Annotated in this window: 55 protein-coding genes (1 of these 55 only partly in view); 25 read left to right on the top strand and 30 right to left on the bottom strand. The window is 66.2% G+C overall.

What is annotated here, in order from left to right; translation table 11 throughout:
* The 5 genes from SJY41_RS13775 to SJY41_RS13795 all read right to left on the bottom strand — a co-directional run.
* Nucleotides 1-295, bottom strand: partial view of a multiubiquitin domain-containing protein gene (locus tag SJY41_RS13775; protein WP_380782581.1) — the 5' end (the start) only. The gene continues 404 nt to the left of window position 1, outside the view; 295 of the gene's 699 nt are visible here — the first part of the coding sequence; the start codon lies at nt 293-295; its stop codon lies beyond the left edge, outside the window.
* Nucleotides 296-363: 68 nt separating this feature from the next.
* Nucleotides 364-1,296, bottom strand: coding sequence for a hypothetical protein (locus tag SJY41_RS13780; protein WP_380782583.1), 933 nt, complete (start codon nt 1,294-1,296; stop codon nt 364-366).
* Nucleotides 1,290-1,664 carry a hypothetical protein gene (locus tag SJY41_RS13785; RefSeq protein WP_380782585.1) on the bottom strand — a complete coding sequence of 125 codons (375 nt, stop codon included), beginning with the start codon at nt 1,662-1,664 and terminating at the stop codon, nt 1,290-1,292. Before SJY41_RS13785 ends, SJY41_RS13780 begins: the two co-directional genes overlap by 7 nt.
* Nucleotides 1,661-2,101: a hypothetical protein gene (locus SJY41_RS13790; protein ID WP_380782587.1), complete on the bottom strand. Its 441-nt coding sequence runs from the start codon at nt 2,099-2,101 to the stop codon at nt 1,661-1,663. Before SJY41_RS13790 ends, SJY41_RS13785 begins: the two co-directional genes overlap by 4 nt.
* Before the next feature lie 43 nt (nt 2,102-2,144).
* Entirely contained in the window at nt 2,145-2,897 is a 753-nt protein-coding gene (locus SJY41_RS13795) for a hypothetical protein (protein ID WP_380782589.1), read from the bottom strand.
* 513 nt (nt 2,898-3,410) lie between these two features.
* Between SJY41_RS13795 and SJY41_RS13800 the strand changes: the two genes are divergently transcribed.
* Both SJY41_RS13800 and SJY41_RS13805 read left to right on the top strand, forming a co-directional pair.
* Nucleotides 3,411-4,538, top strand: coding sequence for a hypothetical protein (locus SJY41_RS13800; RefSeq protein ID WP_380782590.1), 1,128 nt, complete (start codon nt 3,411-3,413; stop codon nt 4,536-4,538).
* A 642-nt stretch (nt 4,539-5,180) separates the two neighbouring features.
* Nucleotides 5,181-5,759: a hypothetical protein gene (locus SJY41_RS13805; RefSeq protein ID WP_380782592.1), complete on the top strand. Its 579-nt coding sequence runs from the start codon at nt 5,181-5,183 to the stop codon at nt 5,757-5,759.
* Between the two features lie 10 nt (nt 5,760-5,769).
* Here the strand turns inward: SJY41_RS13805 and SJY41_RS13810 are convergent, their stop codons facing one another.
* Nucleotides 5,770-6,312 (bottom strand): hypothetical protein, encoded by a 543-nt coding sequence (locus SJY41_RS13810; RefSeq protein ID WP_380782594.1) that lies wholly within the window; start codon nt 6,310-6,312, stop codon nt 5,770-5,772.
* Nucleotides 6,313-6,426: 114 nt separating this feature from the next.
* Here SJY41_RS13810 and SJY41_RS13815 point away from each other — a divergent pair, with 114 nt between their 5' ends.
* Nucleotides 6,427-7,140 carry a hypothetical protein gene (locus SJY41_RS13815; RefSeq protein ID WP_380782596.1) on the top strand — a complete coding sequence of 238 codons (714 nt, stop codon included), beginning with the start codon at nt 6,427-6,429 and terminating at the stop codon, nt 7,138-7,140.
* 352 nt (nt 7,141-7,492) lie between these two features.
* Nucleotides 7,493-8,548, top strand: coding sequence for a hypothetical protein (locus SJY41_RS13820; protein WP_380782603.1), 1,056 nt, complete (start codon nt 7,493-7,495; stop codon nt 8,546-8,548).
* 235 nt (nt 8,549-8,783) lie between these two features.
* On the opposite strand, the gene SJY41_RS13825 is transcribed toward SJY41_RS13820, so the two are convergent.
* The 3 genes from SJY41_RS13825 to SJY41_RS13835 are packed head-to-tail and all read right to left on the bottom strand — an operon-like array spanning nt 8,784 to nt 13,355.
* Nucleotides 8,784-9,554 carry a hypothetical protein gene (locus tag SJY41_RS13825; RefSeq protein ID WP_380782605.1) on the bottom strand — a complete coding sequence of 257 codons (771 nt, stop codon included), beginning with the start codon at nt 9,552-9,554 and terminating at the stop codon, nt 8,784-8,786.
* Nucleotides 9,544-11,844: a hypothetical protein gene (locus SJY41_RS13830; RefSeq protein WP_380782607.1), complete on the bottom strand. Its 2,301-nt coding sequence runs from the start codon at nt 11,842-11,844 to the stop codon at nt 9,544-9,546. The genes SJY41_RS13825 and SJY41_RS13830 overlap by 11 nt, the downstream gene beginning before the upstream one ends.
* A complete protein-coding gene (locus SJY41_RS13835) occupies nt 11,841-13,355 on the bottom strand; it encodes a hypothetical protein (RefSeq protein ID WP_380782610.1) in 1,515 nt (504 codons plus the stop codon). The genes SJY41_RS13830 and SJY41_RS13835 overlap by 4 nt, the downstream gene beginning before the upstream one ends.
* 328 nt (nt 13,356-13,683) lie before the next feature.
* Here SJY41_RS13835 and SJY41_RS13840 point away from each other — a divergent pair, with 328 nt between their 5' ends.
* Nucleotides 13,684-14,220 (top strand): hypothetical protein, encoded by a 537-nt coding sequence (locus SJY41_RS13840; protein ID WP_380782612.1) that lies wholly within the window; start codon nt 13,684-13,686, stop codon nt 14,218-14,220.
* A gap of 373 nt (nt 14,221-14,593) precedes the next feature.
* On the opposite strand, the gene SJY41_RS13845 is transcribed toward SJY41_RS13840, so the two are convergent.
* The 3 genes from SJY41_RS13845 to SJY41_RS13855 all read right to left on the bottom strand — a co-directional run bounded on the left by SJY41_RS13845 (nt 14,594) and on the right by SJY41_RS13855 (nt 15,789).
* Nucleotides 14,594-14,944, bottom strand: coding sequence for a helix-turn-helix domain-containing protein (locus SJY41_RS13845; RefSeq protein ID WP_380782614.1), 351 nt, complete (start codon nt 14,942-14,944; stop codon nt 14,594-14,596).
* Nucleotides 14,941-15,081: a hypothetical protein gene (locus SJY41_RS13850; protein ID WP_380782616.1), complete on the bottom strand. Its 141-nt coding sequence runs from the start codon at nt 15,079-15,081 to the stop codon at nt 14,941-14,943. The genes SJY41_RS13845 and SJY41_RS13850 overlap by 4 nt, the downstream gene beginning before the upstream one ends.
* 252 nt (nt 15,082-15,333) lie before the next feature.
* Nucleotides 15,334-15,789, bottom strand: coding sequence for a hypothetical protein (locus SJY41_RS13855; protein WP_380782618.1), 456 nt, complete (start codon nt 15,787-15,789; stop codon nt 15,334-15,336).
* A gap of 227 nt (nt 15,790-16,016) precedes the next feature.
* Between SJY41_RS13855 and SJY41_RS13860 the strand changes: the two genes are divergently transcribed.
* Nucleotides 16,017-16,319, top strand: a complete 303-nt coding sequence (locus SJY41_RS13860) for a helix-turn-helix domain-containing protein (protein WP_380782620.1) — start codon at nt 16,017-16,019, stop codon at nt 16,317-16,319.
* A 157-nt stretch (nt 16,320-16,476) separates the two neighbouring features.
* On the top strand, nt 16,477-16,638 hold the full coding sequence (locus SJY41_RS13865; RefSeq protein WP_380782622.1) for a hypothetical protein: 162 nt from the start codon (nt 16,477-16,479) through the stop codon (nt 16,636-16,638).
* Between the two features lie 191 nt (nt 16,639-16,829).
* On the opposite strand, the gene SJY41_RS13870 is transcribed toward SJY41_RS13865, so the two are convergent.
* From SJY41_RS13870 to SJY41_RS13880, 3 genes are all read right to left on the bottom strand, one after another.
* On the bottom strand, nt 16,830-18,245 hold the full coding sequence (locus tag SJY41_RS13870) for an NAD-dependent succinate-semialdehyde dehydrogenase (protein WP_380782624.1): 1,416 nt from the start codon (nt 18,243-18,245) through the stop codon (nt 16,830-16,832).
* 72 nt (nt 18,246-18,317) lie between these two features.
* Nucleotides 18,318-18,692, bottom strand: a complete 375-nt coding sequence (locus tag SJY41_RS13875; protein WP_380782626.1) for a tautomerase family protein — start codon at nt 18,690-18,692, stop codon at nt 18,318-18,320.
* A gap of 37 nt (nt 18,693-18,729) precedes the next feature.
* Nucleotides 18,730-19,476, bottom strand: a complete 747-nt coding sequence (locus tag SJY41_RS13880) for a glutathione S-transferase family protein (protein WP_380782628.1) — start codon at nt 19,474-19,476, stop codon at nt 18,730-18,732.
* 110 nt (nt 19,477-19,586) lie between these two features.
* Here SJY41_RS13880 and SJY41_RS13885 point away from each other — a divergent pair, with 110 nt between their 5' ends.
* From SJY41_RS13885 to SJY41_RS13905, 5 genes are all read left to right on the top strand, one after another.
* Nucleotides 19,587-20,150: a TetR/AcrR family transcriptional regulator gene (locus tag SJY41_RS13885; protein WP_380782630.1), complete on the top strand. Its 564-nt coding sequence runs from the start codon at nt 19,587-19,589 to the stop codon at nt 20,148-20,150.
* Between the two features lie 75 nt (nt 20,151-20,225).
* Nucleotides 20,226-21,365 (top strand): cysteine desulfurase family protein, encoded by a 1,140-nt coding sequence (locus SJY41_RS13890; RefSeq protein WP_380782631.1) that lies wholly within the window; start codon nt 20,226-20,228, stop codon nt 21,363-21,365.
* A 48-nt stretch (nt 21,366-21,413) separates the two neighbouring features.
* Entirely contained in the window at nt 21,414-22,331 is a 918-nt protein-coding gene (locus tag SJY41_RS13895; RefSeq protein WP_380782633.1) for a DUF4007 family protein, read from the top strand.
* Nucleotides 22,328-25,654 (top strand): hypothetical protein, encoded by a 3,327-nt coding sequence (locus SJY41_RS13900; RefSeq protein WP_380782635.1) that lies wholly within the window; start codon nt 22,328-22,330, stop codon nt 25,652-25,654. The genes SJY41_RS13895 and SJY41_RS13900 overlap by 4 nt, the downstream gene beginning before the upstream one ends.
* A complete protein-coding gene (locus SJY41_RS13905; RefSeq protein ID WP_133032427.1) occupies nt 25,651-26,493 on the top strand; it encodes a phosphoadenosine phosphosulfate reductase family protein in 843 nt (280 codons plus the stop codon). The genes SJY41_RS13900 and SJY41_RS13905 overlap by 4 nt, the downstream gene beginning before the upstream one ends.
* Before the next feature lie 66 nt (nt 26,494-26,559).
* On the opposite strand, the gene SJY41_RS13910 is transcribed toward SJY41_RS13905, so the two are convergent.
* The 3 genes from SJY41_RS13910 to SJY41_RS13920 form a co-directional block, all read right to left on the bottom strand.
* Nucleotides 26,560-27,165, bottom strand: a complete 606-nt coding sequence (locus SJY41_RS13910; protein WP_380782637.1) for a hypothetical protein — start codon at nt 27,163-27,165, stop codon at nt 26,560-26,562.
* A gap of 63 nt (nt 27,166-27,228) precedes the next feature.
* Nucleotides 27,229-28,572, bottom strand: coding sequence for a DNA sulfur modification protein DndB (locus SJY41_RS13915; protein ID WP_380782639.1), 1,344 nt, complete (start codon nt 28,570-28,572; stop codon nt 27,229-27,231).
* Between the two features lie 5 nt (nt 28,573-28,577).
* Entirely contained in the window at nt 28,578-29,003 is a 426-nt protein-coding gene (locus SJY41_RS13920) for a hypothetical protein (protein WP_380782641.1), read from the bottom strand.
* 515 nt (nt 29,004-29,518) lie between these two features.
* Between SJY41_RS13920 and SJY41_RS13925 the strand changes: the two genes are divergently transcribed.
* Together SJY41_RS13925 and SJY41_RS13930 are read left to right on the top strand one after the other, a co-directional pair.
* Nucleotides 29,519-29,809, top strand: coding sequence for a hypothetical protein (locus SJY41_RS13925; protein ID WP_380782643.1), 291 nt, complete (start codon nt 29,519-29,521; stop codon nt 29,807-29,809).
* A gap of 4 nt (nt 29,810-29,813) precedes the next feature.
* Nucleotides 29,814-30,104: a hypothetical protein gene (locus tag SJY41_RS13930; protein ID WP_380782644.1), complete on the top strand. Its 291-nt coding sequence runs from the start codon at nt 29,814-29,816 to the stop codon at nt 30,102-30,104.
* A gap of 93 nt (nt 30,105-30,197) precedes the next feature.
* Here SJY41_RS13930 and SJY41_RS13935 read toward each other — a convergent pair whose 3' ends face one another.
* The 4 genes from SJY41_RS13935 to tehA form a co-directional block, all read right to left on the bottom strand.
* Entirely contained in the window at nt 30,198-31,382 is a 1,185-nt protein-coding gene (locus SJY41_RS13935; protein ID WP_380782646.1) for a YncE family protein, read from the bottom strand.
* 514 nt (nt 31,383-31,896) lie between these two features.
* The gene (locus SJY41_RS13940; RefSeq protein WP_380782648.1) at nt 31,897-32,091 is read right to left on the bottom strand and encodes a hypothetical protein; all 195 of its coding nucleotides are present in this window, start codon (nt 32,089-32,091) and stop codon (nt 31,897-31,899) included.
* A gap of 194 nt (nt 32,092-32,285) precedes the next feature.
* Nucleotides 32,286-32,603 (bottom strand): hypothetical protein, encoded by a 318-nt coding sequence (locus SJY41_RS13945; protein ID WP_380782650.1) that lies wholly within the window; start codon nt 32,601-32,603, stop codon nt 32,286-32,288.
* 99 nt (nt 32,604-32,702) lie between these two features.
* Nucleotides 32,703-33,731 (bottom strand): dicarboxylate transporter/tellurite-resistance protein TehA, encoded by a 1,029-nt coding sequence (gene tehA / locus SJY41_RS13950; protein ID WP_380782652.1) that lies wholly within the window; start codon nt 33,729-33,731, stop codon nt 32,703-32,705.
* Nucleotides 33,732-34,786: 1,055 nt separating this feature from the next.
* Between tehA and SJY41_RS13955 the strand changes: the two genes are divergently transcribed.
* Together SJY41_RS13955 and SJY41_RS13960 are read left to right on the top strand one after the other, a co-directional pair.
* Nucleotides 34,787-35,506, top strand: coding sequence for a hypothetical protein (locus SJY41_RS13955; RefSeq protein ID WP_380782653.1), 720 nt, complete (start codon nt 34,787-34,789; stop codon nt 35,504-35,506).
* 101 nt (nt 35,507-35,607) lie between these two features.
* On the top strand, nt 35,608-36,255 hold the full coding sequence (locus SJY41_RS13960; RefSeq protein WP_380782655.1) for a 2OG-Fe dioxygenase family protein: 648 nt from the start codon (nt 35,608-35,610) through the stop codon (nt 36,253-36,255).
* 34 nt (nt 36,256-36,289) lie between these two features.
* On the opposite strand, the gene SJY41_RS13965 is transcribed toward SJY41_RS13960, so the two are convergent.
* A complete protein-coding gene (locus SJY41_RS13965; protein ID WP_380782657.1) occupies nt 36,290-36,808 on the bottom strand; it encodes a DUF6438 domain-containing protein in 519 nt (172 codons plus the stop codon).
* A 313-nt stretch (nt 36,809-37,121) separates the two neighbouring features.
* Here SJY41_RS13965 and SJY41_RS13970 point away from each other — a divergent pair, with 313 nt between their 5' ends.
* Complete coding sequence (locus SJY41_RS13970; protein ID WP_380784153.1) at nt 37,122-39,344, top strand: TonB-dependent receptor; 2,223 nt, start codon at nt 37,122-37,124, stop codon at nt 39,342-39,344.
* 323 nt (nt 39,345-39,667) lie between these two features.
* On the opposite strand, the gene SJY41_RS13975 is transcribed toward SJY41_RS13970, so the two are convergent.
* Nucleotides 39,668-40,447 carry an MBL fold metallo-hydrolase gene (locus tag SJY41_RS13975; protein WP_380782659.1) on the bottom strand — a complete coding sequence of 260 codons (780 nt, stop codon included), beginning with the start codon at nt 40,445-40,447 and terminating at the stop codon, nt 39,668-39,670.
* Nucleotides 40,448-40,645: 198 nt separating this feature from the next.
* Between SJY41_RS13975 and SJY41_RS13980 the strand changes: the two genes are divergently transcribed.
* The gene (locus SJY41_RS13980; RefSeq protein ID WP_380782660.1) at nt 40,646-41,020 is read left to right on the top strand and encodes a winged helix-turn-helix transcriptional regulator; all 375 of its coding nucleotides are present in this window, start codon (nt 40,646-40,648) and stop codon (nt 41,018-41,020) included.
* A 196-nt stretch (nt 41,021-41,216) separates the two neighbouring features.
* The gene (locus SJY41_RS13985; protein ID WP_380782662.1) at nt 41,217-41,861 is read left to right on the top strand and encodes a sensor histidine kinase; all 645 of its coding nucleotides are present in this window, start codon (nt 41,217-41,219) and stop codon (nt 41,859-41,861) included.
* Between the two features lie 20 nt (nt 41,862-41,881).
* Here the strand turns inward: SJY41_RS13985 and SJY41_RS13990 are convergent, their stop codons facing one another.
* Nucleotides 41,882-43,498 (bottom strand): FAD-dependent oxidoreductase, encoded by a 1,617-nt coding sequence (locus SJY41_RS13990; protein ID WP_380782664.1) that lies wholly within the window; start codon nt 43,496-43,498, stop codon nt 41,882-41,884.
* 243 nt (nt 43,499-43,741) lie between these two features.
* Here SJY41_RS13990 and SJY41_RS13995 point away from each other — a divergent pair, with 243 nt between their 5' ends.
* Both SJY41_RS13995 and SJY41_RS14000 read left to right on the top strand, forming a co-directional pair.
* Nucleotides 43,742-44,128, top strand: a complete 387-nt coding sequence (locus SJY41_RS13995) for a response regulator transcription factor (protein WP_380782666.1) — start codon at nt 43,742-43,744, stop codon at nt 44,126-44,128.
* Between the two features lie 132 nt (nt 44,129-44,260).
* On the top strand, nt 44,261-45,556 hold the full coding sequence (locus SJY41_RS14000; RefSeq protein ID WP_380782668.1) for an MFS transporter: 1,296 nt from the start codon (nt 44,261-44,263) through the stop codon (nt 45,554-45,556).
* Here SJY41_RS14000 and SJY41_RS14005 read toward each other — a convergent pair.
* On the bottom strand, nt 45,497-46,702 hold the full coding sequence (locus SJY41_RS14005) for a sensor histidine kinase (RefSeq protein ID WP_380782670.1): 1,206 nt from the start codon (nt 46,700-46,702) through the stop codon (nt 45,497-45,499). The two genes, SJY41_RS14000 and SJY41_RS14005, sit on opposite strands and share 60 nt — an antisense overlap.
* 492 nt (nt 46,703-47,194) lie before the next feature.
* Between SJY41_RS14005 and SJY41_RS14010 the strand changes: the two genes are divergently transcribed.
* Genes SJY41_RS14010 through SJY41_RS14025 form a run of 4 tightly spaced genes read left to right on the top strand, consistent with a single transcriptional unit; the run spans nt 47,195 to nt 50,156 of the window.
* Nucleotides 47,195-48,334 (top strand): enolase C-terminal domain-like protein, encoded by a 1,140-nt coding sequence (locus SJY41_RS14010; protein WP_380782672.1) that lies wholly within the window; start codon nt 47,195-47,197, stop codon nt 48,332-48,334.
* Nucleotides 48,335-48,364: 30 nt separating this feature from the next.
* The gene (locus SJY41_RS14015) at nt 48,365-48,583 is read left to right on the top strand and encodes a hypothetical protein (RefSeq protein ID WP_380782674.1); all 219 of its coding nucleotides are present in this window, start codon (nt 48,365-48,367) and stop codon (nt 48,581-48,583) included.
* A complete protein-coding gene (locus SJY41_RS14020; RefSeq protein ID WP_380782676.1) occupies nt 48,580-49,053 on the top strand; it encodes a hypothetical protein in 474 nt (157 codons plus the stop codon). Before SJY41_RS14015 ends, SJY41_RS14020 begins: the two co-directional genes overlap by 4 nt.
* Before the next feature lie 32 nt (nt 49,054-49,085).
* Nucleotides 49,086-50,156 (top strand): SMP-30/gluconolactonase/LRE family protein, encoded by a 1,071-nt coding sequence (locus SJY41_RS14025; RefSeq protein ID WP_380782677.1) that lies wholly within the window; start codon nt 49,086-49,088, stop codon nt 50,154-50,156.
* Nucleotides 50,157-50,276: 120 nt separating this feature from the next.
* Here SJY41_RS14025 and SJY41_RS14030 read toward each other — a convergent pair whose 3' ends face one another.
* The 4 genes from SJY41_RS14030 to SJY41_RS14045 are packed head-to-tail and all read right to left on the bottom strand — an operon-like array spanning nt 50,277 to nt 55,862.
* The gene (locus SJY41_RS14030; RefSeq protein WP_380782679.1) at nt 50,277-51,665 is read right to left on the bottom strand and encodes an HlyD family type I secretion periplasmic adaptor subunit; all 1,389 of its coding nucleotides are present in this window, start codon (nt 51,663-51,665) and stop codon (nt 50,277-50,279) included.
* The gene (locus SJY41_RS14035; protein WP_380782681.1) at nt 51,662-53,803 is read right to left on the bottom strand and encodes a type I secretion system permease/ATPase; all 2,142 of its coding nucleotides are present in this window, start codon (nt 53,801-53,803) and stop codon (nt 51,662-51,664) included. Before SJY41_RS14035 ends, SJY41_RS14030 begins: the two co-directional genes overlap by 4 nt.
* Complete coding sequence (locus SJY41_RS14040) at nt 53,800-55,365, bottom strand: TolC family protein (protein WP_380782683.1); 1,566 nt, start codon at nt 55,363-55,365, stop codon at nt 53,800-53,802. The genes SJY41_RS14035 and SJY41_RS14040 overlap by 4 nt, the downstream gene beginning before the upstream one ends.
* The gene (locus tag SJY41_RS14045; protein WP_380782685.1) at nt 55,362-55,862 is read right to left on the bottom strand and encodes a hypothetical protein; all 501 of its coding nucleotides are present in this window, start codon (nt 55,860-55,862) and stop codon (nt 55,362-55,364) included. The genes SJY41_RS14040 and SJY41_RS14045 overlap by 4 nt, the downstream gene beginning before the upstream one ends.
* Between the last annotated feature and the right edge of the window lie 69 nt (nt 55,863-55,931).

Genomic DNA, 55,931 nt, shown 5'->3' on the forward strand with positions numbered 1-55,931 from the left:
TCAACCAGTCCCACTCCACGTCGTCGACCTTCAACGCCCAGTGCGCCCCGCCCCTCCCCGATCGGAATACCGGTACATCTTCACCGAGCGGTATCTCGGTGTCCGATTCGATCAGCGAAGCCCGTCCTCCATCGACCCGTACCAGGCGGTGCGCGTCGGCCGGGACGAGGCCGGCGATCTCGATCGCCTCACCCCCGGTAATCGACTCACGCGCGACGGGGATCTTCCTGCCGTCCACGTTGATCAGGCCTTTCGGGGCACCGGCTTCACCCAGGTCGTCATTCGGCTCGTCCATCTCTCTCACTCCTCGTCATTGGATGTAATGCAGGCGATCAGTGTCGGCCCGGAACCACGGCGCTGCGGTCAGCCGGAGCCGTAGACCTGGTCGAATGCCGTCATCGCCAATCGGTATCGGGCCGCAGCCCCGAGATTGGGGTTGCGCCATCGCTCCGCACCCCCGTCGGTCCAATCGGCCAGACGACCGAGGTCGCCAACCGTGGCGCGATCGGCAGCCACCTCGATCAGGGCTTCGATCCACGCCAGTTCCACCCAGTCCGGCTGGTCGGGCAGCGTGAGCGCCACGGTCGTCGTGAAGTCCTGAAGTTCTGGTGGAAGCGCGGCATCCGGCGGAAGCTGGACCAGCCATGTCGCCTCGGAGAGGTCCAGGGTGATACCCAGCCCTTCGTCGTCGATCCGGGACCGCATCGGATCCATGGCGGCGGACAACCTGGCAAGCGTGTCGGCGTCGGCCGTCTCCACGCCAGTCACGCCGATGATGGGATTGGCGCAATCCGTCATGCTCATCGCCCCTGCGAGGGCGGACGGCAGCGCCGGCGTCGGCCCCCGCGCCGGCGAACCGAACCCGCTGACCATGGCGGCGCCCGATACGTCGATCGCGATGTACGCGACCCCCGCCTCCCAAGCGAGCCGACGGGCGACGTGGGTCCTGCCTGCGCCACATGGACCCGTCACCGCCAGCGGAGGCATGTGAAACCAAGATCGGTCAGCGTCCCGCTGATGCCGGCACGCCAGATCGATCGCCCCGAGCCATTCGGCATTCCACTCGCAGCCGAGCCGCGGCGTGATGCCCGCAGTCACGCGGTCGCCTCCGCGCAGCTGCCGGGGACCGTCCAGTCCCCACGGAACGACGTCGGCCGCGTAGCTTTCGGCGACGTACATCGTCGGCGAAGTATCCCAGCCTTCGATGGTCGCGTCTTCGCGAGCGTCGCAGGGAGCCGGGGCAATGCCGGCTTCGCGAGCTTCGTCGAGGGCGGGGTTCTCGAAGAGGATCACCACGCAGGCCTCCACTTCGAGGCCAACATCGTCAGGGCGCCATCGAGGACATCGGTCTCGATGCCGGGCAGAAGCTCGAGCATGCGGGATCGGCAGCGCTCCATGGACCAGACCCGATCAACACCGACGCCAAGCTGCGCGGTCAGCTTGTTCCAGCGGTGGAACCCGAATCCCGCTGCGATGGCCTCCAGGCCGACGTGCTGCTGCACGTCGTCGCCGAGAGCGCGGCATGCCTTGACGAGGATCATGGCTCCGCGCTTCGCGTACTTGGCGGATATCCCGCCAGGGTTCACCCCCGGGGCGGAAAGCGCCGACGCGCTCACGTCCTGATGGGAATGGTGGTCCATAACGACGCCGACGATGTCGTTCATTCTCTATCCTCCCTTACCGATGCGACCGCGTCGTCGATCATCCGGCAAACGAGGCCGCCCAGATCGACGAAGGTGATGATGGATTCCTCGAGAAGCGGGTCGGGCTCCTCCTCGAACAGCGCCGCGCACTCGTCGCGTTCGCGGAACTCCAGCAGATGGTCCTCGCTGCATCCGAGATAGGCGGCGGCTCGGTAGATCTGGATCATGATGGGAGCTCCTGACAAAGCCGCCTGACCGACGGCATCGTCGATGCAGCGGCTGAGCGCCGCCGATCCCCGGGTCGCGGCGACGGCGCCCCAGATGGCCCAACGGGGCACGTTTCGTTCGAGCCAAGCGAAGAGGAACTCGCGATCGAGGGGTTCATCGAACGTGACCGCCCAGACCAACCCGTGCGAACCTCCACCGCGCTCGCGGCGGAGCAGCGCGATCGCCGGCATTCCTTCGCTCAGGACCCGCGTGAAGCAGTAGGGGAGATCGGTCCTACGCATCGGCGCTCTCCGGCCCCGGCCAGAAGCGCAATGGCCGAAGTCCGCCGCTGCCAAGCCCCGCCTTCTTCACGGCGCGCTCGGTCTCGAGCATGCTCGCGAAGATGACTTTCTGGAGAGCCGCCTGCCCCTGGGCATTCACGAGATCGACGAACTCGCGATAGCGACCCGTCTGATGCCTCATGAAATCCCAGATCCGATCGCGGTCCCCCTTCCGGTCGAAGACGATGGAGAAGACCGGATCGGAGCGCCTTCCGTCATGGTAGAGAAGGATGGAGTAGGTCTTCTCCCGTACCCACGTCTTGTCGTCGCACGCGCACCAGATGCGGTCGCGGTCGGGATCATCCTCCTGGTCCTCCTCGATGTTCGACGGCAGCGTGACGAGAACGTCCACCGTCGCCGGCTCCGTCAGCCCGACGTCCGCCGTCTCGCGCGCGACCATTCCAGACAGGTAGGCCGGACCGAGCCCGGTCGCAGCGCGTCCCCAGACGGACCACCGGTCCGGTCTGGACCACATCCAGGCGAACATACGGCCGGCGTGATCCGGATCCGCGGCGTCATCGAAACGCCAGACGCTCTCGTACCGCCTGGACCCGTCGTCCATTCCGCGTACCAGATGGAGCGATGGCGTCGTACTCAGTAGGCATGCGGCGTCCAGATAGGGAACGAACGACTGGACGGGCCCGTCCTCGACGCCGAGGAACACGGCGTCAGCGGGTACCGAGCGGTTGATGGTTTCCTGCACCACGACTTGACCTCCGTTGTTATCTCTACTCATAGGTTGATATTAACGACGTAGGCAAGCGAAATGTTCGCCTTCGTGCGCTGGCTGCCCGCAGGCGACCGCAGGCCGCGACGCGGTCCTAGGGACGTCGACCGGGCCCTGGTCGCCAGCGACGGGCGAGGGCAGCGCGCCTGTGCCGCCGACGATGTCGGGAAGCCGGCGTAGCGGGCGTCGTCGCACCGTCGATCCACCGCGCGAACATCACTCAGGAAATCAGACGTCACTCGGGCCTCCATTGCGCCTCTCTCCGATCCTCGCTCGAGCCAAGCAGCGACGAGCAACCGGACGAACGTACTTCTAATTGTTTAGTGAACATCATTCGGGCAAAGAAAAATCCGCCGGAGCGGTCCTCACTTTTCAATTACGATGCCACACGGACTAGGCGTCTCGGTCAGGTTGGTCAAGCCCACTAATCAATTAGAGGTACATAGTCGTTGAAGCGTCGGAAATCTGGGTCTAGCTAGAGGAGTGGAAAAAATGAGTAGAGAGTTGGAAGAGCGTCTGCGGGCGATCCCCGAGCGGTGGCGAGACGTCACGCGCACCCGGGCCTACGCCGTCATGGACTATGTCAACGCCGGCGACGACGGTGCCATTCTCGTCGACGTCCTCTGCCGCCGCACGGGTCTCACCAGATCCGCCTTCTATGCGCTGGTGCGTCGCTGGCATAAGTCGAACGAGGATCCGGCCGCGCTCGCGCCCTGGGCCAGGCGCGTCGATGGCACGACCCGGATAAGCAAGGAGGTGGCGCAATACATCGACGGTCAGGTCGAACCGCTCATCGAGGCGGATCCGGATCGGCCGACGGAGCCGGTGGCGCTCGGGGTGTTGGCGGGGTGGCCGGATGATCTGCGCAAACCCGGCATCAGCTACGTCCGCCGCCGCGTCGGCCTCGCGAGAGAGGCGCACCAAAAAAAAACACTGGGAGTGAGCAAAGCCCGCGGTGACGAGGAAGACGACTCCCGGCATCCAAGACCTCAGCCCCGATGGCCGCTCGACGTGATCCTCATCGATCACGTCGCCCTCGAGGCCATAGTCTGGCTCGACGGGGAACCGACGTTGCCGATCGCCACCATGGCGTTCGACCTCTTCAGCGGCCAGTCGGTAGCCACGTCGGTCGGGATCGAGATTCCAGGCCCTTCCACCGTGGCGGGAATACTGGCGGAGTTGGCGTCGGGGGCCGCGCGCGGCGCACCTGCTCCGCCTACGATCGTCATGTCGACGGTCTTCTCGCGAGGATGGCCCAAGCTCATCGCGACGCTTGCCGATACTGGCGCCGTGGTGATGCCGGAGCGAGGTCGAAAGCTACGGTTCGGGCCCGACGCCGCTCGCCTGCTCGACGGTACGCTCGATGGGTACAAGCTGGCCCCGCGACTGGGGCACCGACCTGTCGGGGAACGCGCTTCGCCTCGGGCGCTCACGAGGATGCCGCACCGCGAACTCGGCGATCTCAACGGACAGCTTTCGTTCGAATCACTCGTTCGGCTGACGACCCTGATCAACAGTGCCGACTGGCCACCCGCCGCCACGGCCCACTCTTCGCGTGCCTGGGAACTCATGGCCGCACTCGCTGCGAACCCTGCCAAATCACGGTCTGGATCCGCCTGAGAACCTGCACTGGACCGCAACGTGCCGGACCTACGGTGTGCGTCCTTCAGAGTATGCTCGCGAGCCAATCCACCCCTGGCCCAACGCCGGCTGGTTTCTTGAAGCGTCCGTACTCCGGAACCGCGAAACGCCGAGTGCCGCTCGAGCGCCTTGGGAACCCGCAGGTGGATGAACGAAAGTGTTCTCGCCTCGGGGAACACCGCGTCCGCGGTGACCGGCCCGCTGATGGTTCCGTGTACCGAGGGTTGACCTGCCAGGTTCCATACTCTACCTATGGGTTGATATAAATCTGGTAGGCAGGCGAAATGAAGACAATCGAATGGCGACCAGTCGGCGCGCCCCGCCAAGTCGTCCTCGGCCGGGCGGCTGGTGGCACCCCGCCGATCGGCGACGCCGAAGGGGCGTTGCATCCCGTCGCTCGCGGCGACGGTGAGCCCGCGACCGAGCTGCTGGATGCGTGTCCGGCCCGGATGCGTTCGCGCCGACGGATCGACGAGGCGAGATCGCAACGCGTCATGCGATCAGTGCGAATGGAAACCTTCCGACGGGACCCGGTTCGGGGCGGTCGGATGGCCGCTCCACGTGGGCGGAATGGCACGCGGCGGGCGATTCCCCACGCCAGCCACTGCGGGATCAAGCGCCATGCCCATCTCTGAAACCGAGCATGCGATCGCCGGGGGCGTCGAGCCGAACCCTACGCCGGGTGGTCGGCCGGCGATCGATGCGTCGAACCATCACCCGGAACCCGCATCCGCCGCCTTGCCTTCCCTGGGTGAGAGCAGCCCAAGCTACCGCATCGAGTGGTGGAACCCGGTCCCGGGCGGCGAGTGGGTCGGACGCTGGGACGTGTTTGACGAGGCACCGATGGCACGGGCCCTGGCGCTTGCCCTACTGGGGAGCGAAGAGGACCCGGGCATCGTCCTCCTCGTCGCACTCGGAGAGGGTGGGCGCGAGACAGCCCGGGCCGTGGTCGGTCGGGACGAGCTGGAGACCTGGCTTCCGGCGATCGATGCCATGCCCCGCACCGCACGGGATCCATACTCTCTCCCGCCGCTGGGACGCGACGATGTGGAGACGCAGACCCTCGGGACCTGCCGAGACGCTCTGCTGGTCGCGGTGAACGAGGGGCTCATGGAAGAGGAACACGTGGCGCCGCTCATCGAGACGATCCAGCGTGCGTTCAGTGGCGTCGACCCGGCTTCGGTTGATGACGCGAGATGAGTCCGACAGCCTATCCGACCTTATGCCGGTCCGCGGCGGCGAAGAACGCCGCGCCGAACGGCTCGTCGGTCGTGGCCGCGGCGGCCACCGCCCGCGCGACGAGGTCGGTCACGTCGACGATCATCGCGGTGGATGCCCCCTCACCTCGTCCGACGCTCCCGGCCACCGAGATGGCGACGTCGGCGAGATCGGCGCGCTTGGCATCCTCGACGAGGGCGTTCGATGTGACCGAGAGCAGCACGGGTGGACCGGCATCCTCGTTCGGCAATCGCCCTGCCGCTCGTGCGACGGCCTCCAGCACGACGTCGATGCTTCCGGTCACCGCCTTCGCCGCGGCGGTCTGCGGCATGCGGAATCGGAGCAACTCGAACGCGACGAGCAGCTGGCTCACGTGCTCGGGCCAATATTCGGCGCGGCTGCCCGTGCCCACGGCCTTGACGTCCGGGAAGCCGTTTTTCAGGAAGTTGCTGAACCGCCCCTTCAGCGCGGGGATGCGATCGGGCGGCACCGAGTGCAGGATGGCACAGATCCGCACCAACGTACCCAGGCTCACCGCGCTGACTGATCTTCCATCCCGCATCCGGACGGACTGCAGCAGCGCGGGTCTCCGATCAAGGACCGATCGGCGGCCCGACCTTCAGCCCCGGCGACGTCGCGGGGCCGGTGCATGACCCCCGGCATCGTCCTGGACATCGAGACGCGCATGGATCCGCTCGCGCTGGCCGCATCCGGACGCCGTGCCGCCCCACGCGACCTTCCGGCACCTCTGCAGTTCGTGACCGCACTCGCCATCCTGGCATACGAACGGGATGACGCCGGCCGGTTTCACAACTTCAAGCTGGCAGGACATCAGACTCCGAAGGGTGGCGAAGCATCCGTCGTTTCCTCAGCCGAGCGGGATCTCGCACGCGTCCACGCGTCGGGCGGTGAACTGGTCACCTTCAATGGCAATCACGACCTGGGCATCCTGCGCTTCGCGTGTCTCCGTCACCGTGCGTTCGTCGGCGGCGGGGCACGCCGGTGGCTGGAGGAGCCGGATGGACGGCACCACGACGTCATGCTGGAACTGGGCCGCGACGGCCGCTGGCCCAGCCTGAACGATGTCGCAGCCGGCCTGGGCTTCGCAGCGGGCAACCTGGCCAGGGCCGTCCATTCGCCCGCGATCGAACGCGACAAGGCGGAGATCGACGTGGTCCGCACGATGCTGCTGCACATTCATCTCGAGGCCGAACGACGCAACGAGCCGCAGCTACTCATTGCGGGTGCCCTCGCATTGGGACGGTTCGTCGCAGGTCGCGTCCGCTCCGCGCCCCACCTGTCGAGCTTCCTCGACACGCCATTCTACGCGTCGGCGTCCAGAACCCTGGTACCAGGCCAATAGCGATCTGCCGGCCCCACTCCGATGGGAGCCGCCGACCCCCGCCAGACGCCATCAGGTCACATGGGTCGACCGGGTGCGCCGGCCCAGGTCAAATAGCCGTTGCGACCGTCCGCGCCCGCCGGGCCGCGCACGTCCATCAGCGGAATGAAAGGTGGCCCGCGCTCGGGTCGCTCCGCCCCGTAGGGGGGCAACCTGACCCAAGGCATGCGTCGTCGGGGTTAGAACCCGTTCATCCTTTGACACTAGTTTCGACCGAGCCGGTCGGGTGCAGCCGGCAGCTCCTGGCGACGTTCGCGAGAATCGTTGGAGAGTGGTGGCCGGATCGACCACTGGAAGGGAAAATGGAATGTACATGACGAACGACATCGTGGCGGCATCGACTGGGCCACTGTTCAAGGAGCCACGCGTCGACCCGGTCGCGCGCAGGGCCGAACTCGCGACCATCGTCACGCTGGTCAATGAACGCCGGCGCGGAATGAAGCGGCTCGGCGAGTTCTCGATCGCGCCGGCACGGCATGACAATGATCAGATGTATTTCACCCAGATCCGCGCGACCCCATCCTCGGGCTTCGGCGGATGCGACTTCCGCTTCAACCTGCCAGCGCGAGATCTCGGGCAGGAGGAACCCTCGGAGATCGCGGACCGCATCCTCACCGCGGCAAGGGTGTTCAACACGCTGACCGGTATCGGCAAATACATCCGGCTCAACCGGCAGATCGTCGACGAGGTGATCGAGCCGGGCCGGACCGGTCTCCATCCGATGAAGGTCGTGGCGATGGGCCTGGTCCTGGATGGATACAGCGATACGTCGAAAGTCTGCGTCGACTTCGAGACGATGGGGCGTGACCTGTCCGTCGGGATCGACCGCGTCGTCGCGCACGACATCGACGATCTTGAGGATAGCCTGCGCCGGTACGTCACCCGGCACGTTCGCCGGGCCGAACTCAAGACGCTCGCGATGGCGTCGCGCGCCGTCGGCTGGATCGACGAGGCGGCGCTGAGGATCCTCGACGGGTCGGGACTGCCGCGCGCGGAGGCAATCGAGCGCCTGCGCCGCGAGGAGTGCATCGAGTTCAATTTCGGCGGCGAGGACGGCTACGACCTTGCCGCGGCCCTCTACTGGGAGGATGGCGTCATCAGGGGCGACATCGAGAACTTCCGGGAGCGCTGGTCGTTCGAAGGAGACCGCCTCAAGCTGCTCGAATGCCCATTGCCGGAGACGGTCCTCATGGCATGGTCCGGCCGGAGCTTCGGCGCCGTTGCAGAGCATCCTTTCGTACCCCGCGACGCGATCGTCACCGCGGTCGATCACGGCAACGGGGACTGGACGTACGTCGATGTGGTGACGGGCACGATCCCCGTCGATGCCGACAGCGGACTGCCGCGAGGCGACGCCCGCATCCAGTGACGGAAGTGAAGGGACGCCTGAGCAGGGCGTCCCGCACCCCAGGCCAGCATCGGCTCCTTTAACGGTCGCCGCCGCGCGACCGGCCTCAACCGCTCGCTGGACAGGCGCTGGACTAGCCGGGGCACGAAACCACGAACTCCACCCCGAGTGATCCCGCACTGCCAGCTCGGTCAGCCCACCTTCAACGAGCCGGCGATCGCCGACAGGCGCGCGACGAACTCCCCGCGCCGCCGGGTCATTCCAGCGTTGCCTCGAACCTGGCCTCCTTTTCCCGCAGTTCGGCGAGAAGCGCACGGACCATCGCCCCGAGCTCCTCCGCCGAAAGGCGCGACAGGCGGTCGCGCTCCGGGTCGAACGGCTTCATCGGCGGCTCGACGCCGTGGAACCTGAGTATCGGCCGGCTGTATTCGTCACGCGATCGGATCCTGCGCGCGCTAAGCGGATGTCCAGCTTCGCCTAACGCCTCCGACACGCTGTCGAAGGTCGGCACCGTGCCCGCAGCGGCCATCCTCGGGATCAACGCCTCGATCCTCGCCGCGGTGTCGCGCTTATGATCGTCATGTTTCCGGCAGGCGGCCAGCGAACGGACGTCGCGCTCCACGTCGTCGTTCCGGTCGTAGGGCCGGCCCTCGAGGTCCGCCTCCACCCGGCCGATACGGCACTTCAGATCGATCACATGGTCGACCAGCTCGTCGACCGGCCGCATGTCGTGGCCATCGGTCGGCCCGAACGATCGCACTGACCGCAGCCTCCGGTCCCAAACCCGTTCGAGGTGTGGTCGGCAGTCGCCGGCCCGCAGTGTCGACACCGCAACCTTCACGCCCCGTTCGGCCAGTCGCCGGGCGAGTAGCGAGGCCGGCCCGCGCGCTCCGCCGTCGACCATCCGCTGGACCTCGGCTACCACGGCCTCCAGGATCGCCGGGTCGGTACGTCGCGGTCTCCCGGTCGCGCCCTTCGCAGCCGCCGCGACGGTGGCCGTTGACTCTGCCTTCGCCTTATCCAGCATCGATCATCGCCTCGAGCATCTCGCGGGCCAGCTGATCCTGCAGCTCCGCCACGACGCCGTCGTCGCCGTCGAGTGCCTCGCAATCCCATTCGCCATAGCGCTCCACCATGGGCGAGCCCTCCTCGTGGGACAGGGCGCGGGCGCGGGCGCGCCTCGATGCGCGCCGTATGCTGAGCAGCTTCGCGAACGCGTAGCGGTAGTCGTGCGCCTTCGCGTGGGGCTGCCCGAGCATAGTGATGCGCAGACACATGTTCAGCTCATGGCTGTTGGCGGCACGGTGAAACAGTTGGAACAGGTAGCGCGCAGGGGGGCAGTGCTCCTGCTCGGCGTTCCTGCGCTTCCCACCGTATTCGACGAAGGGCAGCGTCCCCAGGTCCGCATACCAGTTCTCGACGACCCAGCCCTTGATGCGTTTCAGCAACGCCATCGTGACCTTGTCGATCACCCAAAGCCGGTCGCGGGGCCAACCCTTCGGACGACCGCGCATCGTTGCCACAACCCGGTCCTTGAGCGACCGGTTGGCGAAGCAACTGCCATGGCGCGCCTGCATCGTCTCGCCGATGCGCAAACCGGACATCAGTTCCAGCCTGGCCACCGCGCAACCGTAACCGAGCATCAGCCTGAGCTGCTTGTATGGAAGCATGATCCTGCCCGTGTGCCGAAGTATGATGTGCGGCATCGCCTGGCTCACCTCGCCGAACGGCCACCAGGTCAGCCCGGTCAACGTCTTCGGCGTCGCCGGAAGGCCCGTTTCCGCGATCAACGCCCGCCGACGCCGACTCGTTTCGGGAGAGATGTTCATCGACTCGACCAGGGCGGACACGGCGTACAGACCGACCAAGTGGGGTGGATGGTGCTCGTCGTCCCGGTGGCCGGCTGGATCAGTTCCCGCGTAGACCACGTAGAGCCGCCGGTCGCCGCCCGGCTTGTGGAAAGGCCCATCCGGAGGTGGAGGCAGGCTCTTGCGCCGTGCGCGCGCAACGGCCCGGGCCGGCGAGCGCGACGCCATCTCCGAGCTTATGTAGCTGTCGACCTGCTTCGACCAGCCGCTCCCCTCGGCCGCCTCGAGCCAAAGCATGTCCTCCGTCACGATCTCCATCCGGACGATCTGGCGCAACTTCGGAACCAGCGAGCCGTCCGGCCGGACCACGCGGAACGTGTCGGACACGCGAACCGGGAACCTGACCTCCCGACCTCGGGCGAAGTCCGTCTCGATCCTTGCCATCTCGACGTCGATGACCCTCGTCAGGCGTTCCCACTGTCGCAGCCGGGCGTCCCCGCACACCAGCCGTTCTCCAGCACGGCGCGCGACTTCCGCCGCCGACAACGCCCTTCCGCGCAGCACGTCCGCCGAGATCCGTAGCTTTTCTTCCCAATACCTCGCCCTCAGGTCGGGCGGCAGGTCTGCCGGAAGCAGGGACAGTAGGAACTGGCCGTCCTCCGTCTCCGGGTCGGCCGGCTGCCAATCAAACCAGGCGACCACGAGTTCGCGCAGCTCCAGATAGCGGGCGACGGTCGTCACATCAGGTCGGTCGCCGTCCTCGACCTCCAGCGCTTTGCGCATGATCCCCTCGATCAACGCCGCATCCTGAACCGACCCCCCGCCCAGCGCGATCGCGAGGCGCTCGACCATTCCTAGGATCGCGGGCAGTCGTTGGGCCAATCCCCCGTGCTGCGGGTGGATCAGAATGGCCAGCGTCGACAGCCACCGCAACTGGCCCGGCCGCATCGCCCCCACGCGACCCATCAGTCTCGGATCGGGCGCCTCGAACACGATCCCGTAATCCACGTCGACGCAGGTGCCCTTGAGCGTCGTGAGTGGCTCAGGCGCCTCGTCGAGCAGATCCTCCAACTCCATCGGGTCGTGGTACACGAGAGACTGGACTTTGCTGCCCGCCAACTCGGCGTAGCGCTCGCATGCGGCCCTGGCCACCTGGAACGGACCACCAAGAAGACGCATCCCTTCGACCTTGGTGAGCTCGGCTCCGTCGCGCATCTCGACAAGGGCAATCAGGAAGTTGTCAGGCCATGGAAGGGCCGTGCAGCGCATCCGCTGCTTGATCGTCACGACCTTGTCCACGTCCTCCGGCTGCTCGAACGAAAACCCCAGCGAGCACACGTGGTCCCAAATCCCGCGCGCGTCCCACTCGTCGTCATATTCGACCCATCCGGACGTAGGCGTGTCGAGCTCGCCGTGCAGCGTGCCGTCGGTCACACACTTGCCGATCGTCGCCCGGGCGATGCCCAGGTCCGCGCTCGCACGCGGCAGGTGGGAGCGGACCCAGGTCAATCGAGAAGATCCCCACCCGAAACGCGCGTGTTCGCGAAGATCCCGTTGTCGTTGGCTGGCTCGGACCAAGCCTCGATGCCCAGTTCCTCCCAGACCTCGCCGTTCAGACCGTCCTGATGTTCCGCCACGAGCAGGTCCACCTCGCGTTCGAAATGGAAGCGGCCATAGTATTTCAGCATCGCCTCGGGATGCTTCCAGCCCATGTAGGATGCGACCTTCGCACGCGCGCGCTCGCGCTCTGACTCATCGATCTCCTTCGCGGCGATCATGTCCAGGATGCGGTTCACGAACAGATGCCTGAACCAATGGCTGGTGAACCAGCGCATTCTCGCGGGTTCGGCCCCGTTCCCGATCATGAAGCAGAGGCCTAGATCCTCCACCACAACCCGAAGCAGATGCGTCAGCTTCCAAGACGGCACCGGTGCACTGCCGTCGGACGAGAAGATGTAGATCGAGCGAAGCGTGGCCCGATCGATCGGGTTCCTCGATTTTGCCAGCTTCCTGAGATGCGCGAGACCACCCTCCGTACGCCGGTCGAGCATGTCGAGCACCTTTTCGCGCCAGTGCTTCGGCATGCGCGCCGTCCACGCCAGCGCGCCCTGCGAACCCTTCTGGATCAGCTTCAGCTTGGTCTCATCGGGATCGGCGACGAGAAGCCCGTAGACTGTCGCGGCGCTCAGCTGGCCAATCCGCGCACCCATCAGGTGCATGCCCTCGTAGAGAAGCTGCACCTCTTCGGGCCACCCCATCTCCCGTCCCCGTTCGAGCACACCGCGCCCCGCATCCTGTTTGTCGGGCCGAGGTGCCTGCCTCTCGACCGCCCTCGTCCGGAACAGGCCGTCAACATCGAGCCACCAGCGCGTCTCGCCCTTCTTGACCTTCTTCGTTTCGCCATCCCCAAGCCGTGACTTCGTGGCGTCCATCTTCATGGGGTTGCGTGCCGACCTGGTCTCGACGTCCTCCCAATGGTCGAAGAGTTGCGTGAACCGGCTGAGCGTCACGCCGATCTCCCACTGGACGTCACCGGAGGGAGGGGTCACGATCTTGCCGCCCTTGGAGCCACGGCCGTTGCCGACGTGGCAGCCGCGCAGGTCGAGCCAGTGACCGATCACGTAGCGCGCCGGTGCCGGCTTGCTGTCGAGCAGTTCGTCGAGCACCTTGGGGCGGGTCGGATAGACCCAATTGATCGCGTCGAGAAGCATCCGGATCGCGTCCATTGCCGCGCCGATCCGACGGGTCTCGGCGAAGGGATCGTGCCTGACCGCCCTCGGCCGCGCCCCCGGCACGACCAGCGGCGGGGGTGGTGGCGCGAGCAGATGTCTCGCGTAGGAGGTGAGCTCCTCGCAGCGCTTGCCCGCCGGACCGATCACATGGGCGATGCTGCGGACGACCACCAGCCGATAGGCGCCGTATCCCGCGAACGGCTTGGGCAGCGGCGCGGGGCGGCGGCGAGATCGATACCGGCCGTATGTCGTGCGGGTCCGGCGCTGGTGGCGGTTCGGGCCACGCATCGGCGGCGCCGAGGGCGTGATCGAAGGGGTCGCGGGCGCGATGCAAGGGAGCGGCAGTGACGGCGGCGGTGTTGGACGAGCGAGGGCCGAGCGGCCCTTCACCGGGGACGCGGGGACCGGGCGGCCCTGGACCAAGGGCGCGGGGAGGTCGAACACGAACGCAAACTGACTGCTCATAGCAACGGTAATATTACCATTGACGTGGATATGCAAGCCCGTCTACAAAGCGCGGAGTGACACATAGAAACGGGCCCGCTGAGACCGGCACTTGGGCAGCGGGCAGGCCAAACTAACTATCCGAAAAAATGAAGGTTTAAGCGGTCGAAAAATGCGTTCAAAGTCCCCCGTTTCTATGTGTCACGACGATCGCCAGGGTGCAGCGGGCACCCCCGATACCGTGCGAATCAGCCGCCCGCTGCGCGACCTTCTGGCCGCGGGCGACGACGGTCTGCGCAACACCGCGCGCCACGCCTGGGAGATCGCGGCGGCCGGCGGCGGCCGCTGGGTTCCCGCCGCATCAAATCGCCTGCTGGGCAGCGGCTCGGATCGCCACGTGCGCGGTATCGAACTGCGCATCCGCGACGGATGCCATCTCGATCTGACGATGCATTTCGAGGGCGACAACAGCGCTATCGCGATCGGCAGGCGCGTCATCGTGATCACCCCGATGCTACCCGAGACCGTGTTGACCGCCGCCGCCGGCGGGCCTCTGTCCAGGATCGTCGACGCGCCGTTCCTCACCGATCCCGCCATCGTGCTCCAGCGATCGATCCGGCGCGACGGCGAGGACAGCGTCGACCTGAGGTGCCGCTGCCCGTCGCACGTCGTGGACATCCGTACCGAGGAGTCGATCGAGAAGGCCTGATGACGAACGGCCACCCAGCCGACCGTGATGGTATGGCAATCGAGGGGGCCGGGCCCTTACTGCACTGGTAGGCGGCCGAAGCGCAGCCAAGGCACCTTTCCGTATCCGGTGCGCCGGCCTCGCGTGCAGGCGCGAAGCGGTTGTCCCGGAAATCCGACGGGATGCGCCGGCATCGCAGGTTTGGCGTTCCCGAAGTCTCCGTCCGACCGAAGCGGAAGCGCAGCGTCGTCCGACGTTGGACCGACCGCGCCCGATGAAGTCGCGGACGGGTGAGCGGAAGGAGCCGCGCGAAGAAATCTGAGGGGCATCGCCCGCGGCTGACGCCGAAGCCCGGGACAGGGGGTTCTACGGCAGCAGGGTTGAAACCACCGTGTCAGCGACGCAGCGACACGACGTTCGATCCGCCGTGCCAGCGCCGCCGGAAATCATCACGATCCCGGAAGCTCGGGGTGCGGAAGGCGTCGGCGAGGCCGTCATCCCGGCAGAGCACTTCGATCAGCCAGAGCAACGTTTCGGCCGACACCGCGCCGTACTCCTCGAACTCCTCGATCTGGTGATGCCGTAGTCCCGCCGCGTCCGCGACGTCGGCAACGGAAAGCCCGTAGCGGAAACGCAGGGCGGCGAGCCGCTGGCCAAGCACGCGGGCGTCGGGGACCCGGAACGGCCCACCATGATCGTCGCGCGGACGGTGACCGAACGCCGTCCATTCCAGGTCGTCCATCATGCCACCAGCGAAACGGTCGGCGCGACGCTGCGGACGGCCGAGCCGCCCAGCGTCGGGACGGCGGGACACCCCGCGGCGGCAGCGCGCGGCAACGGCATCGGAATGATGCGGGATCGTCCGTCGAACGCGATCAACATGTCCTCAACAGCCAGGCCAGGGAGGGCCCTATCGATACCGAAAATCATCTCCAGCTCATGGCCATCGAGCCAGAGCGCTCGATGCGAAGGTTCGACCTAGCACCACCGCCCGAGACATCGAGAGACGACCCGACGATCGCCCTCAGCCGGTGAAGGGCGGAAAGATCCATCGCCGTCCTGGCCTGGGGTGCCGCGTTCAGCATGCCATCCACCGACGAGCCGGTTCCGATATCGATCACGACGTATCGCATGTCAGGCGTCCGCCTTCATGTCGGCGAATGCCGCGCGGTGACGGAACACCGTGCGCTCCGCCATCATCAGGACGAGTTCCATCGGGTCCGGGCGGAGCACGAAGCGGATCTGCGCATCGCCTTCCGCGAACTCGGCCTCCGCCATCGGCGTCGCGCCACCACGCCTCGCGTGGGGCGAACGGAGCCAACCGGCGACGAGCTCGTCATCGCCCACCAGCAAGAGCGCCTCCCCCAGAGCGGAAGCCACCGAACCGATCCTGATCGCCCCCTGCCCGCGATCGGGAACCACGCTGACAGGTTCCTCCGACATGCGCAGCAGCCCGCGGATCTCGCCCTGCGTGAGGCGGAGCCGACCGATCAGGTCTGCGAGCATGTCACCCGATGGCGCCGCAAGCGTTGCACCTGCATCGAAGGAGGGACGAAGCGCGGGATCAGTATCAATGTCGGTGTGCGGCATAACGACCTCCACTCGAATTAAACTCAACCTATAGGTAGATTAGTTGCGTCAGTTTGTCAAGTTGCGTCCGCTTCAGCCCTTTCCACCCACGAGACAGGAGTTCATTCGCAGCCGTTGCGCGGCACGTTCCACGCCGCCCGATCCGCACCACGAAGACCGACGCGAAAGCCCCCCGGCGGGGGGCGAGGCGCGTCGACACGGAGGGCTCGAGCGTCTACGATCCCGACATGGTTGAGGCAGCGAACCCGGACGAGATGGCGTTGAAGCAGGCGATGGGCAGAGCCATCGCCCACGCGCGCGTGGCTGCGGGGTTCACCTCGCAGGCAGCGTTCTCGCGCGCGATCGACGTCCGTTTCCAGTACATGAGCCGAGTCGAAAGGGGCGAGGAGAACCTGACGCTCGAAACGCTCGCCAAGATGACGGGCGTGCTGCGCGTCTCGATGCCCGACTTCCTCAACTCGGTCGCGAAGGAGCTGAGCAATCCCAGCGACCCGCCGAAGACACGCCGCGGGCGACCGCCAGCCGCGTGAATGCCGTCGCACGGGCCGGGAGCGATCCCGACCCGTGCCGACTTGAGAATTCCGAGACGTGTGCAGCTTCCGCTCTCGCCGCACCTTGCTATCGTGCGCTCGTGATCATCGAGCAGCGAATCACGCGAACGGATACGAGGATCTGCCGGCCTGCCTCGTGGCGCTGCACTCCAGCGACATCATGAGGGCGGGCGTCGAGGATATCGGACAGACCTTTGCCGACAATGCGAGCTGCCCGTCCTCGACGGCCATGTTCTTCAACGCGTTCTGCGTCATCGCGGCGATCGATTTCACGGACGAGGGATCGTCGGATTTCTAGAAGGCAAATGCCGACAAGCTCCTACGGAGCCATTGACCGGCCCGGCGCAAAGCCGCGGCGACGTTGATCGAGAATCCTGGAAGCGGTCGTTCCCTGGGTGGGACAAGCGCTCAGCAGCTTTCGGTCGTAGCAAGAGAGAAAGCGGACGTTCGCTCAACACCTCGTCCGCCATCCCTCCCGACAGGAACGCTTCACGCGACGAACTTTGTCCAGACGGCCTGGGCGTTGGTGAATTCCCGCAATCCGAAATGAGAGAGCTCTCGGCCGTAACCGCTCTTCTTGACGCCTCCGACCGGGATGCGGGCGTTCGACGCGCTAAATCCGTTGATGAACACGCCGCCCGTTTCAATCCGCCGGGCGATACGTCGTGCGCGCGCCGTGTCGGCGGTCCAAAGATTACCGCCGAGACCATAGTCGCTGGCGTTCGCCAACTCGATCGCATGCTCGACGTCGTCGGCGATGGTGATCGCGGCAACAGGACCGAAAGTCTCCTGCTCGAACGCCGTCATCCCCCGATCGACGTCCGCCAGGACGGTCGCCTCGTAGAAATTACCGGGGCCATCAACCTTGCGGCCACCCAGCAGCAGGGTCGCACCCTGTTCGATCGTCTGCTCGACTTGGACGTGGAGTTCGTCGCGAAGGTCGTTGCGAGCCATCGGGCCCAGCGCAACCGAGGGATCGAGGGGATCGCCAACCGTCAGCTTCCTCGCGGCCTCCACGAACTTGCGGGTGAACTCCTCCGCTATCGGCCGCTCGAGAATGAAGCGCTTGGCGGCAAGGCAGACCTGGCCGCTATTGCCGAAGCGGGCGGTGATCCCGGCTTCGACCGCGAGATCGATGTTGGCATCCGCCAGTACGATGAACGCATCGCTACCACCCAGTTCGAGCAGGCTCTTCTTGAGCGCCTTGGCGGCGGTGGAAGCGACGGCGGCCCCGGCCCGCATGCTGCCGGTCAACGTGACTGCGGCCACCCGGCGGTCGGCGATGACACTGGCGACAGTATCGTTGTCGGCGTTGATGTTGGCGAACAGGCCCTTGGGAAACCCGGCCGCCTCGTAGACGTCCTGAAGGGCGAAGGCGGCGCCCATCACGTTGGGCGCATGCTTCAACAGGAAGCCGTTGCCGGAGAACATGATCGGACCAGACGCCCGAATGACCTGCCAGATCGGCAGGTTCCAGGGCATGACACCGAGAATGCTGCCGATCGGCAGATAGGAGACGTGCACTTCGTCGTCGCCATCGACCGACACCGGTTCGTCGGCGAGGATCTCCGGGCCATGCTCGGCGATCCACTCGATCGTCGCGGCGGACTTCTCGATCTCGGCACGCGCGGCACTGATGGTCTTGCCCATCTCGGCGGTGATCAGCGACGCCAGCGCCTCCGAACGATCGCGCAACGTAGCGGCGAGACGTCGATAGGCCGCGACCCGCTCCGCCATCGGCGTATCGCGCCATAGCAGGAAGGCGTCGGCGTTGGCGCTCAGCACTGCCTCGACCTCCTCGGGCGTCTGATAGGGATAGGTGGCGATGAGTGCATCGGTCGCGGGATTCCGCGAGACCGCCCCGGCGGCATAGATCGTGTTCGGGTCGTTGGTGGTGTTCGACATCGTGTCCTCCATTAATTCGCGCGCAGCGGCGAGAGGATGGGCGGCTCTCCAGGCGCCGCCCATCCCGTTCGATCACCAGGGCTGGCCGTTGCCGAACGACCAATCGGACCTGTCGACAAACACCATGTTGATCATGATATCGTCGGGTCGCACGCCCAGCTTGCCGCGCAGTTCGTCGGCGATGTAGCGGTAGAAGGCGAACTTCGACTCCTTGTCGTTGCCGACGGTGCTGGTGACCTGGATCAGGACGAAGTCGGGCGTGCGCGCGAAGCCCAGGAAGCTCGGGTCGTAGATCAGGTTCTCGGGCTCGTGCTCGTTGACGACGATGAAGCGGTCGCCGTCGGGCGCCTTCAGCACTCCGACGATCCCTTGATAGACTATGTCGGCCAGCGTGGCGCGATACTCAGAGCTCTTGCCCTTGTTGAGGTCGATACGAGCGAACGGCATGATGAATCCCTTTCGTTGAGACGCGTGGGTCGAAGGTTCAGGCGGCATTCCCGGAGACGGGGCTCTCGGGCCTATCATCCAGTTCGGGCACGCCGCTGTTGCGATCGGCATAGGCGGCGAGGAAGGTCGGGCGGCGCATCCAGCGCTGCCAGAAGGCGTCGATGTGTTCGAAGCGCTCGTCGAGCGGCGTGGCATTCACCGGGAACTTGGAGAAGGCGATCGCAGTCGCCATCGTGATGTCCGAGAATGTCGGCTCGTCACCGCCGAGCAGCCAGTCGCGCCCGTCCGACAGATGCCGGTCCACCAACGCGGCGTGCGCCAGCGCCTCCTTGCGGCAATGCTCGCCCCAGGCGGCATTGGCGGTCAGCTCGAGCTTCGGGCCGAGGCCCTGGTGCAGCACGTGGAAGGCGGTGACGATCCGGTAGAGGATGTGAACCCACACGCGGTTGTCCCACATGGTATCGAGCCCCTGCTGTTCGGGCGTCTCGCCCATGATGCGGCGGCCGGGGAAGCTCTGGTCGAGATAGCGCACGACGGCGGCGGTTTCGGAGATGAAGCCGCCGTCCGCGAGCTGCAGCGTCGGCGTCTCGCCCCACGGGTTCATCTTCAGATGCTTCCACTGACGCTGCTCGCCGACAGGCGTCATGTCGTAGATGCGCTCGTCGAACTGATCGGCGATACCTTTCTCATGCAGGAAGATGCGCAGCCGCTGGGGGTTCGGAAACGCCGACGGCGAAGTGAACAGGCGAAGCGCGGCGGCGGAAGCGGGTGTCTGGATGCTCATGGTCATTTCCCTACCAAGTGATCGGTAGGCCGGAGATGCGCGCTTGCTTCGGGTCGGTCAACCCCCTATCTATCACTTGGTTGGTTTTTTCTGACGACGTGAGGCGATCTGTGAGCACGACTTCCAAAGAAGCGGTCCTGGCCGCGGCACGGCGCACTGCGATGGCGCATGGCTACAACGGCCTGAATTTCCGGGATATCGCGGCAGAGGTCGGCATCAAGGCGCCGAGCATCTACCATCATTTCGCGACGAAGGCGGATCTCGGCGCCGCGGTCGCCAGGCGCTATTGGGAGGATACGGTCGGGCAGCTCGAGGCGATCTCGGACAGCTCGCCCGATCCGATCAGCGCGTTGCACCGTTACCCCGAGATCTTTCGCCTTTCCTTGGCGAACGACAACCGGGTCTGCCTGTCGAGCTTCATGGCCGCGGAATATGACGATCTTCCGGACCCGGTGAAGACCGAGGTCCAGGGCTTTGCCGACGTCAATGTCGCGTGGCTGAGCAAGCTTCTCGTCGCCGCCAAGATCGTCTCCGCCAAGGAAAGCGAGACGCGCGCGCGGGCGATCTACGCGGCCATGGCCGGTGCTCAGCTCTTCGCGAGAGGCCGTTCGGATATCGTGCTCTTCGACACGATGATCGACAGCTACCGCGCGACCGGTCTGTTGCCGGCGTAAGCGAGACCTGTCGCACCCTGTCACGGTCGCACTCTCGACAAGCGCCCCGCCAACGTCGCAATAGGAGCCGTGCAGATGCCCATCTATCTCGACGGTCTGTCCACCACGCCGCTCGCACCCGAGGCGCGCGACGCGATGCTCGATGCCTGGTCGCGACCGGGAAACCCGGGTTCGCCCCACGCGGCGGGCGAGCGGGCCGCGGTGACCGTCGAGGAGGGACGCGCCCGCGTCGCCGAACTCATCGGCGCGTCCCCCGCCGAGGTGTTCTTCACGTCAGGGGCGACGGAAGCGGACAACATCGCCATCACCGGCGTCGCGTTGGCCGCCCTCTCCGGCTCCAGCGCCCGCCGCCGCGTCATCGTGTCCGCGGTCGAGCACAAGGCGGTGCTCGCGCCCGCCCTCCGGCTGCGCGACCTGGGCTTCGTCGTGGACGTCGCGCCGGTCGATGCTGACGGCGTCGTCGATCTGGACGCGCTGGCGTCCCTCATCCGAGACGACACGCTTCTCGTGTCGGTCATGGCGGCGAACAACGAGACGGGGGTGCGCCAGCCTGTCGCCGCCGTCGCGGCCCTCGCCCATGAGCGCGGCGCGCTCTTCCACTGCGATGCCGCTCAGGCGGTCGGCAAGGTGGCGATCGACGTGTTCGACATGGACGTCGACTATCTCAGCGCGTCGTCGCACAAGATGTACGGCCCCGCCGGCGTGGGCGCGCTCTACGTGTCGGCGACGGCGCCCCGCCCCGCCCCGCTTGTGCTGGGCGGTGATCAGGAGCGGGGTCTGCGCGCAGGGACCGAGCCGACCGCGCTGGTCGCGGGTTTCGGCGCCGCGGCGGCCGTGGCCGGCATGCGGCTCGATCGGGACGGCAAGCACGCGGACGCCCTTCTCGACATGTTCCTTCTTGAGCTTTCAAGATGCGACGTGCGGTTCACGGTGAATGGTGACGGCACGGAAAGGATCCCCGGAGCAGCAAGTCTGGTGATCATCGGCTCAGACGCACAGTCCATAGCTCAATCCCTGTCGACCGAAGTGATGCTCTCCACTGGGTCGGCCTGCACGTCCGGGCAGATCGATACTTCGCATGTTCTTGCCGCCATGGGCCTCGACGACCGACGGCGTCGATCGACCATGCGCGTCCACTTCAACCGATACTCGACCGAGAACGAGGCCGTCGATGCCGCCCGGCTGTTGGCCAAACGCGTCGAGCTTCACGCGTAAGCCACTGGACGACTTGTCCAGCGGGGCGCGTTCCGCTATCGTTCCGGCATGAGAAACGTTCTTCAAGACCAAGCCACCAAGGTGCAGTTCGCCGGGCACGAGACCTTCCCGCTGCGTCTGCTGTGGCCGAAGAAGGCGTTCGAGGCCGTCCGTGGCGGCGCATCGTTGAGAACATTCCAAGAACACGAAGCGATCGCACGATTCGGCGTCGGCCGCAACATGGCAGTCTCCATGCGCCATTGGAACATGGCGAGTGGTCTGATCGAGGAGCGAGCCGGTCAGCTCTGGCCCACCGCGCTAGCCTCCGCCATCCTCGACGACGACGGTCTCGACCCGTTCGTCGAGCATCCCGCCACGATATGGCTCACCCATTGGCACATCGCATCCACGCCCGAGATGACGACCACGGCGTACTTCGCGTTCAACGCCCTGCCCGGCGTCGACTTCGACAGCGAGGGTCTGGGCAGCGAACTGCTGCGGCTGGTGGAGGAGCGTGGATGGCGCGCGACCCGCGTCACGATCAAGCGTGACGTCGAGGTTTTCCTGCGCAGCTACGTCCGCCGCACGGGCGCGCTGACGGAGGACGCGGCCGAGCCGCTGCTCGCCGAACTCGGCCTCGTTCGCGAAGCCCGCATCGGTGGATGGTTCGAGTTCGTGCGCGGGCCCAAGCCCACCCTGCCGGACGGCGTGTTCGCCTTCGCCCTCGATCGGTTCTGGCAGAGGACCGGCGGGGACTCCACGACGCTCACCGCCGAGCAGGTCACGTACGAACCCGGCTCGCCCGGACGGGTGTTCAAGCTCGACGAGGACAGCGTCGTCACGCGACTGATGGCGCTCGACGCGATCACCGACGGATCCTGGACGTGGACGGACACGGCGGGCCTTCGACAGGTCCATCGCCGCCACGAACCCGACTGGCTCGATCTGCTGACCCGGTCCTACGGCCGCATGGCGGAAGCGGCATGAAGACCCTTTCGGACATCGTCACCATCGAGCGGCGTTTCGCCCGGTCGGCCCGCATAGACCGCGATCTCGCCGGCACGCCGCCGCTCGTCGGCTACGTCCTGCAGGCGAGCGTGGCCAAGTCGCTGACGGCCATGGCGTGCAGTCAGATCGAAAGCGGGCAAGGCGCCTTCACCTGGACTGGCCCCTATGGCGGCGGCAAGTCGTGCGCCGCGCTGCTGCTCGCCAACCTGATCGCCGGGAAGGGCGACAATCGGGACGTGGCGCGCGACATCGCGGGCGACGAGGTCGCCGGCCTCTTCGACGAGGCGTTCCCGACGCGCCTCGGGCGTTGGGACGTGCTCGCGGTCACCGGCAGCCGCATCGGTCTCCGCGAGGCGATCACCGCCGCCGCGCAGGCGTCGCTCGACTGGAGCGATGACCGCACGAGCGAGGCGATGGTGTCGGATCAGGCACTCATCGACGCGATCATGGCACCGAGGGGCCGCGGCAGGAGGGCCGGCGGCACGTTGATCATCCTGGACGAGCTCGGCAAGATGCTCGAGTTCGCGGCGCTCCACGGCGGCGACGTCCACCTTCTCCAGGATCTGGCCGAGGCCGCCGCCCGCAGCGATGGCCGACTCGTCGTCCTCGGCATCCTCCATCAATCCTTCGAGCAGTACGCGGCCCGTGCGGACCGCGACGCCCGGCGGGAATGGGCCAAGGTCCAGGGCAGGTTCCAGGATCTTCCGTTCCTCGCCGGACCCGACGAGACGGTCACGCTCCTCGGCCGCGCGATCGGATGCGCCAAGCGTCCGGCGGCGGCAGGCGCGGCGGCGAAGGCGGTCGCCGCCGAGGTCGGGGGACGTCGCCCCGTCGATGCCAAGGCGCTCGCCTCCGCCCTCGCCGCGACCTGGCCGCTCAATCCCATCACCGCTCTGCTCCTCGGGCCGGTTTCCCGCCAGCGCTTCGCCCAGAACGAACGCAGCGTATTCGGCTTCCTCAGTTCGTCGGAACCGGCAGGTTTCCAGGAGCATCTGACCGGCACGCCCGCCGCGGGCGGTCGCACCTACGATCCGGACCGGCTCTGGGACTATCTGGCGACCAACTTCGGGATGGCGCTCGCCGGCGGTCAGGACGGCGGCCGCTTCAGCCTCGCGTTCGAGGCGATCGAACGCGCGGGCGCCAAGGGCGGTCCGCTCCACGTCTCGCTCACCAAGGCGGCGGCCATCATCGAGTTCTTCCGCAACGGTTCGGGCGTCGCGGTCTCGGACGAGTTCCTCGCGCTCGCGGTTCCGTCGTCCGATCGGGAGGCGGTCGACGCCGCCATCAGGGACCTGCTGTCCTGGGCCATCCTGATGCCGCAGCCGCGCCTCGGCGGCTACGCGCTATTCGCCGGCAGCGACTTCGATCTCGACGAGGCGATCGGCCTCGTATCGTCGCAACCCTCGTCGTCAGAACTCAACGCCATCCCCGCACGCGTCGGCCTTCCGGCGGTCGCCGCCAAGCGGCACTATCTGCGCACCGGCACGCTGCGCACGTTCGACATCGTCCTGGACATCGCCGCGCGGACCGAGAAGCCTCAGGATGCGGCGAAGCGCCTGTCGCAGGTCGAACGGCGCGGCAGCGGGATGCTGGTCCTCGTCGTCAACGACGGGGCCTTCGACCGGCCGGAGATCGACGTCCGCTGCAAGCTCATGGCCGACGCGTTCCGCAAGGCCGGCGCCATCGTGGCCGTCGGCGCGGCGCCCTCTCGCCACGATCTTCTCGCGCCGGCGTCCGAGCTGCTCGCGCTGGAGCGGGTGATGCGCGACAATCTGCGGCTCGAGGGCGACCGGATCGCGCGTCGCGAGACGGGCGCCCGCCACGCCTCGACGACCGAGAACCTGCTGCGTCGCCTCGATGCCGCACTGAACGAGGCCACCTGGCGGCTCTCGACGGAAGACGACGACGCAGTTCGTCAGCCTCTGCCGGTGCTCGCCAGCACGCTCGCCGACAAGGCGTTCAGCGAGGCGCCCGTCCTGCACAGCGAGCTCCTCCAGCGGAACAGGCCATCGTCGAGCGCCATGGCCGCGGTGCGCAACCTCATGCACGCAATGGTCGACCGACCGGAGAAGGCCGATCTCGGCTTCACCGGCTATCCGGCCGAGATGGGTCTGTACATGACGGTGCTGCGGCCGTTCGGGCTGCACCGCGAAGTCGACGGCGCGATCGACTTCCGCGCGCCGCTGTCCGACGGCCCCGGCGCGACGCTGACCGCGGCATGGTCGGTCATCGAGGACACGGCGGACGTGACGCTCGATCAGGTCTACGCCACCTGGTCCGCCGCGCCGTTCGGCATGAAGGCGGGAGTGATGCCGCTGCTCGCGATGGCGAACCTCATGTCCAGACGCGACCGCGTCGCGGTCTATGTCGACGGCGTCTTCCAGACCGACTTCGACGACGTGCTCGCGGACAAGATGCTGCAGCGGCCGGAGGCGATCCGGCTCCGTAGGATCGACCGGTCGGTGCAGGAGGCCGCATATCTCGGCGGCCTCGCCAACGCATTCGAACTCGCGCCCGACGCGCCGGCGCTGTCCGTCGCCCAGACGCTGTATAGACGCTTCGAGGACCTGACCGCATACGCCCAACGCACCAAGTCCATCCCCGCCGAATGCGTCGCGGTCCGCGACGCCGTCCTGCGGGCGAACGATCCGGAAGAGGTTCTCTTCGAACGCATTCCCGAAGCCCTCGGCGGCCGTCTCTCGGCCGAAGCGGTGCTCGACGCGCTCACCAGTTCGGAAAGCGTGTACGGCGAGCTGCTCGGTAGCCTCCGACTGGCGTTGGCCCGCGGCCTCGGCGTCGAAGCCGACACGTTCAGCGGAGTTGCGGAGCGCGCGGAGAACCTTCGCGACCTGACGAACGACTTCGCCTTCGAGGCCTTCGCGATGCGTGCCGGAGCGTTCGGGACCGGCGAAGGCGACATCGAGGGCCTCGCCAGTCTGCTGCTCCACCGGCCGCCGCATTCGTGGTCGGACCGTGACGCGGACCAGGCCCTGCTCGAACTGGGCAAGCTCTGCAGGCGCTTCCGCGAGACCGAGGCGCTCGCGATCGTCAGGGACCGCACACCGACGGCCGAAGCCATGGCCCTCATCGTCGGTCTCGACGCCGCCGTGCTCCCGGTCGTCCGCAGCTTCATCCTGACCGAGGCAGAGAAGTCGCAGGCGACGTCGCTCGCGGACCAGATCCTCGCCACGCTCAACTCGGGCGATCGGCTCGCGAGCGTACAGCTGGCGGCACTCGCCCGGGCGATCGCGGGCATCGCACTCGAGGACGGCTCGATCCAGAAACAGGCGCAGGCGGCATGAAGACCAGGGAACGGCACATTCTAGGGGTATCGGGCGGTCGCGACAGCGCCGCGCTCGCCGTGCACATGCGGCAGACCAGGCCCGACCTGAGGCTCGAGTACTTCTTCACGGACACGGGAAAGGAGCTTCCCGAAGTCTACTCGTTCCTCGACCGGCTCGAAGGCTTCCTCGGACAGCCGATCGCCCGGTTGAACCCGGACCGCGACTTCGACTTCTGGATGGCGGAGTACGGCAACTTCCTGCCCTCGCCGCGCACCCGGTGGTGCACGCGTCAGCTGAAGCTGCGTCCGCTGGAGCACTGGCTCCGGGACGATCTGAACGCCGGCGTCACCGTGCATTCCTACGTCGCCATCCGCGCGGACGAACCATCGCGCGAGGGCTACCAGTCGACCCAGTCTAACATGCTGGTCCACCTTCCGCTCCGCGACGCCGGCATCGACCGCAAGGGGGTGATCGACATCCTTCGCAACGCCGACGTCGGCGAACCCGAATACTATGACTGGCGGTCGCGATCGGGCTGCACCTTCTGCTTCTTCCAGCAGAAGATCGAATGGGTGCGGCTGGCCGAACGCCATCCCGACCGCTTCGACGAGGCGGTGAACTACGAGAAGACCGCCATGGACGGCGGCTCGCCCTTCACATGGAGCCAGGGCGAGAGCCTGATCGCGCTGACGCAGCCCGAACGTGTCGCCCAGATCAAGGCCGACTACGAGAAGCGGCTCGACCGCCTCCGTAAGCGCCGCCCCGCGAACCCGCTGTCGGGAAGAGCCCCGGAGACCATCGACGACGTCTACGGCATCGAAGAGGCGAGCGGCGGCTGCGTGACCTGCCACAAGTGAGGGCGACGTCGACCGCACTGGCGACGCGCTGGTCGCGGGGTGCGGTCGAACGTCGAACGGGGGACTTCAGCGCCCGCGGAGCCGGGCGGCGAGATCGGACGCCGTGCCAAGGGTCTGCCGGCGGCTGATCACCGCGGACCGCACGGTTTCGACGAGCGCGCGGTTGAATTCGTCGATCATGGGGCGCTGGCTCGCGATGCACGTCTGAACGGACGCGAGCGTCTCCTCGATGTAGCGCAGCGCCTCCTCGCTCTGGCTCTGGCGGACCTCCATGCCTATCAGGAGCCTGCCGGACCGTACCTCGCCACGGGGCGGGTTTGGATTCCACGAGTTGGGCCGCAGGCCGAAGAGGTCCCTCTCCCCGTCGAACGGCACCACCTTGACGACACGAAGCCCTGGAACCGTCGCGTCATCTCCGAACACGTCCCGCACCGTGACGGAGATGTCGGTCACCTCCGCGTCCGACTCTTCGAGTCGCAACTCGATCGGTTCGCACTGCATCTCCTTCACCAGCGCGGCGACCATCTTCTCATCGTCTTCCCGGTCGAAGCGCGCGGCCGGCAGCTGACTTATCTTCTGCCGGACCTCGACCTCCAGGTTATGCCTCAGCACGTCCGAAAGACTCGCCTGGTCGGCCCGCGACCAGAACAGCAACTCACCGATGACAGCCATGAAATCCTCCACTCATATCCAGAAAACGTGGCCGCGGCCGATCCTCGAGCCGCGACCGGTAGGTCAGACCGCGCTCATCATCGCCCGCGCGTTCTCGGTCGTGAACGTCTCGCCCGCGATAGGCGCGGGCAGGTCCTCGAGATCACCGACGTCGCCGAAGCCCGCCGCCTCCCAGGCGTCGATCGCGCCACGACGGCGGGAATCGTTGAACATGCGCCACGTCGAGAGCTTGTACCCGGCATCCATACGATCGGCCGCGATGAGGTAGGCGAGCAGTGCGGACATCCGTCGCCGGGCGTCAGGGCCCGCGTCGATCGTGCCGCTTCCCTTGACGATGATGTCCCGCCAGACGGGATTGACCATGCTCCAGTCGGGAATGTCGTTGAGGCGGTCGATCGCGGTCTCGAGCGGCAGATCGGTCTCCTTCACGATGCGGAACAGCGCGTCCACCACCGCGATCTGGCCGGCCGGCTTGAAGAGGAGCGCGGTGGGCTGGTCGTCGGTCCGGAAGTCGGGCATCCGGGTCATGTCCTGGCCGGCCGCAGCGTAGGCCTGCACGCGTTCCATGAGCGACTCGTAGAAGGCGCGGGCATGGTTCTCGTAGATCTCGAGATCCTCGTTCGACGGCCGCTGATCCTTCAGTCCGGGAACGCCGTTGTGGCTGAGGATCAGCTTCACGCTCTCGTAGACCGCGCTGATCGTCGTGAACGGCAGGCTCCGCTTGCCAAGCGTATTGGACCGCCATTCGACGAAATCCTTCAGTTCGGCACCGAACTTGCGGCGGCCGAAGACGTGATCGTCGGCGAGCAGACTGCGCGCCACGATGGCGTAGCCGTCGTCCTCGGACGTGATGATGTTGTCGCCGCGGCCGGTCTGCTTGGCGTAGCGATTGACGACGTTGAAGATGCGCCGGGTCTTGAGCAGGTCCTCATGCTCGACGAAGATGACGCAAACGTCGTCGTTGGCGACGGTGGAGGCGGCAGGTCCCGTCACGTCGCCCAGATGCACGGCGCGAAGCGCGAGCAGGCGATGCTGTCCGTCGAGGACGACGAGCGTCACCCCATCGATGGTGATGAAGCCCATCGATTCCGAACCCGACCGGTAGGCGGCCGGCAGCTTGCTGATGAAACTGGTAATGGACTCGAACTCGAGCTTTCCCTTGTACACCAGCACGATGATCGATCCGAAGAAGCGATCCTGCGAGTTGGCGATGTAGGGCGCCAGATCGCTCTTGATCCGCTTGGTGTCAGGCTCGCGCTGCAAGCGTTCCTCGATGCTGAAACCGGTCCAGCCGTCGAGCTCCTTCGGAGGCCGCACCGACTTCACCAGGTCGCTGACCTTCATGGTCGTCTCGTAGTACGTCGTGTTCCCGAGGCGGCCTCGGATGGCGGGAATGATGGTTGCCATGGGATTCAGTCCTTTTCGACGAGTGCGGCGGTCGGCCGCGGGAATGCAGGGGTGCAGCGGTTGCAGGGTGGATCGAGCGCACCGATCAGCTCGGCCTCGACCGCCGAACGGCGCAGCGCGTCGCGCACGGCGATCCAGCTGAACGACAACGGCCCGACCGGACTGCTCCGGGCGACGGCCACCAGGGGATTGGCCGGCTGCCGCTCGTGTTCGAGAAAGCGCCGTCGCAGGTCCCCGGAAAGGCCGACGTAGAGAACGCCCCGAAGGTCGTGGAGAAGGTACACTCCCCCACCGGAGGGCACGCGCAGGTCGCTCGTCCTGCGAAACGGAACCGTACCATCCAGATCTATCCTAATTTTCAGGTCGAGCCGTCGACGGCCGCGCGACGCGCGTGACGACGTCTCTCCTGCCACGCCAACGGCGACGGCCATCTTCTTCCCCTTCTATCAACTTGCATGACGCAAACATGAGTTGTGTTTGCAAAAACAGAGCTACTGCGATTCGATGATTCGCGTCAATCGTGTTTTTGCGAAAAACGCCGTTGTTTTTGAAAACAGCGCATATCCGGCTCTGTTGGCACTGGATCGGCGATGGCGGCTGCGTGGAGGCTCACGACGGGAGCCGGTGTGATTGTCCGCGCAATCAGATCTCTGGAGGTTCCGCGACCAGGATCGGACGCCGCGGCGACCACGTTTTCGATCGGCTGTGATGGTACTGATGACGACGGAGGGCGCCCCGCCAGTGCATCAAGACGTCAACGTCACGCTGCCCGAGCCGTCATGGCGCTGCCTTCGTACCATCGCCCGGGTTTCGCTGATGTCGACTTACAGGTGCTCTGATGCCCCCCAATTGAACCATCGTGACTCTCGCGACTTGTATCGACGGAACAGATCACAACCTCCGCCGCGTGAGACAGAGTGGCGTATGTAGGGAAAGACCGCAGCCGATGACCGAAGCGACCTGGGGCGACGACGCCAAGACTCCCGACATCGACTGGCGGATGAGCGCCGCTCTGGAAGACGTGCCGCGCGGCGGCGAGGACGTCGCCGAGGTCACGAGTCTCGAAGGGGCGGTCCGGGCCTGGATCGGGCTCGATCCCGAACACAAGGATGCGGCCACACTCACGACGGAAAGGCCCGTCCAGATGGACGGCGTCTCCAGCTCGTCATTCTCCGGCACCGGCATCGCCGCTCTGGCGGAACGTCTGCCGGGGCCGACCACCGCAGCGACGAGCTGACGCGATGGCGCAGCCCAGCGTACGCTTCGCAGGCGGCGACGCCGAATGGATCCACGAGCGGGAAAGCGTGGGTTTCGTCGGCACCACGGACTTCGGCAAAGTGCCCTTCCTCATCACCGCGGACGCCCTCGCCGAGCTGCTGAACCCCGATCTCCCGGGCATCGACGCGGAGACCGCGCTCGAAGTCTTCTTCGAGTTCGAAGCGGACATTCACCGGATCGCGTTGCGCGAGTTCGTCAAACGGCTGGGGGGAGAACCGCCGATCCTGCTCACGTCCTCGGATCTCGACGGCTAGCCGGGAGCTCGCGTCGAGTGGGGATGGAGTCGTACTCTCATCCGCAATTGACGCTGAAGCCGTCGGCAGGTCCCAACCGGTCGACTGAAAGCCTCATTTGGCAACGGTGACGTTGTCCGCCACGTTCACCTCGGCATCGGGTTCCGCCTGCAGGTTAACGCGACTCTGCACGGATCGGACCGCATAGGGCACGTAGGCGATGGCCTGGACGGGCTGCCCCATTTCCACGTTGCCTACGACGCGCATCGCGCCGGGGTCGATGACGGCGACCGAAGAGTCCCCTTCCAGCCCGACATAGATCCGGCTTCCATCGCCTGACGGCCACACGCCGGAGGGCGACCTGCCGACGGGAATGGTCGCCAGGGCCTCGAAGCTCCCGGTATCGAACACCTTCACCGCGTTGAGCCCGGCCACCGAGACGTACGCGAACTGTCCGTCGTCGTTGCTCACGAAGTTCACGCCGATCGTCCGCGGTCCCGTGTCGATGGAACGCAGGATTGCGAACGGGTGCTTGGTGGACACCGCGACGGCCCGCCCCGCCCCCAGGAGCGTCAGCCAGATCTGTCGGCCGTCGGGGCTGGCCGCGATGCTCGTGCAGGGCTTGTCTCCCGTCGGCGCGGTCGCGATGACGCTCCGCTTCGCGACGTCCAGGACCGCGGTGCCGGATGCGGAACACACGAACGCGTGGCGACCGTTGTTCGAGAAGGCGACCGGTCCCGGCGGACCGCCGACGTCGATCCGCGCCACCTCGGAGAAGCCCTTCGCCTCCCGGACGGAAATGTGATCGTCGCCCACCACGGGTATCCACACCTCCTTGCCGTGGGGTGCATAGGTCACCCCGACGGGCGAGCCCTCGAACCGGCTCGTGCCGACGACCGTGTTCGACCGCGTATCCAGAAAGGCGACAGACCGGGTGCCCGTCAACGAGACCGCGAGAGTTCGACCGTTCGGAGCGTAGGACACGGCGGGGATGGCTGAACCGGCGCGCTGCGATGTCCCGCCGCCGGCGTTCGAGACGTCGACACGGATCGCGCCGAGAAACTCATTGCTCGAGGGGTCCATCACCGAGATCGATCCCGACGACGAGCCGATCGAATAGACGCGGTCATGATCGTTGAGATCGATGTTCCACCGCCCCCACGGAGCCTGTCGGGCCGCCAGATCGAACGGCCGGTCATCTATCGACGGCTCCGCCGCGTTGCCCTCCTGCGCGAAGGCGGCGACCGGGAGCATCGCAGCGGTCAGCAGGAGGGCTGCCGACATCGTGAAGCGCGTCATGACGCCTTTCCTTTCTAGTGTATTGGAACGTGCGTCCGTCTCGCGTGAAACACAGCGGTCAGGCGGCGTACTCGGAGTGGCCACTCCACCCTCGACACGCGTTCGAGTTGCGGACCGGTTGACGCCGCCGAACGACGGTGCGCGGGCTGAAGGTTCCGTTTGCATGACGACAACGTGGACCGACCTCGTCGTCGCCGCATCGCACACATTGGTATGGGTCGACGAAATTCGTGGCGCTGAATTCGGCCGCGACCGTTGAGCCGTGATGTGAAACGGAGTGGTGCGGTGTCGGGTGATCGAACTAGAGCAGCGAAATTGCCGACACGGCCGGACCTCGACGTTCTCGGGACCGGTCTCAACCGCCTGTTCGCGATCGACGAAGACGATAGTTTCGCGGATCTGCTGAACCTACTTGATCAGGCGGTTACGCCCCCCGGCGTCAACGCTCAGTCGCGGAAGATCCCACGATCCACCTGACTCCGGCGGTGCGGCCCTGCCCGGATTGATAATGGAACTACTGCCGCGACGCGCTCACGATCGCATCAACCGCGGCCGCGACGCGTCGCCAGTCCTCCGGCGACGTCTCCTCTCCGAGCATCTCGACCAGCCGTCCTCCGAACGCGCCGACCCCGTCGTCGCCGAACCCGGCGACGATCTCCGCCGCCTTCAGCCACACGTCGCGATCGTTCATCGTCGGCGGGTTGGACAATTCATGGGTCCTAGTCTCTGGCCGCGCGACCGCGCAGCCTGGTCAAGTCCTGGGTCGTCCGGCCTTCGGCATGGACGCCTCCACCATGACCCGAGCTGGTGAATGATCAAGTCGTGCGCGATCGCGGACGAATGCAATCCGCCGCCTCGAGCGCACGGGCGCGAGGCGGCGGACATGGCTTCAGGTGCCGCTGGTCAACGCTGCGGCGGAGCCGACCACATCTCCGCGTCGTCGACGAACGCCTTCTGGCTTCGCTTGTCGTACAGGCAGAGCTTCGACACCGCGGATCCGCGCGTGCGATCGGACACGAGTATCGCCACCTTGCCGACGCGGTCGTCGAAGCCGACGATGCCGGATGGCCGGGCGTTCCTGATGCCGCTGGCGGCGACGCAGGCCCGCGTCGCCTGGGCGTTGAAGGCGGCCCAGGCCTTGTCGCTAGATGCTTGGGCGGGCGCCTGCGACATCAGCGCGGTTACGGCAGTGGCCAGAATGGCGGGAAAAGCGATCTTCAATTTTCATCTCCAGGACGGGAAGTGGCTGCCCGCAATGGCCATGCCGGGCATTGCGGGACGGTGAACGAGGGTGGTGTCGGCGGAACGCAGATCGATCGCCTAGGCGACGCCGCGGCTAGGCGACCCGTTCGCGTCGGCGGCCGATGGTTGCGTGGCTGTCGGCGCCGCGGGCGGCAGGAACTTGTGGCGCAGGAGAAGCCGTAGCGAACCGGCGGCCACCCCGAGCACGAGGACATTGGCGAGAAGGAATGCGACCGGCGCCACGGTCGCGATGGCGCCGCCGCCGTCCGGTCCGCTCAATCGGATGGTGGCCGTCGCCAGTGCCGTCGCGCCGAAGGTGAAGGCCCAATAGCTCGCGGAAAAGGCCTGCTCGCCGATCCAGCGCGCCATCCTGATGAGCAGCGCCGCTTGAAGCAGGGCATAGCCGATCATCGCGTGCGCCAGCAGATCGGGCGTGCCGGGTCCAACCGACAGGTAGCTCACCGCGCCAACCGCCGGCGGCGCGAGCTGGATGCCGAGCGTCGGCCGCAGTGCGGGCGTCATCGGTTCGCCGGTGTAGAGGCGGTTGAGGAGAACCGATTCGATCGCGAGCCACGCGAAAAACCCCGCACCGAACAGCAACTGCCCCCATTCCGGCCAGCCGAGCGCCGCGGCGACCGTGCCGCTGACGAAGCCACCCGCGACCATCGGGAGATACAGCACCGGCGTCGTCGATCCCGGACTTCTGCCACCATGCCAGAGGAGCCCTGTACGCCAGAGCGCGAACGCCAGCGTGAAGGCGACACCGATCACGAACAGCACCACCGCGGCGTCCCGGGAGAACGGGAGTGCGCCCTGCGCGATGAGGAGCGTGCTCACACCGGCCAGCCCGATGAAGCAGCATTGAACCGGGTTGTCGGCTTCCGCGCGCGCCGCATCAGGGGACCGGATCCACTTCATCGCGTACAGTGCGGCGATGACGGCCCAGGCTGCGGCAGCCACGACCAAGAGCGTCTCGCCGATCGCCTCGGGCACATCCCACGCCGCGTGCGCCGCACGCCATGCGCCTGAGAGCCCCGCAAGGCCCAGCACCACTCCGAAGAACGACGCCGGGACGCGGGTTGCGACACTGATTTCCGTTTGCGGCACGATCGGGCGCTCCTTCGCGACAGGCATCCGGTCGGTGCTCGATACCAACCGGGGCGAAACGACGTCGCCGCAACGTCCACTGCTCCGCGTACCGGCATCGGCCAATCTAGACACTGGTATTGGGGGGGGGACACCGACGGGCCGGTCGTCTGTTTCTGAGGAAAACTGTCAATCGAAGCATACTTTTGGCAACCCGCTCAACTTCGTCGTCTAGCTCGATCGCGAGGCTCGAAAACGCCTCTTGTTCCATGTCGCACATGCGAAAACAGCTCACCCGTACATACCTAGGTATCATTCCCCCGATTTCGGGCGGACTTAAGGCATTCTATCGAGTTTACCTGCGCAAGGCCGTTGGCTCGGGCACATGTATCTAATAGAGCAATTCGAAATGATTGTAGCGCTCGTTGTACTAAACATTGTCCTACAGGTTCTTGATGGTGTTTCGACCTTCAAGGCGTTGAACCACATCCAGACAATGGAAGGGAATCGTTTGGCGCGCGACTTGATGGCACGACTCGGTGTCATTCCCGCTCTGCTCGTACTCAAAGGCTTGGGCATTGCGCTAACAATTGCAGTCGCCTGCCTAAGCATAGGATTTCTGGCGCTGATAATTTTTGCCTGTGTTAATACATGGGTTGTCTACGATAATTTTCGTATAGCTAGGAAGTATGCGGTGGAGATAGAGCCCAGCTCGCCAAGCCGACACTAATGATATCGCGGTGCTCTGACATTCCCGTTTCTTGATCGTTTTCGAAAAGCAGGCGAAGCGCGCGAGGGGCGAACACCACGCAGTGTCAAAATACGGCGTTCTGGATAGAACTCCTTTAACAGATTGATTACCCGCCGCGAGGTGCCCCGACCGCTAGCGGTCGGACTTTGGTGTCAAGGATCTCTTGCCTGCCAGCGACGACCCGGTCGAGGATACCCGTGACATCGATGGCGTGAACGGTCGGTTCCAGCGGCATGTCTTTCGCAGCAAGGGCCCCCTACCCCCGTATGATGTTCGAGAACCCTTCGGACCGTTAGCGATCGGAGCCAACGAAACGGAGCGTGCCATGTCGAACCTCAAGGACCGTATCATCGAAGCTCATGGCGGGCTCGAACGCTGGAAGCGTTTCCGCCAGGTCAGCGCCCATCTACGCCAGGGAGGTGCTCTCTGGGGACTGAAGGGCCAGAGCGGCGTCCTCGACGATACGACGGTGACGGTGTCGCTCACGTCGGAACGTGCCTCGCACGCCCCATTCGGCACGCCCGAGCGCCACTCGCTGTTCACCCCGGACCGCGTGGCGATCATCGGCAAGAACGGCACGGTGGAGCAGGAACTGCAGCAGCCCCGCGCGTCGTTCGCGAACCACACGCTGGAGACACCCTGGACCGAACTCCAGCTCGCCTACTTCGCCGGCATCGCCATGTGGACGTATCTCAACGTCCCGTTCGTTCTCGATCGCGATGGCGTCGAAAGCGAGCAGATCGAAGATTGGGAGGAGAACGGCGAGACCTGGCAACGGCTCTCGGTTCGCTTCCCGTCGTCCATACCCACCCATAGCAGTCGGCAGACACTGTATGTCGGCGGCAATGGTCTGCTTCGTCGACACGACTACGACGTCGAGATCGCGGGTGACACGCCCGGGGCGCACTACATATCCGACTATGTCGACGTCCAGGGCCTGCTCTTCCCGACGAAACGCCGGATCTATCCCCGGCAGCCCGACGGGCACGCGATGGCGGAACCGCTGGTCGTGGCGATCGACCTGGAGTCGATCGAATTAAGCTAGACGCCCAATCGCCGACGACGCCGCCGGCGACAACCGCGAGCCTGTCCGACGCCCTGCGCCGCGACGGGTTCGTCGTCGTCGGTGGCGGCGATGTCGCGGCGATGCTGACGCCTGTCGGCGAGGTCGTCGACGACAACCTGGGGTCGTTCCAGGCCAGCTGGGACGACCTGCCGTTGGACGCCTACATGGGAGACGGCGGCACCTACCGGTCCCGGCGGTATGCGACCTTCCGAACGACGCTGCCCGGCGGTCCCTTCATGCGGCAGCCCCCGGCCGCGCACTACCAGGCCGTCGAGCACAACACCCTCAACGGCGGCATAGCGCGCGAGTTCGTGGAGATCGCCCCGGCGACCGTCGAGAACCCATTCCTGCAAGCGCTCTTACGCCTCGCGTCACGCGTCTTCGCCGAGGCCGGAGCAGCCTCGGACCAGCACGTCGAGGTTCATCAGATCCGGATCGACGCGACCACCACGAGCGGCCTGCCGACGCCGGAAGGCCCGCACCGCGACGGCGTCGATTTCGTGCTCATGACGCTGATCAGGCGAAGCAACGTCACTGGCGCCGTGTCGACGATCTCCACGGCATCCAATTCAGCCGCGACCGAATTCACTCTGGAAAGGACCCTCGATAGCGCCATGGTCGATGACGCGCGGGTCAGGCATTCCGTCTCGGCGATGTGGCCGGACGCCCCGGGTGCTCCGGCCCACCGGGACGTCCTGATCGTCACCTTCCGCGCGATCACCGGCTGAACCTACGGCCCCGCGATGCCCTTCGCGTCTATCGCTACCCCCGCGACAGGCCTGGTCGCGTCGTCTGCTTCGCCCAGTCCGCTATGCTCAGGTCCCCAGGCAGCTTTGCGAGGACGCCGTCGAGCGCCTTGCCGGGACCACCGATGCACCCGTGTTGATGTGTCGCCACCGTCCTGCGGCCATCGGCGGCAGTCCAGGTGATCGTGTAGGACGACGTGTCGCTGATCGCGGCGGTGCATTCGACCTGTGCCGTGGTTCCGTCGGCGGGCTTGAACCTCGCGAGGTCGCGAGCGAGTGCGCCATAGACGGCGGCACCGACGGTCCGATCGCGATCGCCGACGATCGCCGTATGCCGCTTGCCCGAGAAGTGCACGTCGCCTTTTTCGAAAACCGTCACATCATAGACCGGGCAGAAGCCGAAGCACGGGCCGACCGAGACCGTGATCGCCGCGACCGACGCGTCCGAGGGACGGTCGCCACCCCGATCGCCGGTCGTCGCACATGCGTTCAACGTCGCCAGCAAAGGCATCATCAGTATTACGGATCCGCGCACTTCATTCTCCATTGCCACTCGTATAACCCAACGACGGAGGCGCATGTGGTCAACCTTGAAATCCCTGCATTCCGTCGGTGGTTTCGACAGACGATGAACGCTCAGGCTCGAGCACGAAGTAAGAAGAGGAACGCCTCACTTTTCGGAACCTCATGGTCAATTGTTACTAGATTTGCCGCAAACAGATGGTCTAAAATCTCCGCGGGCGGACCGCAGATCCCATTCGAACATGCCACTGAATAAATGACTGGAACGGGCATCGCCTCCCTTCGGGTGGTGTGCGGGGCGAGCGGGCCATTGAGGGGGCGTGCAGATGGCGATCGGGGCGGCGGTGGTGCTGGCGTTGTCCGCGGCGGCGGGAAGTGTCCCGCCGCAGGCGGTGGACGAACGTGCGGCTGAGAATGCCGCCATGCGGCCCGGCTCGGGCGATGACGACATCGTCGTCACAGCGCAACGGCGGCCGGCCAGCGAAAGGGATGTGCCGGCGTCCATCGACGTCCTGTCGCGGGACCGGCTCATCGACACGGGCATCCGCGCATTCGACGGACTCGCCCGGATCGACACCGGCCTCGAGATCGCGGCTTACCAGGGCGAGACCCAGCTGTTCCTACGCGGAGTGGGCGCCGTCACCTTCATCGGCGGCTTCGACAGCAGCGTCGCCGTGTACGCCGACGGCGTCTACCTCTCGAGGCCCTCCGCGATCGCGCCAGCGCTGTTCGATGTCGACCGTGTGGAGGTACTGAAGGGACCCCAAGGATCCCTCTACGGCCGAAACGCGACCGCGGGCGCCATCAACCTGATCAGCAGAGGCCCCACCGAGCAGTGGAGCGGGAACGCCTCGGCGACCATCGGCAACTACAGCAACGTCGACCTGCTGGCCGGAGTAGGTGGCCCGATCACCTCGAACCTGAGCTTCAGGCTCGCCGCGGGCACCAACAATCATTCCGGCTACACGACGCTCTACTTCGGGCGTGGCACCGACGGTCGCGCGATCACCCGCCACGCCGAGGATCGACACGACTTCACATCGCGGCTTTCGCTGCGGTGGAAGCCTGCGTCCGCCGTCACGGTCGATCTCGCCGCCGACTACTTCCGCGCGGACGACCGCGCCGTCGTCTTCCACTTCTCGGGCCCCGGCTATGCCAACAGCCCGCTGTTCCAGTCGCGGATCGCCACGGGCGAACTCGGCGCCTATCGAAGCCGACGGGTCTCGACGTCCATCGTTCCCTACAACCGGCCCGAGAACTGGGGCGTCCGGGGCACGACCGCCGTGGATCTCGGTCCAAGCGTGCTGACCTGGACAAGCGCCTATCGGCGGACCCGGCCCGAGAACTATGACGATCTGACGAACAGCACGGTCCTGGGCGAGTCCCAGTTCAAGCAGGAGCGCTCCCGGCAGCTGACGCAGGATCTGCAGCTCGCGTCGGGACCGGGCGAGACGCGGTTCCGCTACGTCGTCGGAGGCTCCTACTTCCGGGAGCGGAACACGATACGCAACGAGTTCTTCTTCCCCTATCTCGTTGGGTACCTCGGGGGCCAAGGCCAGCCGGACTGCTGCCTGCTGAAGGCCAACGGTAGCACGTCGACCGATGCGCTGGCCGTATTCGGTGACGCGACCTTCGCGGTTCTGCCAGGGCTCGCGGTGACGCTGGGAGGCCGTTACGCCGCCGAGCGTCGCGCGGGCACGAACCTGCTCGATTTCGTGAACTTCGCCGTTCAGAACGACGCCCGCCTCGCACCGGTGTGGTTCCACTCGTTCACGCCCAAGGCGGGGCTGGAATACCGCCCCACTGATCGCATCCTCATCTACGCGACGGCGTCGCGGGGGTTCAAGGCGGGCGGCTTCAATGTCGGGAGCACCCAGAACACGCCGTACAAGCCCGAAAGCATCTGGTCGTACGAGGTTGGTGGCAAGCTGGACCTAGGCCGGGCGGCGCAGGTCTCGATGGCGGCGTTCCATTACGACTACACGGATATGCAGGTCCAGGACGTCGCCGCGAACACGGTCCTCATCCGGAACGCGGCCAGCGCAAAGATCGACGGGGTGGAAGCCAATCTTCAGGTCCGTCCGACCGACAGCCTCCGGCTGGATGCGTCCGCGACCTATCTCGACGCCCGGTTCGATCGATACCGCACCGTCAACACGAAGACGCCGCAGCTCGGTGTCCTCGACCTCGCTGGAAATCCTCTCCCTCAGGCTCCCGGGTTCAAGGCGCACGGTGGCGCCGAGTACACCGTCGTCGCTGCGAACGAATGGGAGTTGCGGATCCGGGGTGACGCCACCTGGCAGGATCGCATCTACTTCTCGGCCTTCAAGGATCCACGATCGACTCAGGCCGCATACTGGTGGCTGAAGGCCCGCATGGCCGTGTCACCCCCCGGACGTCGTTATGAAGTCGCCCTGTTCGCGGACAATCTGACCGACACGCGCGCGTTCACGAACATCTCGATCACCGGGGATCTCGATGGCAGTCGCGGCTCCGGCAACTTGGCACCGCCCCGAACATACGGGCTGCAGTTCACGTCAAACTGGTAGATTCCTGCAGTTGGCGATACCGAAAGCAGCTACGTGCTGGCGACGGTCCGTCTAGAGCAGCGGGCGCGGTAGACATTCATCACTGGACCGAGCTTCGCGCACCGTGATCGACAGTGCGCGTAACCGGCGATGCCGGCTTGGGCGGATCCGTGCGGCAAAGCTCTAGATGGCGAGAGTCACGAGTGTGGGCACGACATCGTATGGAACCAGCATTGACCAGCGCCTGTCCCGTCGAAGCAATCGAACCGGGTCGCCCCGATCTCGAAACGCAGCTCGACTGAAGGCTGCGCATTAAGCGTTCCATGGTCGAAACGGCCCGAGCACTATTCGACCCCCCGGTACCGAAACACGCCACCGTCCTGATCGAGACGGCTAAAACTGGGAAACCCGACGTGCATGCCGGCGAACATCACGTCATCGCTCGCGACCCGGTCGAAGATCCGACGGCGGGTCTCGCTGGCCGCCCGTGGGTCCAGGTCGGCTACGACAGTGACTTCGGGGTCGCGCACCTGGACGTCGATCGCATGCACGACGTCGCCCCATACGATCAGCTGCCGGCTGCCCCCGCCGTCGAAGAGGAAGCCGCTATGCCCCGGTGTATGCCCGAACAACGGGACCGCCTCCACCCCGTTCAGGACCTGACCGCGCTCGAACGGCAGAACGCGATCCAAGTAGGGCGCGAAGGCCTGCCGAGCCCACAGGAACTGGATCCTCAGCTCTTCCGGAGCCTGGGCCATGCGTTCGTCGCTCAACCAGAAATCGAACTCGTTCCGGTGCACGTGGATCTGCGCGTTCGGAAACCGCGCCATCCCCGACGCGTCGACGAGGCCGTTGGTATGGTCGGGATGGATGTGGGTGCAAAGTACTGTGTCGACTTCGAACAAGCTCCTTCCCGCAAGCGCCAGTTGCTCGGCCAGACGGTTCACGGTCGGTCCCAGCAGCGCACCGCAGCCCGTGTCTATCAGGATCGTGCGATCTGCGGTCGTCACCAGGAAGGCGTTGATGTCGAGCCTTAGCGGCTCGGGTCCATCCGGCAGCGCATGGTCATCCTTCATCAGAAAAGGCGCTGGCAGCTCGAAATATCCGTCGGCCAATGCGGTCACCTTGAACTTCCCGATCTGGATCGTCGGGGTCGCCTGAGCCAGCGCAGTCGCGTTGCCGTTCGGGTGGCTGTTCGTCGTCATCATGCATGTCCAATGTGCTGTCACGCTCCGAAGAGAAGCGAGGCAACCACTATCAACTGGATACCTGGTGTAAATTACGCACCTGCGAGCTATCAGGTCACGCGGAGGTTACCGACTATGCTGCCAAAAGAGGATATCGAGGGCGTCAAAGTCCTGATGGAGTTGCTCGCCGACCGCTGGACCGTGCCGGTCCTCGGCACGCTGTGTGCCGGGGGCGGACGTAAACGGTTCAACGCGATACGGCGTGAGCTCGGTGCGATCTCACCGAAGAGCCTCGCGGTCTGCCTGCAACGCCTGGAGCTCAACGGTCTCGTCGAGCGACACGTCGCGACAGTGCGCCCGCTCGCGGTCGAATACCGGGTCACACCTCTGGGCCACACGCTCGATCAGCCGGTCGAAGCTCTTCTCGAATGGTCCAGGGTCAACGCTGGCGCGGTCGGAGAGGCACGGAATGCGTTCCGGGTGCGAGCCGAAGATGCCGCGACGGACTAGACTGGCGGCCCCCGCAGCCCGTTGGCATGCACTCCCGATGGAGGGTGTACCCATACATTGGACCATGTTGAGATAGGCGGCATGTCCGCGCACTATGACCACGTCGTAAAGTGCGCACCGAGGTACGAACGTGTCCCAATCGTCAAATCCCTCGGCACTGCCCTTGCAGGCCGTAGTGACCGACCTGCGAACCAAGATGGCCGGTACCGGTCACGACCTAATGCAACCGCTGCAGATCGTTAGCCACGCGCTCAAGCGCATGGACGGGTCGTGCCTGACCGAGCGGGATCGGATGTGGCTAGATGCGGCGATCGTGCAGGCCGAACGCATCGCGGGCGGACTGTCCGACCTCATCACGCATTCGGCGGCGCCACCCGAAGCGGACCTGCGACACATCGCGTTGGCACCGCTTCTCGCGGATGTCGCGAGGGTCTGGTCCGTGACCGCCGCAACGCAAGGCGTGGGCTTGCGGGTCAGGCCCGCATCAGACGTGGTGCTCTCGAACCAGAAGCGGCTCAGGTCGATCATCGACAACCTGATCGTCAACGCGATCAAGTACAGCCCCGAAGGCCGGGTCGTCGTGGGAGTGCGTCGCCGCAAGCGCGAGGTCGTCATCGACGTGGTCGACAACGGCTGCGGCATCGCCGACCATGACCATCAGCGGGTGTTTTCCGCCTTCTGCCAGGTCAGCAGCGCCGCCGAAGGCGTCGGACTCGGACTCTCTCTCGTCAGGGACCACTGCACGGCGCTCGGTCACCGCATTGAGCTCGCCTCGCAGCTCGGTCGCGGCTCAAGGTTCAGCCTGTACCTTGGCAGCCCTGCGGTCCTTCCGCCCTGCTGACGCCGATACCGCCCCCCCCCTCACCTCCTCACGAATTCCCACACGCTGGAGATGACGACCGAACCCTCGCCCACGGACGAGGCGACGCGCTTGACCGAACCCGCGCGCACGTCGCCGACCGCGAAGATCCCCGGACATGAGGTCGAATACTGGGAATGACCCTTCGCCGCCTCCCCCGTCAGCACGAACCCCTTGTCGTCGAGATCGACCAGGCCCGACAGCCAGCCCGTGTTGGGTGCGGCGCCCACCATTATGAAGAGAGCGCACGCCGGCAGGACGCGGGTCGAGCCGTCCGCCCTGCTGTGGACGGTGACCGCCGCCAGGTGCGTGTCTCCATCGACCGCGGTCACCTCCGCTCCGTACTCGATGGTGATCGCGGGATCCGCCTCGAGACGACTGGAAAGATAGCTGGACATGGAACTCGCCAGCGAACTGCCCCGTACCAGAAGTCGGACGTGCGCCGCGGTCCGACTGAGAAACATCGCGGCCTGCCCCGCCGAGTTGCCGCCGCCGACGACGACGGTTTCGGCACCTCTGCAGGACCGCGCCTCGTTCTCGGTCGCCGCGTAGTAGACTCCCGTACCCTCGAACTCCTCGAGCCGATCGATGGGCAGGCGCCGGTACTGCACGCCGGTCGCCACCACGACGGCACCGGCGCGGATGCGCTGGTCGTTGTCGAACGTCGCGCAGAACATTCCGTCGTCGAGACGCTCGAGCTTCGCCACGCGCCGTGGCATCGCGAAGCGCGTGCCGAACTTCATGGCCTGCACCTCGCCGCGCCAGACCAGGTCCGCACCCGATATCCCGGTGGGAAAGCCCATGTAGTTCTCGATGCGGCTCGATGTACCCGCCTGGCCGCCAACCGCCGTATCCTCGACGACCAAGGCGCCAAGCCCCTCCGCGCCAGCGTAGACGCCGGCCGCGACGCCCGCGGGACCACCGCCCACGATCACGACGTCGAAGGTCTCGTCCTCGACGAAGTCCCGGTACAGACCGAGCAGCCGGGCGACCTTCTCCGGCGTGGGATCCGCAATGACGTTGTCGCGACCGAATATGACAGCCGGCCTGTCGGCCGAGATCTCGCAACTCGTCGCCACGCTCCCGGCTTCGGCACTGCCCAGCGCGTACGAGCTGTAGGGGATGCGGTTGCGGCTCGCGAATTCGGCGACGCGCCGAACCGAAGGGTCCACGTCCTCGCCGATGAGCACCAGCGTACCGTCGTCGGAGTCGAGTTGACGACGGCGACGGGCGGCGAGAACCGTGATGACGATATCGGACATCTCGGGGATCTCCGACATGAGCCGCAGCATCGCGGAACGCGGAACCTCGATGACCTGGGTCTGGCGGACGGTGCGCATCGGCATCGACCAGCTCCCACCGTCCAGGAACGAGATCTCACCCATGAACTGGGTCGGCCCCAGCGTGGAGGGAACGTGCCGCTCGTCCGTGAACGGGTTCACGACCTCGATCTCGCCATCCACCACGTAGATGAACCTGTCCGCCGGCTCCCCCGTCCTCGCCAGGAAGGTATCGGCCGGGTAGTCGACCACCTGTCCCGCCGACCTGAGCGCTGCGACATGCGACGCGGCCAGCGGCACGCGCTGCATCTCGCGAAGATCTCGGCCTATCGTTTCCATCCCAGTACCTCATAGCAGACGCGTGACGGTCGGGGTGACGTATCGCCGTGCGGCGGGACGATCCAGACGCGAACCCATCAGGCGGCATACCGGATCGAAACGCAGCCCCCAATGCTACCAGCGTATGGGGGGCGACATGGAGGGTGCAGCGCCGTCGCCCGGCGAAAACGGCGCCCACCCCATACCAGAGGACGCTTGCCGACAGGGCCGCCTCGCCGCAACAGCACCGAAAAGGTATTTTCGATGCAAGCGACGATCGGCCACGGCCCCCTGATATCCGTTGTGGACGATGACGAGGGCGTTCGCCTCTCCCTGGACGGTCTGCTCCGCAGCGCCGGACTGAAGTCCAAGATGTTCGGCAGCGCCGAGGAGGCCCTCACGGACCCGCACATCGCGGACAGCGCCTGCGTCATCACCGATCTGCAGATGCAGCGACTGAACGGTCTGGAATTCGCCCGTCGACTGCGCCAGATGAACCCCGCCGTGCCGATATTGCTGATCACCGCCTACCCCACCGCCGAGGCGGAACTGCGCGCCCGCGAGGCCGGCGTGCTCTTCCTCAGCAAGCCCTTCGAAGCCACCGAGCTGCTCGCCATGGTGGACCTGATGCTCGGCGAAACGTACAAGTGATGCCGTGAATCCTCTCGATGGCGAAAATACCAGTTCGAACCACGGGTCGGATCCAGTGAGGTATCCCGCCTGATGAAGACGAGTGCGAAGCCGGTCGATGACGTGGAACCTGCCGGAGGTTCAAGGCAGAGGATGATCTGGGCGATAGCCGTCGGCAACTGCCTGGAACTCTACGACTTCACTCTGTTCGGCTACTTCTCGGTGGTTCTGGCCAAGGTCTTCTTCCCGGCCGCCGATCCCTTCACCTCCCTGCTGCTGACCCTGTCCACCTTCGGCGTCGGGTTCGTGACGCGCCCCCTCGGCGGCATCCTCTTCGGTGCCTATGCCGACCGGAAGAGCCGGCGCCACGCGATGATGGTCACGATGGGTCTGATGTCGGTCGGCACCGGAATCATGGCGGCCTGCCCGGGCTATGCCGCCATCGGTGTGGCGGCCCCGGTGATCCTCGTGATCGGACGGCTGATCCAGGGGCTTGGCATGGGGGGAGAGGTCGGTCCGACCGCGACGCTGCTCTTCGAACTCGGAAGCGACCGGCGCCGCGTGCTCTTCGTGAGCATCTTCGCCGCCAGTCAGGGCGCGTCGGCGCTTCTCGGCGGCCTGACGGGCTACGGCCTCAGCGTGCTGTTCAGTCCGGAGGCGATCTCCGAGGGGGCGTGGCGGCTGCCCTTCCTTCTCGGCCTGCTGCTGGGACCGATCGGACTGTACCTGCGGAACGCGGTGCCCGACACCGACGGGCGGCACGTCGTGCAGCGATTCCCGATCCGACGCCTGATGTCCCACCATAAACGGACCCTGGCGTCCGGGTTCCTGCTGTTCCTGTCGGGAACCGCGTCGATGTACGTGGTGGTGCTCTACATACCGACCTACCTCACGGGCGTGATCGGGGTCCCGCCCCGAACGGCCTTCCTCGCGGGCTGCGTCGCGGGATCGGTGATGGCGGTGGGTTCGCTGGTCGGCGGCCTCCTCGCCGATCGCTTCCAGATCCAGCGACTGCTTGCCCTCGGCGCCGTCGGCACCTCGACGATCCTTATCATCCCCGCGTTCCGGGTCCTGCAGGGAGCCCCGGACCTCGGCGTCATCCTCGCGATAGTGGCAGTATTGTCCGCATTGAACGCGCTGCAGGCGGGCTCGGTCCTGTCACTCATCCTGCAGTCGTTCCCGGCCGGCCTGCGGGCGACGGGGCTCGCGCTGGTGTACAGCTCGGGCGTCATCGTCGGCGGCTTCGGTCAGGTGTTCGTCACGGCGCTCATCAAGCTCACGGCGGACACCGCCGCCCCGGGCTTCTACATGATCGGCTGCTCGTTCCTCACCGCCACGGCACTTGTCGCCGGCATGATCGGGAACCGGCGAACCGCTGCCGAGCCCGGATCACACCTCACGCGGACCAACGTCCACCCCATCACCGGCGGTCGGACGCGTCGCGGGTAGAGTGAACACGACTTCGGTACCGTCGTCGCCACTGGAGATGGCGAGCTCGCCTCCGTGATCCTCGACGATCCGCTTGCAGATGGACAGTCCGAGCCCCAGTCCTTCCGGCTTGGTGGAGAAGAACGGCTCCAATATCCGACCCAGGTCCGCGATGCCTGGACCGGTGTCCCGCACGGCGAAGACCACGAAGCCCTGCTGCAGCGTGACGTGGATGGAGACCGTCCTGTCACGATCGATCCGTTCATCTCCAGCCATTGCCTGAAACGCGTTCACCGCGATGTTCACGAGAACCTGCTTGATCTGGATCGCATCGGCGACGACTGCCGGAAGCGAGGAGGCAAACTCCGTCTCGACCCGTACACCCTGCCGTCTCGCCTCATGCTCGACAAGGGCGATCGCCTCACCGACGAGCAGGACTGGCGAGACCTCGGCGAACTGCGTGCGCGACGAGCGGGAGAAGTCGCGGATCCGCCGGATCACCTGCGCCGCATGGCTGGCGCTCGCGTTGATCCGCCCAACGAAGATCTGCGCCTCCTCCAGATTGGGCGGCGACTGGGCGAGCCACCGGCTGGCCGCCTCCGCCAGAAGACTGATGGAGCTGATCGGCTGCGAAACCTCATGCGTCATGGACGCGACGAGCTCGCCGACGAGCGACAAACGTCCGGCGTGGTTCACGGCCGCCCTGGCCTCGTCGAGCGCCTCCTGGGCGCGCTTCTCCTCCGAGATGTCCACGGCGAAGAAATAGACCCGGCCGAAATCCTCGACCCGTTCGGGAAGAGTCGTCTTCCAGAGGATCGGCGTGGGTTTGCCCTGCGCGTTGAAAAGGACCCGTTCCCCCTGACACACCCGTTCGCCACGCGCGATCGCACCGACAACGCTGCCGTTGGGGTCGGCGGGCAGCAGTGTCGCCACCTTCTCATGGAGTTCGCCAATGTCCGCGACGCCGAGGAGACGCAACGCCGCGGGATTGGCATCGACGATCCTGTGCTGCATTCGCAGTTGCGCCAGATAGTCGGGATCGCGCGCGAGCAGGCGCATGGCCGCCTCGCCGCGAGCTTCGCTGTCACGAAGCACCGCGCGTCGAACTTCGGCCCAGTCCTCGCAGAGTATGGCGATCGGCGACTCCCTGAAGACGTCGAGGTGCACGAGTTCGGATACTGGATTCACGGAAGCTCACCTTCACACTGCGCCGGTACACATCGACAAAACTGTTCGACACCGGATCGGACCTGCGTCACGACTCCGCCTGCGTGAGCCGGCTCGGCCCTTAGACCAGCGCGCGCCCGTGGCAAAACCCCATCCCGGGCAGCGACGGCGGCTCGACGGCACCCGTCCCGTAGGACGGCGGCGCGACTTCACTCCCGGCCGCACCGGTTCGGCAGGACCGGGCGCGTCGCGAAGGGCGCGTTAGCCCGTAGCAAACGCGTTCTTACCGCAAGGCGCGTGTCTCGGGTACCTCCGTATATGGCAGGCCACACCATCGTATTATCGTCGGCGGCGGCCGCGAAAGCATAGTGTTCCACCGATGGTTCGGACCGGACATTCGGGTTCGCACACGCGGCAGCCGACGTTCGCCCGGAATGATCCCTCGGCCGCCCTGACACCTCAACGCGGAAGGTCCGAAGGATGTCGAACGAAATGGTGGCTCCCGTCTCCCACGGCGAAAAGCCATTCGAAACCAGGCCCCCCAAGACGACGATACGATCGATCAACGTGCGCGCGGTCGTCGTGCCTTTGCGCCGACCGGTGATCGCCGGCATCGGTCGTTTCGACACCTGGCCGCTCGTGCTCGTGGACGTGGAGACGACGGGCGGCATCGTCGGACAGGCGTACGTCGCACCGTACCGCGAACGGGCGGTTCCCGCCGTCGTCGCGGCTATCCGGGACCTCAGCGCCACCATGATCGGTGAACCCGTCGCACCGGTCAGAATGTTCGAAGACGCGTTTCGAAAGTTGAACGTCGTCGGCACGGCGGGAATCTCTGCGATCGCCACATCGGCTCTCGACATGGCCCTTTGGGATGCGCTGGGTAAGGAAGCCGGCATGCCCCTGGCGGAACTGCTCGGAGGCACGGTGGGAGCCGTACGCTCCTACAACAGCAACGGACTCTGGCGGCACGAGGTCTCGACGATCGCCGGAGAGGCACGGGATCTCGCCGACGAGGGCGGCTTCACGGCCATGAAGCTGCGTCTGGGCAACGAGCACGTCCGCGACGACCTCGCGGCGATCAGCGCCGTCCGCGACGGTGTCGGCTACGACATCGATCTCATGGTCGACTTCAACCAGGCGCTGGGTCTGGGCGACGCGATACGACGCTGCCACGAGCTCGACGATCAGGGCCTCTACTGGTTCGAGGAGCCGATCGCCTACGACAACGTGCGCGGCTACGCCCAACTCGCGGGCAAGGTCCGCACTCCCCTCCAGATGGGCGAGAACTATTACGGCGGGCGCGACCTTCTGACCTTCCTGCAGGCCGGCGGCGTCCACTACGCGATGGGCGACCTCATGCGGATCGGCGGCGTCACCGGGTGGTTGCGGACCGCGGCGATCGCGGGTGCGGCCGGCGTCCAGTTCTCGAACCATCTCTATCCGGAGATCGCGGCGCACCTTATGCGCGTCACCCCATCCGCCCATTGGCTCGAATGGGTCGACTGGGCGGTGCCGATACTCGCCGATCCCCTGTCCCCGACCGACGGGCACGTGTCCGCAACGCGGCGACCAGGCATCGGCATGGCGTGGGACGAGCGGGCGGTCGCGCGATACGCGATCGACATCTGAACCTTCGACAGGAGCTCGAGGATACCCGACATGGCATATCTGACGATCGATCCCGCCACCGGCGCGGTGGAGCGGAGCTTCCGCCACATCTCTGATGAAGGCCTCGACGCGGCGGCCTCATACGCGCACGCGTGCGACGTCCGCCGTGACGCCCCAACGACCGTACCATACCGACCGGTTGTTACGATCGGTCGGGACGGAGCCTATCGCCCGGCCGGCTCCGCGGCGCACGCGGAGTCCACCAGATGACCGACCCCACTCGTCCGGCACCGGGGTCGCCGACCAACGACGCCACCGATCCTGCGATGCCGCCCGCACTGCACTACATCCGGATGTTCACCGACGACGAGGGCGAGAGCGAGTTGGCGCCCGCCCTGCTCGGCGGCTTCGCGCTTCAGACGCTGGGCGGTGCCGCCGCGGCAATGTGGATGCAGCGCCTGCCGGGTGTTCCGGAGGAGGTCTGGTTCACGGTCCTGCCCGTTGGCTGGACCGGCGAGTGGCATGAAAGTCCCGGCCCCCAGTGGGTGACGGCGCTGTCGGGCCGATGGTGGATCGAGACGGCCGATGGTCAACGCGTCGAGATGGGGCCCGGCGAGATCCACTGGGGCGAGGACCAAGGCACCACCTCGAAGCGAGGCCACCGCTCGGGCCAGATCGGTGATTTGCCCTGCGTTCAGTTGATGGTGCGTTACCGTTCAGCACCCGATCTCGCAGTCTAATACCGCCACCAAGACGCAGAGGAAAACCCCAGATGACCGCGCCATTGATCCCATCCGCCGCGCCCGATCCCCAGTCGACCGCCAACGCCGACAGGTTGCAGCTCGTGTTCTCCTCGGAGCTCATCATCAACGGTGCGGCCACCACGCCTGACGGCCGGCTGTTCCTTCCCGTGCTGCCTCAAGCCCCCGACGATACGCTGCAGGTCGTCGAGATCAAGGCCGGCAAGCCGACCGCGTATCCGGACGAACACTGGAACGGCTGGCGGACCGGGATGGACGGTGCCGGGCGGTTCGTCGGGGTGAACGCGATCCGCATCGGTCCGGACGGGTACCTGTGGGTCGTCGACCGCGGCGCTCCGGGCATCGGAAAACCGATCGCCACCAATGGCGTGAAGCTCGTCAAGATAGACGTGACGACCGATGAGGTGGTGCACGTCTACGATCTGACGTCACTGACCTCGCCGTGGAGTTTCGTGGACGACGTTCGCTTCAACGGCTCCAACGCCTACCTGACGGACGCCGGCAAGCCGGCGCTGATCGTCCTCGATCTTGCGACCGGCGACGGGAGACGTGTGCTCGAAGGGCATCCATCGACCGTCGCGCAGACGCCCCTCATGGCAGAGGGCAAGGTGTTGCGTGATCCAGAAGGTCATCCGGTCGTCATCCACGCCGACCAGCTCGAGGTCTCGCCCGACGGCCAATGGTTCTACTACCAGCCGTGCAGCGGAGGCCTGTCGCGCATCGCGACGCGCTACCTCGACGACCCTTCGCTGAGCGAGGCCGAACTCGCGGATCATGTCGAGCGCTTCGCTCGGACGCCGTCCACGGGAGGCACCGCCATCGATGCGGAAGGAACGATCTATCTGAGCGACACCGACCGCAAGCGCGTCCTCACGATCTCGCCAAAGGGCGAGGTCGCGACCCTCATCGACGATCCGCGCCTGGCCTGGGTCGATGCCATGTGGATCGACGACCATGGCTATCTCCTGATGCCCGCGGCGCAACTCAACCGCACCGCTGGCCTGAACGGTGGCACGGACGCCGTCGATCCCCCGTTCACTCTACTCTGGATGGAAATTGGCCGCCGACCGGTCAGGCGCTGACACCCCGCGCTGGACGCCGTCCTCACGCGGAGAACCGGCGAGGCGCGTCCTCACGACGATGATCGGTCAACAGCGTGCCGATCACGGCCCATCAGCCCCGCGTCCGCGTTCACTGCCCGCTCACCGTTCCCGTGCCGCCTCCGATCCCACCGCGGAGATCGGGCTCACGAGATACGAGATGATCGACCGCGACCCGACACGGATGTCCCCGGTGATCGTCAGCCCCGGCGATAGGGGCGTGACGCCCTTCTCTGTCACGATGCTCGCCTTTAGCAGCGCGATCCTCGCGAGATAGTAGGGTCCCGTCCGGTCCTGGATCGCGTCGCGGCTGACCGACACGATGCGTCCGGGCACCGTCCCGTAGCGCGTGAAGGGGAACGCCTCGAGCTTCACCGTGACGGGCTCCCCGCGCCGGACGAAGCCGGCATCCTTGTTCAGGACGCGGGCCTCGACGATCAGCGTTCCCTCCGGCACGATGACCATCAACGGCTTGATCGGCTCCGCGACGCCGCCGACGGTGTGGAGGGCGAGCTGCTGCACCGTGCCGTCCGACGGCGCGACGAGGCGCTGTAGCCGGGTCTTCTGCCGCGCCTTGGTGAGTTCCTCGCGCCGCAGGATCACCTCGTTCTGGGCCTTCACGAGGTCGGCGAGCGCCTGCTGTCGCGCCTGCTCGCGCGACTGGGCGATCTCGTCGCTGAACTTCGCGGCATCCGACATGCCGCGGGTCCGCTGCGTCGCAGCGACGTCCCGGTCGCCGGCCTCGGACCGGTGCTGCCGCTGCAGTTCGAGCAGGCGCAGGCCCGGGGCGTAGCCCTTGGCAGCCAGCCCGTTCATCGCGTCGAGCTCGCGCTGCAGGACGGGAAGCGTGTCGTTGTACTTGCGGACCTGCTCGGCGGCCGACCGCGCATCCGCGAGGGAGGCCTGCCGCGCCGACGCCAGCCCACGGACCGCGGCCTCGGTCGCCGCGACCTGCGCAGTGATCAGCCGCCGCTGGGTCTCGGCGATCTCGGGCGCCACCCCCGGCGGAGCGGCAAAGTGCATCCCGCGCCCGCTCAGCGCGTCGGCGATCGCCTGATTGCGGGCGACGTCCAGCTCGGCGTTCAGGAGCCCCTTCTCCGCCTGCGCCTGATCGGCGGTCGACATCGTCGGATCGAGATCGACGAGAGGCTGTCCTCGATGCACGTAGTCGCCGTCATGCACGTAGACCCGCCGCACGATGCCCGAATTGACGGCCTGGACGAGCTTCACCTCGTCGTTCGGCACGATCCGGCCCTGCGCGGTCGCCACCACGTCGACCTGCCCGAGGCATAGCCAGCCGATCGTGATGAGCAATCCGATTAGAAGCGCCCATGTGGTCAGGCGGCCGGTCGGGGAGACCGGCCGCTCGACGATCTCGAGCGCGGCCGGCAGGAAGTCGAGTTCCTGGCTCCGTATGCGTCCCGTGGTCTTGGCGCGCTCGTCCGCGATCGCCGTCCGCGCCACACGCCAATACCTTGCCACGGCACTCACGCTACATCCCCCATTGTCACGCCCATCTGGCGCCGATGGAGATCGGCATAGCGACCGCCGATCCGCAGCAGCTCGTCATGGGTCCCCGTTTCGACGATGCGCCCGCGCTCCAGCGCGATGATCCGGTCGCACTGCCTGATCGCGGACAGTCGGTGCGCGATGATCAGCACCGTCCGGCCCTTCGCCATCGCCTTCAGGTTCGTCTGGATGATCTCCTCGCTCTCGGCATCGAGAGCCGATGTCGCCTCGTCGAAGATCAGGATGCGCGGGCCGGTGACCAACGCCCGGGCGATCGCCAACCGCTGACGCTGTCCTCCGGAGAGGTTCGTCCCGCGTTCCTCGATGATGGTGTCGTAGCCCTGGGGCAGTCGCACGATGAACTCGTGTGCACCGGCGAGTTCCGCCGCCTCCGCCACCTGTTCCAGCGGCATCGCGGGATTAGCCAATGCGATGTTGTCGCGCACCGAGCGGTTGAAGAGCAGGTTCTCCTGCAGCACCACGCCGATCTGCCGCCTGAGCCAGGCCGGATCGATCTGCCTGACATCGACGCCGTCGATCAGCACGCGTCCCGCATCCGCGACGTACAGCCGCTGCAGGAGCTTCGTGAGCGTCGACTTGCCCGATCCGGACGAGCCGACGATGCCGAGGGTCGACCCCGCCGAGACGTCGAGGTCGATGTCCTCGAGCGTCCACGGCCCGTCCGGCGCGTAGCGGAAGCGGACGCCCTCGAACTTCACGGCGCCGGTGATCGCGGGCAAGGCGACACGGCTGCCGGAACCGGGTTCGGTCGGCTGGTTGAGCACGTCGCCCAGACGCTGGATCGAGATGCGGACCTGCTGGAAGTCCTGCCAGAGCTGCGCGGTGCGTATGACCGGCCCGGAGACGCGCTGCGCGAACATGTTGAAGGCCATCAGGCCTCCAACCGTCATCTGGTGGGCGATGACGGCCTTCGCGCCGAAATACAGGATGGCCGCCATGTTCAGCTTCGAAATGAGCTGGATCGCCTGACTGCCGGTGTTCCCCAGATCGATCACGCGCTGGCTCGCTTGCGAATATCCAGCCAGCTGTCGCTCCCATCGGTCCTGCCACTGCGGCTCCACGGCCGCGGCCTTCACGGTCTGGATGCCGCCGATGCTCTCGACGAGAAGCGCGTTGTTCGCCGATGCCCGTTCGAACTTCTCGTTCACTCGGGCCCGCAGCGGCCCCGTGAGCAGCGCCGCGACGACGAAATAGGCCGGGATGGTCAGGATCGTTATGAGGAACAGCTTCACCGAGTACAGCCACATCACCGCGAGGAAGATGAGCGTGAACACCGGGTCGACGAGCACCGTAAGAGAGGCGTTGGTCAGGAACTCGCGGATCTGCTCGAGCTGCCGCACCTTCATCACCGTGTCGCCGACGCGCCGTGACTCGAAATAGCCCAGAGGCAGCCGAAGAAGGTGCCAGAACAGCTTGGCGCCGAGCTCCACGTCGATCTTCTGGCTGGTCTCGGAATACAGGCGCGTCCGCAGCCAGCCGAAGATGGTCTCCCAGACGGACACGACGAAGAACCCGAACGCGAGCACGGTGAGCGTGGACATGGTGTTGTTGACGAGAACCTTGTCGACGACGTTCTGGAAGAAAAGGGGCGCCGCCAGCCCGAGAAGGTTGAGCGCCAACGTGATCAGCAGCACCTCGCCGATGAGGCGCCGGTACTTGACGATCTGCGGAACGAACCAGCTAAAATCGAAGCGCTTCTCCGTCGCCTCGACCGTTTCACGCGTCGTGATCAGCACCACCTCGCCAGACCACGTCGCAGCCAGCTGCGAGCGGCTCAGTTTCGCCACCTCGGCGCCGGGCCGCTGGACGAGCACGTCGCCCTCCCCCACCCGGCCGATGAGGAACCAGCCGTCGGGTCCGTTCGCAAGGGCGGGAAGCGGCAGGTGAACGAGGTCCTCCCATTTGGCGATCCGCATCTTCGCGCGGGCATCGCCATGTGATCTGGTCAAACGGACCAGGTCCGTCGCGCTGAACGGACGATGATGACCGATCTGGTGCCTCAGTTGGGCGGGATCGGCCGCGATCCGGTGCATCCCGAGAAGTGCGGCAAGCAGCACGGCTCCGCTCTCGGTCTGTGTGGTGGCGTCGGTCTCGGTCATGGACGGGTCCCCGGGGCCGGCGAGCCGACGGTGCCGAGCACCGGTGTCGTCGGCGCGGCGCGTGCGAGAGGCCGATCAGGGGGCGGCGGCGAAGCGGCAAGAATGCTGGGGGCCGTGGAAACGTCAGGCTGCCGGATCGCGGGCGTCCGGTCGCGGACTGGAAGAACACCGTCGACGGCAGCGACCGCCCCGTCCCAGGGTATCGCGCCGATCTTCTCGACCCGGGCGAGATGCGGCGCCGGATCGTATCGTGGAACGCCGCTCGTCAGCCTCGCGACCTCGAGGCCTCCCGTTCGGCGCAGCAGCGTCGCCGCCGACACGTAACGCTCGCGCTCGGCCGACAGAAGCGAGACCTGCGAGTCGCGCAGCGACTGCTGCGCGTAGAGCACGTCGAACGTGGTGCGCAGTCCGACGCGGTATTCGGCGAGCATGCCCTCGAGCTGGATCATCGCGGTCGCCCGCCGGTTGCCGATCAGCGTCGCCGCCCGGTCCGCCGTCACCATGGCGTTCCACGCATTGGTCACGTCGCGCATCAGCTGCCGGCGGGCGGCTTCGATCCGCACCCTGTCCTGCGCGTTGCGATCCTCGGCCTGACGGACCTGCGAGGCGATGCGGCCGCCCGCGCTCAACGGTATCGAGAAGACGACGCTGCCCGTCAGCGCGCGGTCCTGATTGGCGTATCGGTAGGGGAACGCCTCCCCATTGAGCGTCCCCGTTCCGCGAAGGGAGACGGTTCCAGCGCCCGCCGCCCGCGCGGAGGCGATGTCCGCGCGCGATGCACGCTCGATGTACAGGGAGCGCGACAGCTCGGGACTCTCTTGTGCCGCGTCGATGAATGCCTGGTCCGCGCTGCCCGGCAGCCGGGGCAGCGACGGTTCCGGATCGAGAGTGCCGGGCGCGTGGCCCACCACGGCCTCGTAGTCCGCGCGCGCCGACTCGAGCGCCTCCTCGGTCGCCACCGCCTGCTCGCGCGCCTGTCCCAGCTGGTTGCGCGCCTGGGCCACGTCGGTGAGGGTCAGTTCGCCTGCCTGCTGGCGCGCCTCGATCTCCTTCTCGATCCGCTCGAGCTCCAGCACGCTTCCACGCCAGACCTCCAGTTCGGCCGCATAGCGACGAACGTCCACATAGTCGGTGATCACCGCGAGCAGCAGATCGCCTTCCGCGCCGCGAAGGGCCGCGCGCTGAGCCGAAACCGTGGCCATGGCTCCCATCCGGTCGGCCGTCGCCCGACCGCCGGTGTACAGCGGCTGGTTCACCGTCAGCACCGTGCGCTCGCTGTTCGAATTGGAGACCGTCGGATTGAAGGGCGAGCGCGACGGCCGTCCCAGGACACTATGGTCGAAGTCCAGGTTGGCCTGGAGATCGACCGTGGGCCGCAGCTCGGCCTGCGCCTGGGCGACCCCCTCGTCCGCCTGCCGGACGTCGTAGCGGTTGGCCGCCAAGGTCGGGTTGGTTCGATAGGCCTTGGCGATCGCGTCCGCCAGGCTCTCGGCACGAGCCGCCGAAGGCAGCGTCGCGAGAAGCGCCGCCCCCGCCATTTGTGCGGCAAGGCCCCGTGTCACGCCACGAAACCATTCGGAGCGCAGCCCAGCCGCAACGCCGCGGCATGCATGAGTGCGAATCCGCCGAGACGGAACACCCGGAGGCGACGGCCCGAGGACGTCGACGCCTCGACCCGGACGGAATGCGCCGACGAGACAGCCTCCGTCGAAAGCCAGACGATGCCGTCGGTCGGGTTGTCGATCCCTCCGGTCTCCAGCCGGACGCCAGCCGCGAGAAGATCGGGGTAGACGTCCCGCCAGGGACGCGGACTTGCGCCATCGATGGCATACCAGTCGTCGTCGATCCCCTCGGCGGTCCTGGTGTCGAAGCCGATGGCACCGGATTGAAAGCGCATGTGGCGACCGACGAGGCGACAGGTGGTGACGCGGGAGAAAGTGTCCTCTCTGATCGTGAGGGTCCATCCGTCCTGCGCATAGCGCCGGACGTCGAGTAGGTGCTTGGATCCGGAGACCGGATCGGAGAGCAGGGCCGCGGCGGCCAGCCAGTTCAGTAGCATGTCGATCCGTGGAAAAAGACGGCAGGGGACGAACGACGCCCCCTGCCAGGTTCCCCGTCCCGGAGAGCG

Origin of the sequence: Sphingomonas sp. R86520 (assembly GCF_042466285.1) — a bacterium.
In the GTDB taxonomy this organism is placed as follows: Bacteria; Pseudomonadota; Alphaproteobacteria; order Sphingomonadales; family Sphingomonadaceae; genus Sphingomonas.

What these genes read in the sequence shown, in the direction of transcription:
- SJY41_RS13785 (WP_380782585.1), bottom strand. Translation starts at nt 1,664, where the DNA reads ATGAACGACATCGTCGGCGTCGTTATGGACCACCATTCCCATCAGGAC.
- SJY41_RS13790 (WP_380782587.1), bottom strand. Translation starts at nt 2,101, where the DNA reads ATGCCGGCGATCGCGCTGCTCCGCCGCGAGCGCGGTGGAGGTTCGCAC.
- SJY41_RS13800 (WP_380782590.1), top strand. Translation starts at nt 3,411, where the DNA reads ATGAGTAGAGAGTTGGAAGAGCGTCTGCGGGCGATCCCCGAGCGGTGG.
- SJY41_RS13805 (WP_380782592.1), top strand. Translation starts at nt 5,181, where the DNA reads ATGCCCATCTCTGAAACCGAGCATGCGATCGCCGGGGGCGTCGAGCCG.
- SJY41_RS13815 (WP_380782596.1), top strand. Translation starts at nt 6,427, where the DNA reads ATGACCCCCGGCATCGTCCTGGACATCGAGACGCGCATGGATCCGCTC.
- SJY41_RS13820 (WP_380782603.1), top strand. Translation starts at nt 7,493, where the DNA reads ATGACGAACGACATCGTGGCGGCATCGACTGGGCCACTGTTCAAGGAG.
- SJY41_RS13825 (WP_380782605.1), bottom strand. Translation starts at nt 9,554, where the DNA reads ATGCTGGATAAGGCGAAGGCAGAGTCAACGGCCACCGTCGCGGCGGCT.
- SJY41_RS13835 (WP_380782610.1), bottom strand. Translation starts at nt 13,355, where the DNA reads ATGCGTGGCCCGAACCGCCACCAGCGCCGGACCCGCACGACATACGGC.
- SJY41_RS13840 (WP_380782612.1), top strand. Translation starts at nt 13,684, where the DNA reads ATGCGTTCAAAGTCCCCCGTTTCTATGTGTCACGACGATCGCCAGGGT.
- SJY41_RS13845 (WP_380782614.1), bottom strand. Translation starts at nt 14,944, where the DNA reads ATGATGGACGACCTGGAATGGACGGCGTTCGGTCACCGTCCGCGCGAC.
- SJY41_RS13850 (WP_380782616.1), bottom strand. Translation starts at nt 15,081, where the DNA reads ATGTTGATCGCGTTCGACGGACGATCCCGCATCATTCCGATGCCGTTG.
- SJY41_RS13855 (WP_380782618.1), bottom strand. Translation starts at nt 15,789, where the DNA reads ATGCCGCACACCGACATTGATACTGATCCCGCGCTTCGTCCCTCCTTC.
- SJY41_RS13860 (WP_380782620.1), top strand. Translation starts at nt 16,017, where the DNA reads ATGGTTGAGGCAGCGAACCCGGACGAGATGGCGTTGAAGCAGGCGATG.
- SJY41_RS13870 (WP_380782624.1), bottom strand. Translation starts at nt 18,245, where the DNA reads ATGTCGAACACCACCAACGACCCGAACACGATCTATGCCGCCGGGGCG.
- SJY41_RS13875 (WP_380782626.1), bottom strand. Translation starts at nt 18,692, where the DNA reads ATGCCGTTCGCTCGTATCGACCTCAACAAGGGCAAGAGCTCTGAGTAT.
- SJY41_RS13880 (WP_380782628.1), bottom strand. Translation starts at nt 19,476, where the DNA reads ATGAGCATCCAGACACCCGCTTCCGCCGCCGCGCTTCGCCTGTTCACT.
- SJY41_RS13890 (WP_380782631.1), top strand. Translation starts at nt 20,226, where the DNA reads ATGCCCATCTATCTCGACGGTCTGTCCACCACGCCGCTCGCACCCGAG.
- SJY41_RS13895 (WP_380782633.1), top strand. Translation starts at nt 21,414, where the DNA reads ATGAGAAACGTTCTTCAAGACCAAGCCACCAAGGTGCAGTTCGCCGGG.
- SJY41_RS13900 (WP_380782635.1), top strand. Translation starts at nt 22,328, where the DNA reads ATGAAGACCCTTTCGGACATCGTCACCATCGAGCGGCGTTTCGCCCGG.
- SJY41_RS13905 (WP_133032427.1), top strand. Translation starts at nt 25,651, where the DNA reads ATGAAGACCAGGGAACGGCACATTCTAGGGGTATCGGGCGGTCGCGAC.
- SJY41_RS13910 (WP_380782637.1), bottom strand. Translation starts at nt 27,165, where the DNA reads ATGGCTGTCATCGGTGAGTTGCTGTTCTGGTCGCGGGCCGACCAGGCG.
- SJY41_RS13915 (WP_380782639.1), bottom strand. Translation starts at nt 28,572, where the DNA reads ATGGCAACCATCATTCCCGCCATCCGAGGCCGCCTCGGGAACACGACG.
- SJY41_RS13920 (WP_380782641.1), bottom strand. Translation starts at nt 29,003, where the DNA reads ATGGCCGTCGCCGTTGGCGTGGCAGGAGAGACGTCGTCACGCGCGTCG.
- SJY41_RS13925 (WP_380782643.1), top strand. Translation starts at nt 29,519, where the DNA reads ATGACCGAAGCGACCTGGGGCGACGACGCCAAGACTCCCGACATCGAC.
- SJY41_RS13930 (WP_380782644.1), top strand. Translation starts at nt 29,814, where the DNA reads ATGGCGCAGCCCAGCGTACGCTTCGCAGGCGGCGACGCCGAATGGATC.
- SJY41_RS13935 (WP_380782646.1), bottom strand. Translation starts at nt 31,382, where the DNA reads ATGACGCGCTTCACGATGTCGGCAGCCCTCCTGCTGACCGCTGCGATG.
- SJY41_RS13955 (WP_380782653.1), top strand. Translation starts at nt 34,787, where the DNA reads ATGTCGAACCTCAAGGACCGTATCATCGAAGCTCATGGCGGGCTCGAA.
- SJY41_RS13960 (WP_380782655.1), top strand. Translation starts at nt 35,608, where the DNA reads ATGCTGACGCCTGTCGGCGAGGTCGTCGACGACAACCTGGGGTCGTTC.
- SJY41_RS13970 (WP_380784153.1), top strand. Translation starts at nt 37,122, where the DNA reads ATGGCGATCGGGGCGGCGGTGGTGCTGGCGTTGTCCGCGGCGGCGGGA.
- SJY41_RS13980 (WP_380782660.1), top strand. Translation starts at nt 40,646, where the DNA reads ATGCTGCCAAAAGAGGATATCGAGGGCGTCAAAGTCCTGATGGAGTTG.
- SJY41_RS13985 (WP_380782662.1), top strand. Translation starts at nt 41,217, where the DNA reads ATGGCCGGTACCGGTCACGACCTAATGCAACCGCTGCAGATCGTTAGC.
- SJY41_RS13990 (WP_380782664.1), bottom strand. Translation starts at nt 43,498, where the DNA reads ATGGAAACGATAGGCCGAGATCTTCGCGAGATGCAGCGCGTGCCGCTG.
- SJY41_RS13995 (WP_380782666.1), top strand. Translation starts at nt 43,742, where the DNA reads ATGCAAGCGACGATCGGCCACGGCCCCCTGATATCCGTTGTGGACGAT.
- SJY41_RS14000 (WP_380782668.1), top strand. Translation starts at nt 44,261, where the DNA reads ATGATCTGGGCGATAGCCGTCGGCAACTGCCTGGAACTCTACGACTTC.
- SJY41_RS14010 (WP_380782672.1), top strand. Translation starts at nt 47,195, where the DNA reads ATGGTGGCTCCCGTCTCCCACGGCGAAAAGCCATTCGAAACCAGGCCC.
- SJY41_RS14015 (WP_380782674.1), top strand. Translation starts at nt 48,365, where the DNA reads ATGGCATATCTGACGATCGATCCCGCCACCGGCGCGGTGGAGCGGAGC.
- SJY41_RS14020 (WP_380782676.1), top strand. Translation starts at nt 48,580, where the DNA reads ATGACCGACCCCACTCGTCCGGCACCGGGGTCGCCGACCAACGACGCC.
- SJY41_RS14025 (WP_380782677.1), top strand. Translation starts at nt 49,086, where the DNA reads ATGACCGCGCCATTGATCCCATCCGCCGCGCCCGATCCCCAGTCGACC.
- SJY41_RS14035 (WP_380782681.1), bottom strand. Translation starts at nt 53,803, where the DNA reads ATGACCGAGACCGACGCCACCACACAGACCGAGAGCGGAGCCGTGCTG.
- SJY41_RS14045 (WP_380782685.1), bottom strand. Translation starts at nt 55,862, where the DNA reads ATGCTACTGAACTGGCTGGCCGCCGCGGCCCTGCTCTCCGATCCGGTC.